Source organism: Streptomyces sp. NPDC002779 (genome assembly GCF_042888685.1).
Classification (GTDB): domain Bacteria; phylum Actinomycetota; class Actinomycetes; order Streptomycetales; family Streptomycetaceae; genus Streptomyces.
This window is the reverse complement of record NZ_JBIAQC010000002.1, coordinates 727,127-782,485: the sequence shown is the minus strand read 5'-3', so window position 1 is coordinate 782,485 and position 55,359 is coordinate 727,127. Positions and strand designations below refer to the sequence as shown.

The 55,359-nt window shown below is 70.7% G+C and carries 55 protein-coding genes, 1 tRNA gene and 1 pseudogene (1 of these 57 running past the window's edge); 34 read left to right on the top strand and 23 right to left on the bottom strand.

The genetic code is table 11. The features are described 5' to 3' along the window. Nucleotides 1–180 precede the first annotated feature (180 nt). The gene (locus ACFYW5_RS09110; RefSeq protein ID WP_389416287.1) at nt 181–714 is read right to left on the bottom strand and encodes a superoxide dismutase family protein; all 534 of its coding nucleotides are present in this window, start codon (nt 712–714) and stop codon (nt 181–183) included. Nucleotides 715–895: 181 nt separating this feature from the next. Between ACFYW5_RS09110 and ACFYW5_RS09105 the strand changes: the two genes are divergently transcribed. Both ACFYW5_RS09105 and helR read left to right on the top strand, forming a co-directional pair. Next, complete coding sequence (locus tag ACFYW5_RS09105; protein WP_389416286.1) at nt 896–1,495, top strand: DedA family protein; 600 nt, start codon at nt 896–898, stop codon at nt 1,493–1,495. A gap of 151 nt (nt 1,496–1,646) precedes the next feature. Next, nucleotides 1,647–3,815 carry an RNA polymerase recycling motor ATPase HelR gene (gene helR, locus ACFYW5_RS09100; protein ID WP_389416285.1) on the top strand — a complete coding sequence of 723 codons (2,169 nt, stop codon included), beginning with the start codon at nt 1,647–1,649 and terminating at the stop codon, nt 3,813–3,815. Nucleotides 3,816–3,878: 63 nt separating this feature from the next. Here the strand turns inward: helR and ACFYW5_RS09095 are convergent, their stop codons facing one another. Continuing rightward, nucleotides 3,879–4,208: a hypothetical protein gene (locus tag ACFYW5_RS09095; protein ID WP_389416284.1), complete on the bottom strand. Its 330-nt coding sequence runs from the start codon at nt 4,206–4,208 to the stop codon at nt 3,879–3,881. Nucleotides 4,209–4,335: 127 nt separating this feature from the next. On the opposite strand from ACFYW5_RS09095, the gene ACFYW5_RS09090 reads away from it, so the two are divergent. From ACFYW5_RS09090 to ACFYW5_RS09060, 7 genes are all read left to right on the top strand, one after another. After that, nucleotides 4,336–4,842 (top strand): GNAT family N-acetyltransferase, encoded by a 507-nt coding sequence (locus ACFYW5_RS09090; RefSeq protein ID WP_389416283.1) that lies wholly within the window; start codon nt 4,336–4,338, stop codon nt 4,840–4,842. A 276-nt stretch (nt 4,843–5,118) separates the two neighbouring features. Beyond that, a complete protein-coding gene (locus ACFYW5_RS09085) occupies nt 5,119–5,790 on the top strand; it encodes a hypothetical protein (RefSeq protein ID WP_389416282.1) in 672 nt (223 codons plus the stop codon). Then, a complete protein-coding gene (locus tag ACFYW5_RS09080; RefSeq protein ID WP_389416281.1) occupies nt 5,787–6,866 on the top strand; it encodes a hypothetical protein in 1,080 nt (359 codons plus the stop codon). The genes ACFYW5_RS09085 and ACFYW5_RS09080 overlap by 4 nt, the downstream gene beginning before the upstream one ends. Before the next feature lie 31 nt (nt 6,867–6,897). After that, entirely contained in the window at nt 6,898–7,215 is a 318-nt protein-coding gene (locus ACFYW5_RS09075) for a hypothetical protein (RefSeq protein WP_389416280.1), read from the top strand. Beyond that, nucleotides 7,212–8,555: a hypothetical protein gene (locus ACFYW5_RS09070; RefSeq protein ID WP_389416279.1), complete on the top strand. Its 1,344-nt coding sequence runs from the start codon at nt 7,212–7,214 to the stop codon at nt 8,553–8,555. Before ACFYW5_RS09075 ends, ACFYW5_RS09070 begins: the two co-directional genes overlap by 4 nt. A gap of 134 nt (nt 8,556–8,689) precedes the next feature. Next, the gene (locus ACFYW5_RS09065) at nt 8,690–9,244 is read left to right on the top strand and encodes a hypothetical protein (RefSeq protein WP_389416278.1); all 555 of its coding nucleotides are present in this window, start codon (nt 8,690–8,692) and stop codon (nt 9,242–9,244) included. Between the two features lie 36 nt (nt 9,245–9,280). After that, nucleotides 9,281–9,940, top strand: coding sequence for a hypothetical protein (locus ACFYW5_RS09060; protein WP_389416277.1), 660 nt, complete (start codon nt 9,281–9,283; stop codon nt 9,938–9,940). 138 nt (nt 9,941–10,078) lie between these two features. On the opposite strand, the gene ACFYW5_RS09055 is transcribed toward ACFYW5_RS09060, so the two are convergent. Continuing rightward, entirely contained in the window at nt 10,079–10,975 is an 897-nt protein-coding gene (locus ACFYW5_RS09055; RefSeq protein WP_389416276.1) for a ketopantoate reductase family protein, read from the bottom strand. Between the two features lie 117 nt (nt 10,976–11,092). On the opposite strand from ACFYW5_RS09055, the gene ACFYW5_RS09050 reads away from it, so the two are divergent. Beyond that, nucleotides 11,093–11,323, top strand: coding sequence for a DUF2277 domain-containing protein (locus tag ACFYW5_RS09050; RefSeq protein ID WP_389416275.1), 231 nt, complete (start codon nt 11,093–11,095; stop codon nt 11,321–11,323). A gap of 51 nt (nt 11,324–11,374) precedes the next feature. Here the strand turns inward: ACFYW5_RS09050 and ACFYW5_RS09045 are convergent. Next, a tRNA-Val gene (locus tag ACFYW5_RS09045) sits at nt 11,375–11,446 on the bottom strand. Nucleotides 11,447–11,641: 195 nt separating this feature from the next. Between ACFYW5_RS09045 and ACFYW5_RS09040 the strand changes: the two genes are divergently transcribed. The 3 genes from ACFYW5_RS09040 to ACFYW5_RS09030 all read left to right on the top strand — a co-directional run bounded on the left by ACFYW5_RS09040 (nt 11,642) and on the right by ACFYW5_RS09030 (nt 14,209). After that, nucleotides 11,642–12,367, top strand: coding sequence for a DUF4097 family beta strand repeat-containing protein (locus ACFYW5_RS09040; RefSeq protein WP_389416274.1), 726 nt, complete (start codon nt 11,642–11,644; stop codon nt 12,365–12,367). Nucleotides 12,368–12,444: 77 nt separating this feature from the next. Then, a complete protein-coding gene (locus tag ACFYW5_RS09035) occupies nt 12,445–13,830 on the top strand; it encodes a hypothetical protein (protein WP_389416273.1) in 1,386 nt (461 codons plus the stop codon). Nucleotides 13,831–13,990: 160 nt separating this feature from the next. After that, nucleotides 13,991–14,209, top strand: coding sequence for a zinc ribbon domain-containing protein (locus tag ACFYW5_RS09030; RefSeq protein ID WP_389416272.1), 219 nt, complete (start codon nt 13,991–13,993; stop codon nt 14,207–14,209). 18 nt (nt 14,210–14,227) lie between these two features. On the opposite strand, the gene ACFYW5_RS09025 is transcribed toward ACFYW5_RS09030, so the two are convergent. From ACFYW5_RS09025 to ACFYW5_RS09015, 3 genes are read right to left on the bottom strand one after another with little or no spacing between them, the layout of a single operon-like run. Further along, a complete protein-coding gene (locus tag ACFYW5_RS09025) occupies nt 14,228–15,040 on the bottom strand; it encodes an HAD family hydrolase (RefSeq protein WP_389416271.1) in 813 nt (270 codons plus the stop codon). Beyond that, entirely contained in the window at nt 15,040–17,472 is a 2,433-nt protein-coding gene (locus ACFYW5_RS09020; protein WP_389416270.1) for a phosphoribosyltransferase, read from the bottom strand. Before ACFYW5_RS09020 ends, ACFYW5_RS09025 begins: the two co-directional genes overlap by 1 nt. A 22-nt stretch (nt 17,473–17,494) precedes the next feature. Then, entirely contained in the window at nt 17,495–18,661 is a 1,167-nt protein-coding gene (locus tag ACFYW5_RS09015; RefSeq protein WP_389416269.1) for an HpcH/HpaI aldolase/citrate lyase family protein, read from the bottom strand. Between the two features lie 181 nt (nt 18,662–18,842). On the opposite strand from ACFYW5_RS09015, the gene ACFYW5_RS09010 reads away from it, so the two are divergent. Beyond that, entirely contained in the window at nt 18,843–19,622 is a 780-nt protein-coding gene (locus ACFYW5_RS09010) for a TerD family protein (protein ID WP_389416268.1), read from the top strand. A gap of 65 nt (nt 19,623–19,687) precedes the next feature. Here the strand turns inward: ACFYW5_RS09010 and ACFYW5_RS09005 are convergent, their stop codons facing one another. The 6 genes from ACFYW5_RS09005 to ACFYW5_RS08980 form a co-directional block, all read right to left on the bottom strand. Then, on the bottom strand, nt 19,688–20,428 hold the full coding sequence (locus tag ACFYW5_RS09005) for a Tellurium resistance (RefSeq protein WP_389416267.1): 741 nt from the start codon (nt 20,426–20,428) through the stop codon (nt 19,688–19,690). Nucleotides 20,429–20,517: 89 nt separating this feature from the next. Next, nucleotides 20,518–21,657, bottom strand: a complete 1,140-nt coding sequence (locus ACFYW5_RS09000; RefSeq protein ID WP_389416266.1) for a DUF475 domain-containing protein — start codon at nt 21,655–21,657, stop codon at nt 20,518–20,520. Nucleotides 21,658–21,783: 126 nt separating this feature from the next. Further along, nucleotides 21,784–22,359 carry a TerD family protein gene (locus tag ACFYW5_RS08995; RefSeq protein WP_389416265.1) on the bottom strand — a complete coding sequence of 192 codons (576 nt, stop codon included), beginning with the start codon at nt 22,357–22,359 and terminating at the stop codon, nt 21,784–21,786. A gap of 105 nt (nt 22,360–22,464) precedes the next feature. Further along, nucleotides 22,465–23,040 (bottom strand): calcium homeostasis/redox stress adaptation protein, encoded by a 576-nt coding sequence (locus ACFYW5_RS08990; protein WP_250078559.1) that lies wholly within the window; start codon nt 23,038–23,040, stop codon nt 22,465–22,467. A gap of 113 nt (nt 23,041–23,153) precedes the next feature. Beyond that, complete coding sequence (locus tag ACFYW5_RS08985; RefSeq protein ID WP_389416264.1) at nt 23,154–23,612, bottom strand: peroxiredoxin; 459 nt, start codon at nt 23,610–23,612, stop codon at nt 23,154–23,156. 121 nt (nt 23,613–23,733) lie between these two features. After that, a complete protein-coding gene (locus ACFYW5_RS08980; protein WP_328871073.1) occupies nt 23,734–24,174 on the bottom strand; it encodes a DUF3052 domain-containing protein in 441 nt (146 codons plus the stop codon). 373 nt (nt 24,175–24,547) lie between these two features. Between ACFYW5_RS08980 and aceE the strand changes: the two genes are divergently transcribed. Next, nucleotides 24,548–27,295 (top strand): pyruvate dehydrogenase (acetyl-transferring), homodimeric type, encoded by a 2,748-nt coding sequence (aceE, locus tag ACFYW5_RS08975; RefSeq protein ID WP_389416263.1) that lies wholly within the window; start codon nt 24,548–24,550, stop codon nt 27,293–27,295. A gap of 75 nt (nt 27,296–27,370) precedes the next feature. Further along, a complete protein-coding gene (locus tag ACFYW5_RS08970; protein ID WP_389416262.1) occupies nt 27,371–28,102 on the top strand; it encodes a potassium channel family protein in 732 nt (243 codons plus the stop codon). A gap of 4 nt (nt 28,103–28,106) precedes the next feature. Here ACFYW5_RS08970 and ACFYW5_RS08965 read toward each other — a convergent pair. Both ACFYW5_RS08965 and ACFYW5_RS08960 read right to left on the bottom strand, forming a co-directional pair. Then, nucleotides 28,107–28,414, bottom strand: a pseudogene (locus ACFYW5_RS08965) (small hydrophobic protein). 288 nt (nt 28,415–28,702) lie between these two features. Then, nucleotides 28,703–30,295 carry an MFS transporter gene (locus ACFYW5_RS08960; protein WP_389416261.1) on the bottom strand — a complete coding sequence of 531 codons (1,593 nt, stop codon included), beginning with the start codon at nt 30,293–30,295 and terminating at the stop codon, nt 28,703–28,705. A gap of 65 nt (nt 30,296–30,360) precedes the next feature. Here ACFYW5_RS08960 and ACFYW5_RS08955 point away from each other — a divergent pair, with 65 nt between their 5' ends. From ACFYW5_RS08955 to ACFYW5_RS08945, 3 genes are read left to right on the top strand one after another with little or no spacing between them, the layout of a single operon-like run. Continuing rightward, nucleotides 30,361–30,987, top strand: a complete 627-nt coding sequence (locus tag ACFYW5_RS08955) for a TetR family transcriptional regulator (protein WP_389416260.1) — start codon at nt 30,361–30,363, stop codon at nt 30,985–30,987. 54 nt (nt 30,988–31,041) lie between these two features. Continuing rightward, entirely contained in the window at nt 31,042–32,259 is a 1,218-nt protein-coding gene (locus ACFYW5_RS08950; RefSeq protein ID WP_389416259.1) for an alpha/beta hydrolase, read from the top strand. Between the two features lie 58 nt (nt 32,260–32,317). Next, nucleotides 32,318–33,172, top strand: coding sequence for a DUF4429 domain-containing protein (locus tag ACFYW5_RS08945; RefSeq protein ID WP_389416439.1), 855 nt, complete (start codon nt 32,318–32,320; stop codon nt 33,170–33,172). Nucleotides 33,173–33,176: 4 nt separating this feature from the next. On the opposite strand, the gene ACFYW5_RS08940 is transcribed toward ACFYW5_RS08945, so the two are convergent. Together ACFYW5_RS08940 and ACFYW5_RS08935 are read right to left on the bottom strand one after the other, a co-directional pair. Beyond that, nucleotides 33,177–34,196, bottom strand: a complete 1,020-nt coding sequence (locus ACFYW5_RS08940; protein ID WP_389416258.1) for an aldo/keto reductase — start codon at nt 34,194–34,196, stop codon at nt 33,177–33,179. Further along, complete coding sequence (locus ACFYW5_RS08935; protein WP_389416257.1) at nt 34,193–34,657, bottom strand: MerR family transcriptional regulator; 465 nt, start codon at nt 34,655–34,657, stop codon at nt 34,193–34,195. Before ACFYW5_RS08935 ends, ACFYW5_RS08940 begins: the two co-directional genes overlap by 4 nt. 97 nt (nt 34,658–34,754) lie before the next feature. Between ACFYW5_RS08935 and ACFYW5_RS08930 the strand changes: the two genes are divergently transcribed. Together ACFYW5_RS08930 and ACFYW5_RS08925 are read left to right on the top strand one after the other, a co-directional pair. After that, entirely contained in the window at nt 34,755–35,225 is a 471-nt protein-coding gene (locus ACFYW5_RS08930; protein ID WP_389416256.1) for a GNAT family N-acetyltransferase, read from the top strand. A 60-nt stretch (nt 35,226–35,285) separates the two neighbouring features. Further along, nucleotides 35,286–36,098, top strand: a complete 813-nt coding sequence (locus ACFYW5_RS08925; protein ID WP_389416255.1) for a serine hydrolase domain-containing protein — start codon at nt 35,286–35,288, stop codon at nt 36,096–36,098. On the opposite strand, the gene ACFYW5_RS08920 is transcribed toward ACFYW5_RS08925, so the two are convergent. Continuing rightward, the gene (locus ACFYW5_RS08920; protein WP_389416438.1) at nt 36,095–36,748 is read right to left on the bottom strand and encodes a pirin family protein; all 654 of its coding nucleotides are present in this window, start codon (nt 36,746–36,748) and stop codon (nt 36,095–36,097) included. The two genes, ACFYW5_RS08925 and ACFYW5_RS08920, sit on opposite strands and share 4 nt — an antisense overlap. Before the next feature lie 63 nt (nt 36,749–36,811). Here ACFYW5_RS08920 and fasR point away from each other — a divergent pair, with 63 nt between their 5' ends. The 5 genes from fasR (at nt 36,812) to ACFYW5_RS08895 (ending at nt 41,752) form a co-directional block, all read left to right on the top strand. Beyond that, nucleotides 36,812–38,017 carry a fatty acid biosynthesis transcriptional regulator FasR gene (gene fasR / locus ACFYW5_RS08915; protein ID WP_389416254.1) on the top strand — a complete coding sequence of 402 codons (1,206 nt, stop codon included), beginning with the start codon at nt 36,812–36,814 and terminating at the stop codon, nt 38,015–38,017. A gap of 89 nt (nt 38,018–38,106) precedes the next feature. Further along, nucleotides 38,107–39,021 (top strand): ACP S-malonyltransferase, encoded by a 915-nt coding sequence (locus ACFYW5_RS08910; RefSeq protein WP_389416253.1) that lies wholly within the window; start codon nt 38,107–38,109, stop codon nt 39,019–39,021. Nucleotides 39,022–39,038: 17 nt separating this feature from the next. Continuing rightward, the gene (locus ACFYW5_RS08905; protein WP_389416252.1) at nt 39,039–40,040 is read left to right on the top strand and encodes a ketoacyl-ACP synthase III; all 1,002 of its coding nucleotides are present in this window, start codon (nt 39,039–39,041) and stop codon (nt 40,038–40,040) included. 105 nt (nt 40,041–40,145) lie between these two features. Beyond that, entirely contained in the window at nt 40,146–40,394 is a 249-nt protein-coding gene (locus ACFYW5_RS08900) for an acyl carrier protein (protein ID WP_389416251.1), read from the top strand. An 86-nt stretch (nt 40,395–40,480) separates the two neighbouring features. Beyond that, entirely contained in the window at nt 40,481–41,752 is a 1,272-nt protein-coding gene (locus ACFYW5_RS08895; protein ID WP_389416250.1) for a beta-ketoacyl-[acyl-carrier-protein] synthase family protein, read from the top strand. Between the two features lie 66 nt (nt 41,753–41,818). Here the strand turns inward: ACFYW5_RS08895 and ACFYW5_RS08890 are convergent, their stop codons facing one another. Then, complete coding sequence (locus ACFYW5_RS08890) at nt 41,819–42,313, bottom strand: DUF3145 domain-containing protein (protein ID WP_389416249.1); 495 nt, start codon at nt 42,311–42,313, stop codon at nt 41,819–41,821. 255 nt (nt 42,314–42,568) lie between these two features. On the opposite strand from ACFYW5_RS08890, the gene ACFYW5_RS08885 reads away from it, so the two are divergent. Together ACFYW5_RS08885 and ACFYW5_RS08880 are read left to right on the top strand one after the other, a co-directional pair. Then, the gene (locus ACFYW5_RS08885) at nt 42,569–43,462 is read left to right on the top strand and encodes an SGNH/GDSL hydrolase family protein (RefSeq protein ID WP_389416248.1); all 894 of its coding nucleotides are present in this window, start codon (nt 42,569–42,571) and stop codon (nt 43,460–43,462) included. A gap of 15 nt (nt 43,463–43,477) precedes the next feature. Continuing rightward, nucleotides 43,478–44,452 (top strand): aldose epimerase family protein, encoded by a 975-nt coding sequence (locus ACFYW5_RS08880; protein ID WP_389416247.1) that lies wholly within the window; start codon nt 43,478–43,480, stop codon nt 44,450–44,452. 68 nt (nt 44,453–44,520) lie between these two features. Here ACFYW5_RS08880 and ACFYW5_RS08875 read toward each other — a convergent pair whose 3' ends face one another. Then, nucleotides 44,521–46,953: a beta-glucosidase gene (locus ACFYW5_RS08875; protein WP_389416246.1), complete on the bottom strand. Its 2,433-nt coding sequence runs from the start codon at nt 46,951–46,953 to the stop codon at nt 44,521–44,523. Nucleotides 46,954–47,055: 102 nt separating this feature from the next. On the opposite strand from ACFYW5_RS08875, the gene ACFYW5_RS08870 reads away from it, so the two are divergent. From ACFYW5_RS08870 to ACFYW5_RS08855, 4 genes are read left to right on the top strand one after another with little or no spacing between them, the layout of a single operon-like run. Beyond that, complete coding sequence (locus ACFYW5_RS08870; protein WP_389416245.1) at nt 47,056–47,631, top strand: TetR/AcrR family transcriptional regulator; 576 nt, start codon at nt 47,056–47,058, stop codon at nt 47,629–47,631. Next, nucleotides 47,628–47,777 carry a hypothetical protein gene (locus ACFYW5_RS08865; RefSeq protein ID WP_389416244.1) on the top strand — a complete coding sequence of 50 codons (150 nt, stop codon included), beginning with the start codon at nt 47,628–47,630 and terminating at the stop codon, nt 47,775–47,777. Before ACFYW5_RS08870 ends, ACFYW5_RS08865 begins: the two co-directional genes overlap by 4 nt. Before the next feature lie 35 nt (nt 47,778–47,812). Next, nucleotides 47,813–48,040, top strand: a complete 228-nt coding sequence (locus ACFYW5_RS08860; protein ID WP_389416243.1) for a LysR substrate-binding domain-containing protein — start codon at nt 47,813–47,815, stop codon at nt 48,038–48,040. A gap of 58 nt (nt 48,041–48,098) precedes the next feature. Beyond that, entirely contained in the window at nt 48,099–49,331 is a 1,233-nt protein-coding gene (locus ACFYW5_RS08855) for a pyroglutamyl peptidase (RefSeq protein ID WP_389416242.1), read from the top strand. Here ACFYW5_RS08855 and ACFYW5_RS08850 read toward each other — a convergent pair. Then, entirely contained in the window at nt 49,321–50,112 is a 792-nt protein-coding gene (locus tag ACFYW5_RS08850) for an EI24 domain-containing protein (RefSeq protein WP_389416241.1), read from the bottom strand. The genes ACFYW5_RS08855 and ACFYW5_RS08850 overlap by 11 nt on opposite strands. A 141-nt stretch (nt 50,113–50,253) precedes the next feature. On the opposite strand from ACFYW5_RS08850, the gene ACFYW5_RS08845 reads away from it, so the two are divergent. Together ACFYW5_RS08845 and ACFYW5_RS08840 are read left to right on the top strand one after the other, a co-directional pair. Further along, the gene (locus tag ACFYW5_RS08845; RefSeq protein WP_389416240.1) at nt 50,254–52,758 is read left to right on the top strand and encodes a M14 family zinc carboxypeptidase; all 2,505 of its coding nucleotides are present in this window, start codon (nt 50,254–50,256) and stop codon (nt 52,756–52,758) included. Nucleotides 52,759–52,777: 19 nt separating this feature from the next. Next, nucleotides 52,778–53,929: a serine hydrolase domain-containing protein gene (locus ACFYW5_RS08840; protein WP_389416239.1), complete on the top strand. Its 1,152-nt coding sequence runs from the start codon at nt 52,778–52,780 to the stop codon at nt 53,927–53,929. Nucleotides 53,930–53,992: 63 nt separating this feature from the next. Here the strand turns inward: ACFYW5_RS08840 and ACFYW5_RS08835 are convergent, their stop codons facing one another. After that, nucleotides 53,993–54,412, bottom strand: a complete 420-nt coding sequence (locus ACFYW5_RS08835) for an organic hydroperoxide resistance protein (protein WP_389416238.1) — start codon at nt 54,410–54,412, stop codon at nt 53,993–53,995. Between the two features lie 115 nt (nt 54,413–54,527). Next, a protein-coding gene (locus ACFYW5_RS08830; protein WP_389416237.1) for an NADP-dependent oxidoreductase crosses the window boundary here: on the bottom strand, nt 54,528–55,359 show its 3' portion. Its footprint extends 191 nt past the window's final position; the window shows 832 of its 1,023 coding nt (coding positions 192–1,023); its start codon lies off the right edge, out of view — the gene reads right to left on this strand; it ends in the stop codon at nt 54,528–54,530.

The window sequence follows — 55,359 nt, the reverse complement described above, 5'->3', positions numbered from 1 at the left end:
ACCCAGCCGAATCCGGCACCCGCCGACACCACGGGGCCCGCATGGCCCCACCCCGGCCGGGGCCGGCGCTGTCGTCCGCGGGCCGCGTTCCGTAGGGAGGCGGTGGCGCGCCCGCAGCCCGGCCCCATGCTGCACTCGCGAGCAACATGGGGCACACGTGACGCCCCAATCAGCGTGGGCTCAGGCGGCCCAGCCGAAAGGCACCGTGAAGCAGCCGACCCGGCCGCCCTTGCTGCCCGGCTCCTGGTGCAGGACGACGGAGGAGGCCTCGCCCTGCCGGAAGCCCCAGTTGTGCCGGGCCCGCGCCTCGCCCGCCCCGCGCTCGTCGGCCGTGAAGTCCAGCCAGACCTCGTTCTCGGCGGTCACATGGTGCGGCGCGGAGGAGACCTCGTGCTGGTAGTGCCCGCCGGCGGCGGCCGGATCGGCGCCGCACGGCTTCTGGTGCACATGGACGCCGTACCGGTGACCGGCCTTCATGCCCGTGACCCGCAGCCGCACGCTCGTCGCGCCGCCGGTCGTCATCCGCTGCTCCACCTCGATCCACGAGGCGGCCGGGACCAGCTCCGCGTCGTACGTCAGCGCCGCCGAGCCGACGAAGGCGCCGGGCGGCGCGAACCGCGCGTCCGTCCGCATCGAGTAACCACCGGCGCCGTCACCGCCGCCGACGGCGAGCACGACCGCCGCGAGGGCGCCCGCACATATGCCTGCCACCATGATCTTCCTAACGTCGCTGGATTCAGGACCCCTCTCCGTTGCTACGGGACACCCCGGCCCCCCGCCCGCCGGGGACCGGCAGCCGGGTGAACATCACGTGTTGAACACACGAGCCCCTGTGAACCACCCGTCACTCCCTGCCGCGTACGCTGTACGACCACGGGGGAAACGGGGAGTCGGGGTGCTGGAGAGTTTCGAAAGTGTTGGATCATTGGCCGCCAGTCCATGGATCTACGGGGCAGTAGCCCTGTCGGTCCTGCTGGACGTGTTCGTGCCGGTCCTGCCGAGCGGCGTACTGGTGATCATGGCCGCCACCGCCGCGGCAGCCGGTACCGCGGCCCAGTTCCCGGACATCCTGGCGCTCACCCTCTGCGCGGCGACCGCGTCCGTCCTCGGCGACCTGGTGGCCTACCGCCTCGCCTGGCACGGCGGCGCCCGCCTGGACCGCGCGATCGCCCGCTCCCGTCGGCTGCGGACCGCGCAGGAACGTCTCGGCGCGACCCTGTCCCGCGGCGGCGGCACCCTGGTCGTCCTGGCCCGCTTCGCCCCGGCCGGCCGCTCGGTCGTCTCCTTCTGCGCCGGCGCCGCACACCGCCGCGCCCGCGACTTCCTGCCCTGGTCGGCGCTGGCCGGCCTGTCCTGGGCCACCTACAGCGTGGCGCTGGGTTACCTGGGCGCGCAGTGGATGGGCGCGGGCTGGCTGGCGGCGGGGGTGTCCCTGGGGGCGCTGACGGCGGCGGGCGCGGGGGCGACGTACCTGATGCGGCGCCGTCCTGCCTGATCCGCGTACCCTGGACACAAGGAAAGGCAAGGGATCGCGTCCCTTGCCACTCTCAACTTATAGCGCACGGGGGGCCTTGCGGCAAGGCCCCCCTCATGCCGCAGAATCGCTCCCTCAACGCCGGTAGCTGCGGAAATGAGTGATTCACGAAGTGAGTGCTTCTCTGTCGATCGACCTGTCCAGTGAGAGTGCGTTCGACCTTCCCGAGCGGCTGGCCGCCAAGGCCGACCCCGCGCTGATCGCCGCCGACGAGCGGCACTTCGCGGCCATCGCGGAGAGCCTGGAGCAGACGATCGCCGAGCTGTCCGACCAGCTCGCCACCGAGCTCAAGGCACCTGGCGGCGCGGGCCGCGCCGCCATGGACCGGGACGCGGAGGTCCACCGGCTCACCGCCCGGCTGCGCGCCCTGCGCCGCTTCGGGCTCGACCTCGTCCTCGGCCACATCGTCACCGCGGACGACCCGGAGCCGGTCTACATCGGCCGCTTCGGCCTCACCGACAGCACCGGCCGCCGACTGCTGCTCGACTGGCGCTCCCCCGCGGCCGAACCCTTCTTCGCGGCCACCCACGGCAACCCGATGGGCCTGGCCAGCCGCCGCCGGTACCGCTGGAAGAGCGGCCGGATCAGCGACTACTGGGACGAGGTGTTCACCGCCGACGCCCGCGAGGGCCACGCCGCCCTCGACGACCAGTCCGCCTTCATCGCCAGCCTCGGCGCCAACCGCTCGGACCGGATGCGCGACGTGCTCGCCACCATCCAGTCCGACCAGGACGCCATCGTCCGCGCCGGATCGCGCGGCGCTCTCGTCGTCGACGGCGGACCCGGCACCGGCAAGACCGTCGTCGCCCTGCACCGCTCCGCCTACCTCCTCTACTCCGACCCCCGCCTCGGCCACCGGCGCGGCGGCCTGCTCTTCGTGGGCCCGCACCAGCCCTATCTGTCGTACGTCTCCGATGTGCTGCCCAGCCTCGGCGAGGAGGGCGTGCAGACCTGCACCGTGCGCGATCTCGTCGCCGAGGGCGCCGAGGCGCCGGAGGAGAGCGACCCGGAGGTCGCGCGCCTGAAGTCGTCCGCGGACATGGTGCGCGCCGTCGAGAAGGCCGTCCGCTTCTACGAGGACCCGCCCACCGAGGGCATGACGGTCAGCACCCCCTGGGCGGACGTCCGGCTCACCGCCACCGACTGGGCCGAGGCCTTCCAGGCCCCGGGGCCGGGCACCCCGCACAACGAGGGACGCGAGCTGGTCTGGGCCGAACTGGTCACCATCCTGCTCGACAAGCACGACGCCGACATCCCGCCCGAGCAGTTCCGCAGGGCGCTGCAGCACGACAGGGAGCTGGTCGAGGCCCTGGACCGGGCCTGGCCGCTGGTGGCTGCCAGGGACCTCGTCGGCGACCTGTGGTCGGTCCCCGCCTATCTGCGGCTGTGCGCGCCCTGGCTCACCCCGGACGAGGTCCGGCTGCTGCAACGCAAGGCGGCCCCGCACGCCTGGACGCTCTCCGACCTGCCGATCCTGGACGCGGCCCGGCAGCGGCTCGGCGACCCGAAGGCGGCGCGCCGCAAGCGCCGGGCGCAGGCCGCCCTCGACGTCCAGCGGGACCGGATGACCCAGGTCGTCGAGAACCTGATCGCGGCCGATCACGACGGCGACGGCCTGATGACCCAGCTGCGCCGCGAGGACTTCCGGCGCAACCTCGTCGACGAGTCCGAACTGACCACCGCCGACCCGGACCTGCTCGCGGGCCCGTTCGCGCACGTCGTCGTGGACGAGGCGCAGGAGCTGACCGACGCGGAGTGGCAGATGCTGCTGCTGCGCTGCCCCTCCCGCAGCTTCACGATCGTCGGCGACCGCGCCCAGGCCCGGCACGGCTTCACCGAGACCTGGCAGGAACGGCTGCAACGGATCGGCCTGGACCGGGTCGAGGTGGCGTCCCTCAGCGTCAACTACCGCACGCCGGAAGAGGTGATGACCGAGGCCGAGCCGGTGATCCGCGCGGCGCTGCCGGACGCCAACGTGCCGACCTCCATCCGCAGTTCGGGCATCCCGGTGGTCCACGGCCCGGTAGCGGACCGGGACCGGATCCTCGCCGAATGGCTGGACGCGAACGACGACGGGATCGCCTGCGTGATCGGCGACCCGTCGTTCGAGGCGACGCCCCGGGTCCGGTCGCTGACCCCGTCGCTGTCGAAGGGGCTGGAGTTCGACCTGGTGGTCCTGGTGGACCCGGAGCGCTTCGGCGAGGGCATCGAGGGAGCGGTGGACCGCTACGTGGCGATGACGAGGGCGACGCAGAAGCTGGTAGTCCTCACGAGCTCATGAGGTGCGGCGGGCGGGCCGGCCGGTGTTCCGAACGGGCCGGCCCGCACCCGCGTGGACAGGAGCTCATGAGGTGTCGTGGGCGTGCTTGGCCTTCATCCGCGCGTCCACCCGGTCCTCCGCGGCGACCTCGGCCCAGAACCGGTGCGTACTGACGAACACCGCGAGTTCGTGCTCGCGCTGCCGGAGCTTCTCCACGGCTGCCTGCTCATCCGCGGTCCAGCCGGGAGAGGCCGGGCGCTCGATCTTCCGCCAGCCGTGGTCGTCGCTGAATCCGTCCAGCGGCTCGACCGACCAGGGCAGCCGCTTGAGCAGGGCCGACAGCTCGGCCCGGACCTGATGCAGCTCCTCCTGACCGGCGAGGAGGTCACTCGGAAAGTCATAGGTCGTAGCCACGGCCGCAATGGTACGCCTGTTCGATTTTGGGTGGCGAGTTGCTTCCCGGGGTTCATTCGAACGGGTGCCTGATCACCGGAGGCACTGGGCGTCGACGGACCCGAAGCAGCGCGCCGAGAATGGACCCATGACTTCACCCTGGACCACACGCCCGGAGACCGGCTCCGACATCGCCGCCGTCCGCGAGATCGTCCTCGGCGCGTTCGAGACGCCACTGGAGGCCGACCTGGTGGACGCCCTGCGGACCGACGACGCGTGGATCGAGGGCCTCTCGTACGTCAGCACAGACACCGCCGACACCCCCGTCGGCTACGCCCTGCTGACCCGCTGCCACATCGACGACGTACCGGCCCTGTGCCTGGCCCCCGTCGCCGTACACCCCGCCCACCAGCGAACCGGCGCGGGCGGCGCGGCGATCCGGGCGGTCCTGGACGCGGCGCGGGAGCGGGGCGAACGCTTCGTCACCGTGCTCGGCCACCCCGACTACTACCCGCGCTTCGGCTTCGACCGAGCCTCCGCCCACGGCATCGGCGTCACCTTCGACGTCCCGGACGAGGCCCTGATGACCCTCGCCCTGACCACCGATCCGCTGCCGACCGGCACGATCCGCTACGCCAAGCCGTTCGGAATCTGACGACCGCGTCCCCCCGCACCGGCAGGTGAGGTCGGGCACCGTGCCGGCCAATAGCTTCCGCGAAGCGGCTGGGCCGGACCCGACCCGAAACGCCCCCGATCCCCGAGACCGACGTCACTCCCCAGCGGAAACGATCAGGACACAGACGGCGCACGTTTTACCCCACTGCTCCCCCAAATACCCACCCCAGCGGGCAGGTTCCGCCTGGCGAACCCACCAGCCCCACCGATACCGTCAGTGCTCTCACCTGCATCTGTATCTCACGGGGAGTCCACTGTGAAGCGCCGCTCTTTGCCCGTTGCTGCCGCGTTCGCCGCGACGGCGGCCCTGCTGCTGACAGCGTGCGGCAGCGAGGACGACAACTCCAGCGGTAACGACAAGATCGCTGGAGCCGAGCAGGGGACGGAAAAGCCGACGAAGTCGGCGCAGCCCTCCGGGGCACCGGCGGAGAACAAGCCGGACGGCGTGGACGTCTCCCTGCCGAAGGACATGAACCTGGTCTTCGACTGGGCCGAGCCGGAGGACGAGAACGAGGCGGCGGCGATGGAGGACGCGGCGAACTTCCTCCGTGCCCTCTACCGAGGCGTCGACAAGCAGACCACCAAGGACGCTGCCCTGACTGCTTACGCCACCGGCGACGGACTCCACTACGGGGAGGTGCAGATCAACGAGTGGATCAAGGGCGGCTGGACCGCCACCGGCACCCGCCGCCACTACGAGGCAACCACCCGGTCCGCCTCCAACGGCAGCTCGGTGGAAGTCGCATTCTGCTCGGATGCCAGCAAGTTCTACGGCAAGGAAGTCACAACGGGAAAGGCCCTGAAGACCGAGCCCAGCCTCAAGGACTTCGGACACTACAAGATCATCATGGTCAAGGTCCCCACGAGCGACGGCCTGTGGCAGGCATCCAAGGTGTTCGTGGAGACCGAAGCGGAGCAGTGCCAGTGAACGGATCGCTGCGCGCGGCCCTCGGCACCAGCGCTACTGCCCTGGCCATCGCGACCGTTCTTCTCACCGCCCCCAACTCCGCGGCAGAACCGGTGGACTTCGGCAAGGGAGACGGCTCGGAGGAAAAGGGCGGCAGCGACGGCAACAGCATCTACGCCGCCGCCCGCATCCAGTACTCCGGCTCCGTGGCCAAGAACGGCGGCACCGGGAACGTGACGGCCACCGACGTCAACTGGACGCCACCGCCGTGCTGGTACGCCCCCTACCTCGGCGCCAAGGACTTCAAGAAAAGGATGTCCAAGGACATCGAGGGCCAGATGAACGCCCCCGGCATGGGCGGCCACGCAGGCGCCGCGCTCAGCGAATTGCAGCGCCACTACGAGGACGAATACGGCTGGACCAACACCCCGGGCTACAAGGACTACAACGTCGAGAACGACGGCAAGGGCATGTTCTGGGCCGCCGTGGAGAACCCGAACGAACCGGACCTGCTCAAGCGCAGCTCATGCAACGACCTCCCCTTCTGGGTCGAGACCGGCGAGACCCCGCCACCCCAGTACGAACAGGCGATCACCCCGCAGATCCTCGCAGCCCTCGCCTACCAGCACATGCAACTGCCCGACACCGAAGTCGCCCTCGCCCCCAAGGCGGTCACCAAGGTGAACCTGCCGACCTGGGCCTGGCTCGACAAGACCGTCTTCAACGAGATCCAGGCCACGGCCGCCATCAACGCCCCCGGTGTCAACCTCCAAGCCACGACCACGGCAAAGCCGGTGGCCCTGAAGCTGCAGCCGGGCACGGCAGACGCCGAGACCTACCCGGCGTCGGGCGAGTGCGCCATCAACACCGACGGCTCCATCGGCGAGCCGTACGCCAAGGTCAAGGCGGATGAAAACCCGCCCTGCGGCCTGAAATACCTCCGCTCCTCCGGCAACGGCACCTACAACCTCCAGGCCACCATCACTTGGCAAATCACCTGGACAGGCACAGGAGGCACCGGCGGCAACCTCCCGAACGGCACCTTCGGCAACAACCAGGCCGTCACGGTCCAGGAAATCCAGGCCATCAACCGCTGAAGCGCAGTAACACGAAACGGGAAAGCAGTGTATGGCTGACCGGCTAGCTGTAGATGGCGGCGAACTCGCACGATTCATGCAGCTCTTGAAGGATTCGAGCAGTTCTTTGAAAGGGTTACGCAAAGCCTTGAGCGACGCGACCGTCACCGGGCTGGGCACCGACGACTTGGACTCGGCGTGCGAGGACTTCCAAGGAGACTGGAAGTACGGCACGGAGGAGATCGGCAAGCAGACCGAGGATCTCGCCAAGATCATTGGTCAGAGCAAGCAGATCTATGAAGAAGTGGACAAGGCGCTGGAAGAAGCCTTGAAAAAGGCCAGAGACGGGAAGTCGGGGGGTAAGAAGTGACGGTAACGCCCGGTCTCGAACAACCCCCCTTCGTCAGCTCACCCGCGGCCCGCGAGGGGAACCTGCCACAAGGGCTCAAGTCCTCGCCGACCATTCCGAACCCCAACTACCCCCATCTCGGGTTCAATCCGACCCCAGGCGATATCGGGACTGTCCGCGAACTGCACAAAAAGCTGGTCGACTGCGCAAAAGTCCTTGAAGAGACACATGGGCTCGTGACCAAGCTCATGGACGGCAGCTACTGGGAGGGGGACGCTGCCGTCGCCTACCGCGAGCAGCTTGAGGGCGGACCTCTCCCGCTCAACCTGAAGAACGCCGCCCGTTCCCTCCGCAAGGCCGCGCGACAACTCGACCGCTGGGAAGGCGAACTCGACGAATTTCAGCGCCGAGCCAAGAAGCTGGACCACGACGCCAGAGACGCACATGATGCCGTGGACAAGGCAAAGGGCCATGCCGACAAAGCAAGGAACAACCCCGACCTCGACAGCAAAGGCAAGTCCCACGACGAGGCCCGGAAGGATCTGACCCACGCGAACACGGCGGCGGAGGAGGCCCAGGCCGAACTCGACAAAATTATCGGCAAGGCGAAGAGGCTCGCCGAAGAGCATGAGCAACAGGCTCGACACCGCGCTGGCAAGATCCGCGACGCCACGGACAAACTGGCGCCCCACGAACCAGGGTGGCTCGATGAACTCGGTGAATGGATCACCGAGAATCTGCCCGACATCCTCAGCTTCACCGCGGGCGTCATCGGGCTGGTGGCCCTGTTCGTGGCTACGGGTGGTATGGCTGGCGCCGTCCTCCTGCTCGCAGCAGCTGCACTGAGCGCTTCCGCACTCGCCATACGGCTATCCGACTCGGAGGTACTCACATCCCTCAAGGATGGCTTCATGAAGGGTGAGTTCGACTCCGACTTCTGGGGGAACCTCGTCAGCGTCGGCGGGGACCTCCTGGGAGCGGTTCCTGGCGTGGCTGCCGTGGGAATGGGCGTACGGGGGACGATGAGCGCCCTGCGCGCCGGCGAGGAAGCGGTCGCCCTCGGACGGGTGCTGACCACACTGGGCAGTAAAACCATGGACGAAGCCAAGGCCATCACCGGCCTCGGCAATTCGGCCCTGGACCTCGTCGTGCGCGGGGCCCGGGACTCCGCCAAGGCCGGGCAGGTCGTCGAGATCACCTCAGCTTCACTCGGTGTGGTGACCGCTGGGTACGGTCTCGTCTCCAGTGCGGTGGACTCCCTGGACAACGACGGAGCGAAGGACAGTGGCACCGGCGTGGACGGCGTACGGGGCATCCTGGACGGCGGCGCCCTCGTCGACCTGGCCCGGTACGCGTTCTAAGCAGAGGACAAGAGAGATCTCATATGAATCCCACGGCCTGTACCGTTGCATGGGAACACCCCCCGACGCGAACCGCCTGGTCAAAACAGTTGGCGGTGAATGCAATCGCTTTTGTCGGTTGGGTTGCTCTGTGGGTGGCTCTGCTGTCGCTCCTCGCGGTATTCCTGTCGCCTGGGTACGCGATTCTGTTCGTACCGTTTCTGATCTACAGCTTTTACCGGGCTTTCATTCAGATCTTCGTCTTCCCCACACTCTTCCGAATGAGGCGTGTCCTCCAGGAGTACTCATGGAATCTGCATAGCGATGCCGTGCATGGCCTCGGCGAGCGGACCGACGTCGTCGGCAGGCAGTACGGATGGTTCGAGTTCCCGAACCCGGCACGCCCTGGGGAGCCCCTGCCCATGGTGTTCCCCCGGCATTGGGGGGTTGGCTGGTGGCACCGCCGCATGGCTCCCCGCGCCGCACCTGCGTTGAAGGCTCAGATCGGTGTGGTGTGGCTCGCGGGTGACCCGCGCTTCATCGGCGTGATCGCTGCGCCGACCCCCGACGGAACGAAGCCTCGCCGCTTCCGCTTTCTCAGTCAGCAGACCGGGGCGGACGGAGGCCGTCATTCGGTCGCCTCCTGGGGAGCCACCGACGAAGACATCGAACGCGGGCGCCGTGCGGGAGTCCGTCCTGCACAGCCCTGATCCCTTGCTCCGCCCAGCGCCCGGAGACTCAGCGACATGACCTCTCGCGTCCTCCTTGATGAATCCGTCAGTGACCCCGACGCCGGTATCTGGTTCGCCGTGCCGGGCGGCTTCACCGAGGTCCCGATCGATGCTCTCCTGGCCCCTCCGTCCTCTCCCGAAGCGAACCGGCTTCGGGAAGCAATCGCTCCGTTGGCCGAGGCCTTTCCGGACGGAGTGACTCGTCAACAGTTCATTGCCCAATTGGCTGCGGGGCAGCAACTTCTCAGTGCGCTACGCGAAGTGGGAACCGTGCACTGCTCGCTGGGGGTACATCGCGACGACACAGAGGGAAGCAGTGGAGGCATTCTGCACTCACTCTTCACCGTCTCCTGGCGTGACATCGCCTGGTCCCCACGATCAGTGAGCGCGGCAAGGGCAGTCGCGACGGGAGATCAACTCTCCCACGTCGAATACCTGGACCTGCCCAGTGGCCCCGCATCGATGGGCGAGACGGTTCGCACACCAACTCCGGAGTCGGGTCTTGCACCGACCCCGCTGCTCCAGATCTACGCTTATCTCCCTCACCCGGACTCCACGCGCATGGCAGTCCTGATGATCAGTACCACCGCCGTGGGACACCGAGAGCAATACCGGGAGATTCTGCGGCAGATCGCGCAACTGACCAGCTTTGAGTGCCCTTTGACCGAGGCGTAGAAGGAGAAGCGGCTGCTGGTCGGGCTCTCTTCTGTCGCCAACGCACACGTCGACTTCGACTTCGACGTCGTACGAGGCCCGCTGCGGGCCACGGCAAAAGGGCCGAGAAGGATCTGCTGACGGCCCCTCCCCGTCGTATCAGTGCCCGGCCGCCCGCAGCTCCGCCACGAGGCGGGCCGTTACGGGCACGGCGACCCCGTGCCGGTCCGCCGCCCGGAGCAGCGCCCCGCCGATGGCGTCCAGTTCCAGCGGACGACCGGACTCGGCGTCCCGCTGCATGGACGACTTGGTGGCGGCCGGAAAGGCGTCGTACCGCGCGAGGGCCTGCGCGGGATCGGCGGGCCCCCCGCACGCCCGGCTCACGGCCCCGGCCTCCTCGACGAGCGCGATCAGCTCTTCCCGGTACCGCGTACGCACCTCACCCAGCGGAAGCCGGTATCGGGTGGTGAGCAGGGCGAGCGGCGCGAGGAAGGCCATCTTCGCCCACAGCGCGGCGGACTCGTCCTCGAGCACCCGGGTTGTGGGCCCGGCAGCCCCCAGCACGCCGGCCAACCCGTCCAGCCGCTCCCGCGACACGAGATCCCCACTGAGATCGATCTCGGCGAACGGACTGCCGTGCTCGATGACGCCCGGAGCGACCCGCGTCGACTCCACCCGGATGACACCGGGAGCGACCAGCTCCGGCCGATGGTGGGCCCGCAGCACGGCGGGATGCTCCACCCCATTGAGAAACGGTACGAGGAGCGCGTCGCCCAGAGCCTTGGCCGGGACCCGCTCCAGGGCCGCGTCGAGGGAGGTGTGCTTGACGGCGACGACACAGGCGTCCACGGGCTCGCGCAGCACGGTGTCCGCCTCGACGGGGGCCCGGAAGTCCCCGTACAGCCCGCTGCGCACCTGAATCCCGGTTTCCCGCAGCGTGCCGACGGTCTCATCGCCGGCCAGACAAATGACCCGGTGCCCGGCCCGGGACAGCAGCGCACCGAGCAGGCCCCCGATTCCGCCGGGCCCGAGTATCGCGACGGTGAAGTCGGTCATGGGAGTACATCCCTGCGTCGGTCGGCCCCATCGGTCGGTGGCCGCCTCTTCGCGATCATGGCAGACCCCGCCCACGCGCGGAGGCGCATTGTCAGTGCCGGGAGTCAGACTGGACACATGTGCCGCAGCATCAAGACCCTCCGCCCTCCGGTCCTCCCCGAAGAGGCCACCGAGGAAGACATCAGAGCCGCCGCCCTCCAGTACGTCCGCAAGGTCTCCGGCTTCAGAACCCCGGCCGCCCACAACAGGGAGGTCTTCGACCGAGCGGTGGACGCCATCGCTGAAGCCACAGCGGCCCTCCTGGCAGACCTGGAAGTCCGCGGCCACCCGACCCGCAAGCCGGCCTGAAATACGCAAAAGGCCCCGGCCACAAGGACCGGGACCTCTCACTCATCAAGGTGGGCGCGGACGGTTTCGAACCGCCGACATTCTGCTTGTAAGGCAGACGCTCTACCCCTGAGCTACGCACCCTGGATGAGTCGACAGCGTACCTCGCCCGGGGCACTGCCCCGCAAACCCGGGGGTTAACCCCACCCGAAACCCGGGAGTGGTCCGGATCCCCCTGGGGGACGGGGGTGCATACCGTCGGGAGGGCTTGGGGAAGGTCCGTTTCCAGTGGTGGGGGAGATCGTCGTGGGTCGTCGGGTTGCTGTTGTGGGTGGGGTCGTGGCGCTGGTCGTCGGGGGGCTCGCGGGGTGTGGGGCTTCCGCGGGGGACGACAAGGAGCCCGAGCAGCGGAGTTTTGGGCTGGAGGGGAGTTCGCTGGTCGTCGACTCCGATGATTCCGCGTTGGAGATCGTCGCCTCGGACGCGCATCCGGCCGGGAAGATCAAGGTGACCCGGTGGTTCGAGGGGTCCGTCGTGGTGGGCGGCGAGCCCAAGGTGACGTGGGCGATGGAGGGGGACCGGCTCACTCTGCGGTTGAAGTGTTCCGGGGTGATCGCGGACTGTTCGGCCAAGCACCGGATCGAGGTGCCGCGGGGCGTCGCCGTCGAGGTCGAGGACGGGGACGGCAGTGTGCGGGCGCGGGGGTTCGAGGAGGCGCTGAGCATCCGTACGGGTGACGGGTCCGTGCACGTCACCGACTCCAGCGGGCCGCTGCGGCTGCGCACCGGGGACGGCTCCGTGCGGGCCGAGGTCGATTCGCGTGAGGTGCACACGCAGACCGGGGACGGGTCGGTGAAGCTCGAACTGGGGGCCGTGCCCGACCTGGTGGAGTCCCGCAGCGGGGACGGTTCCGTGACGATCGAGGTGCCCCGGGCCACGTACCGGGTGACGGCCGAGACCGGTGACGGCGGGGTGGATGTCGACGTACCGCGGGACGAGCGCAGCGCGCATGTGGTGAGCGCGCGGACCGGGGACGGGAAAGTCACGGTGCGAACCGCGAACTAACCGGCCCGTGTGTTCGTCCTTAACCGGTGGGAGAATGACAGCTCCGGGCAGGGCGGACCACAGCACGGGAGAGGGATGTGACGGCGACACCTTCGCAGCCGTACTCGCCGTTGGTGCCGCGTGCACCCCGTCCCGTGCGGCAGGCGCTCGTGGACACCGTCGCCCTGCTCGCCCTGCCGCTGGCCGCGGCGCTCGTGCTGCCCGCCGCGTTCGCCGGCGGCGGCACCCGGCGCTGGTTCGGCGGGCGCGCGGAGAATCAGCGGGCCGAGGCGCAGGCCGCGAAGGACGCCGCCGCGGCGGCCTTCTACGAACTCGACACGGCTCAGCGTGATCTGCGGATCTCCATCGAGACCATCACGGCTGTCGACGACTCCCCCGCCGCGCGTCGCGCGGTCACCGACTTCGAGGCGATCAGCGGACGTATCGACGCGGCCAGCCAGCAGTACATCGAGGCCGTCGACGCCCATGACCTGGACCGGGACGATCTGGAGTCCTCGGTCGCCGGGCAGGCGCGCAACGCGCTGACCCGGGCCAAGGAGGAGCTGGTCCGGGTCAAGGGGGAGCTGGACCGTTTTGAAGACGGGCTGGGGCCGCTGCTGGGGAAGGCGGAGACGCAGCTGGCCCGGCTGGTGCCCGCGGTGGAGCGGGCCCGGCAGGGGCTGCTGGCCGCGTCCAACGCGCTGGACGCCGTACGGTCGTCCGGGCTGGCGGCGGACGACCTCGCGGCCCGGCTGGCGGCGCTGGCGCCTGAGCTGACCAAGCTGAACCAGGGTGCCGGGCAGCATGGCGTGCCGCAGACGCTGGAGCGGGCCGAGCGGGTGGCCCGGGAGGCCGAGGCGGTGCGGGTGGAGGCCGACCGGCTGCCGGAGCGGGCGGCCGAGATCGATCACCGGCTGGTGTCGCTGCGGACGCGGGCGCAGGCGCTGACGACCCGTTCCGGGCAGGTGGAGCCGGTGCTGAGCGAGCTGCGGCGGCGGTTCACGGTCGCCTGCTGGCAGGACCTCCAGGGCGTGCCGGACCAGGCCGTGGAGAATGTCCGGCAGGCCGAGCTGAAGCTGAAGGAGGCGCAGGCCGCGCGGGACGAGCAGCGGTGGCCGGATGCGACGGCGCTGCTGTCCACGGCCCGGGCGCTGCTGAACTCGACGGACGAGTCCGTGTCGGCCGCGGGTGACCGGCTGCGGCGGCTGAACGCCGTGCAGAAGGATCCGCGGGCGGAGATCGAGCGCACGCGGTTCGCGATCCGGGACGCGCAGCGGCTGGCGATGGCCGGTCGCCATACGCCGGATCCGCGGCATGCCCGGCCGCTGGACGACTCGGTGGCCCGGCTGGAGCGGGCCATCGGCACGCTGGAGGGGCGGCACCCCGACTACTGGCACTTCCTGACGGAGCTGGAGGGGGTGCGGCAGACGGTGGCCCGGGTGGTGGCGCAGATCCGTGAGGAGCGGGGCGGCTCGGCCGGTTAGCCGTGCGGTCGTACGCCTCGCTGTGACCTCAGCCCGGTCCTCTGTCCGTATGCCTCGCTATGACTTCAGCCCGGTCCTGCGTTCGTACGCCTCGCTGTGACTTCGGCCCGGTCCGCCCTCCGTATGCCTCGCCATGCGCCCGGCCGGTTAGCCTGTTCGTATGCCTCGCTATGAGTATCGGTGCCGGTCCTGCGGTGACACCTTCGAGCTGAGCCGGCCGATGGCCGAGTCCTCCGATCCCGCGGAGTGTCCCGCGGGGCATGGGGACACGGTGAAGCTGCTGTCGACGGTGGCGGTCGGCGGGACGACGAGCGCCCCCGCACCCCGGGCAAGCGGGGGCGGAGGCGGGGGCTGCTGCGGCGGAGGCTGCTGCAGCTGACATGAGCCGATGGCCGGGCTACCTCGGCGTCTGTGACTCCCGCAGGAGCTCCCTGAGGATCCGCTCCCCGGCCAGCACTCCCCGCTCCGGCAGGGCGGAGATCGTGGGTGCCGTCCAGCCCGCGTCGGCGAGTTCGCCGTGCCCGGGGCGCCAGCCCTTGTCCGCGGCGAGGAGCAGGTCCGCGTCGAGGAGGGAGTCACCGGCCGCGAGGGTGAGGTCCGCGCCGGTGCGTCGCGCCAGTTCGTTCATGGCCGCGCTCTTGGTCAGCGGTTTGGGTACGGCGTAGAGCTTGCGGCCCTGGAGCGAGACGGTCCAGCCGCGGTTCTCGGCCCAGACGGCGAGTTCCTTGACCCAGTCGTCGGGCAGCAGTTCCCGTTCCACGACCAGGTAGGCGAAGAGGTCCTCGGCGACCCGGTGCTTGCGTACCCACAGCGGGTCGGCCGTCGCCATCAGGTGGTCGCGGACCTCGTCGAGAGTGGCGCACTCGTCCGCGAGCCGGGCGTTGACCCGTGCCTGCCACTCGGGGTCGGAGACGCCGTCCACCAGGAGGTGGCCGCCGTTGGCACAGATCGCGTACTTGGAGGGCGGGCCGGGGAGGTTGATGCGCTGGTACTGCTTGCGGGTGCGGGTGGTGGTGGGGACGAAGAGGGCCGCGTCGCCGAGTTCCGCCAGCAGCTGCGAGGCGGTTTCGGTCATGTAGGACAGCGGCTTGCTCTCGTGCACCTCCACGCACAGCAGCCGGGGTGCCCGCGCGTCCGGCATGGTCAGGGCGAGGGCCGCCGAGGAGTAGATGAGGGTACGGTCCAGATCGCTCGCCACCAGCACCGGCATCAGAGGGTCACCGCCTTGCCGTCGGCGCCGGTCGCGCCGCGCGTGTACTTGGGGTGGATCAACCCTACGCAGGTGTACGGCAGTTCGGCGACCTCTTCCACCGGTACCCCTCTGTGTTCGGCGAGCAGGCGGACGTGGTCCAGGTCGGCGCCGGCCCCCGCTCGCGCCAGGATCTTCCACGGCACCCGGCGCAGCAGCACGCGGGTGGTCTCGCCGACGCCGGGCTTGACGAGGTTCACGTCGTGGATGCCGTACTCCTCGCTGATGCGCTCGACCGCCGCCCAGCCTTCCCAGGTGGGCGTCCGGTCGGCCGACAGCAGTTCCTTGGCCTGGGCGTTCACCGCGTCGGCGACCTCGGGGAAGCGGGCGGAGACGGCGTCCAGGAAGTGCACCGAGACGTCGGCGCCGGCGAGTTCGCGGTAGAACTTCGCGCCGTGGAAGTCGTCGGGGCCCACCAGGTCCGCGCGCAGCACGGTGCGGGAGATCAGGCCGGACACGGTGGAGTTGAGGCAGGCGGAGGGGATGAGGTAGTCCTCGCGGGTGCCGTACGTCCGTACGCAGGAGCCCGGGTCGGCCAGTACCGCGATCTCCGGGTCGAAGCCGGTGATGCCCTCGGTCGCCTCGAACTCCTCGATGGCGGCGGCCAGTTCGCGGGTGATCGCGCCCTTGCCGGTCCAGCCGTCGACGAAGACGACGTCGCGGGGGTCGTGGTGGGCGGCGAGCCAGCGCAGCGCGTTGGCGTCGATGCCGCGTCCGCGGACGATGGAGACGGCGTAGTGCGGCAGGTCCAGGCCGTGGCGGTGCTGGGCCCAGCGGCGCATCAGGACGCCGACGGGGGTGCCGGCGCGGGCCAGCGAGACCAGCACCGGGCGCGGGGAGCGTTCGGCGAGCACGACCTCGGTGACCGCGCCGACCGCCTGGGCGAGCCGGGCCGCGGACTCCTCGAGTGCCGTCCGGAACAGCTCCTGGTACTGCTCGCTCGGCTGGTACTCGACCGGGAGGGACTCCGCGTAGTGGGCGCCGCCGCTCTGGATGGCCTCCTCGCGTTCCTCGGTCGGTGCCTCCAGGGTCACGTCGGACAGGTCCTGGAGCAGCCAGCCGACCTCCTCGGGGGCGTACGAGGAGAAGACGGGGCCGCGGAGGGGCTCGGGCAGCATCGAGGGCCTTTCGGGTGCGTACGAGGGGACGACCGCGAGGAGGACCTGCGGGGTGTGCGCGGTGAGCTGCGCGAGCAGGCCGTCGGGGGCGTGCAGGTGCGGGGTGTCGGCGGTCGAGTCCACCACGGCGATGACGGCGTCGAAGCCGGCGCCGGCGACGTTGTAGGCGTAGCGCTCGCCGGGGCCGTCGGCCGGGTTGTCGTGGGCGGGGAAGGCGAGGCGGCTGCGGATGGCGTAGCCGGGGTCGTCGACGGCGAGGACGGGTGAGCGGGTGGTGGTGGAGTAGCTGACGTCGGCGTCGGTGATCCGCTCCAGTTCGCCGGCGAGGCGGAGGGGGGCGTACATCAGCTCTTCGAAGCCGAGGATGTGCACGCGGTGCGCGTTGTCGGGCAGTGCTTCGGCGAGCCTGGCGGCCATCTCCGGCAGCGCGTTTTCCAGGCGTATTCGGTGGGCGGGGGTGAAGCCGTGCCGTCCGCCGTCGGGGAGGCCGGGGGGCCAGTGCAGATCGACTCGCTCGACTGCCGGCCGCGGGGCGGTGGGGGCCGGCCGCGCCCCCTCCTCGTACCGGGTGACGAGCTCCTGGCCCTTCTCCAGCACTCCCTCCGGCAGCCGCACCGTCCCCGATGCCGCCGCCACCAGGTCCACCCGCGCACCGATCTCGCGCGCGAACTCCTCCAGCCGCCCGGCATCCGCCGCCGACCGCATGTCGACCAGCGCCACCACCACGTACCGCCGCCGCGGGTACCGCGCATGAAGATCCCGCACGGTGTTCAGCACCGTGTTCCCCGTGGAGAACTCGTCGTCGACCAGGACCAGCGGGCCGTCGCCGGCCAGCAGGACCGGGTTCTCGGGCAGGAGCAGGTGCGAGGTGGCGTGCGAGTGGGACTCCTCGAAGCCGCCCGCCGGGGTGATCCCCGGGACCGGGCGGCGGGTGGAGTGGAGGTACGGCGCGAGGCCGATACCGTCGGCCACCGAGTGCCCCAGGCCGGTCGCGGTCTCCGCGTAGCCGAGGACGACCGCGGCGGCCGCCTCCTCGTCGCCCAGCAGGTCCCGCACCCGGCGTCCGAGGGCGACGCCGTGGCCGTGGACCACGGCCGGTGACTGCGGTACGTGCTTGCCGAGCACCTGGGAGACGAGCAGATGCGCCCGCTTGGGGTTGCGGCGCAGCGCGAGTCCCAGCAGCTCCTTCAGCGCGTCGTCGCCCTCCAGTTCGACCCCGAGCCGCTGGGCGACCCAGGTGCCGGACCAGACCCCGTTGTTCACTGCCTTGTTCATGCGTCCCTTGGTTTGTCAGGTGTCAGCCGGGGATTCCGGCGGCGAGCAGCTCGACGAAGCCGACGTCCTCGTTGGCGACCCCGAAGACCTCGGCGCGCAGCAGGGTCCGCTCGGCCCAGGCGCGGTGCGGCTTCACCTCGTTCATCTTGTTCGTGTACGCCGAGCGCAGCACGCCCCCGCCGCCGCGCTCGGGCCGCAGGATGTCCTGCGCGTCGCTGTACTCCTCGTGGCTGACCACGGACAGCGCGTGCACGGGCAGGACGTGGGAGGGGTGGATGCAGGTCTTGCCGGTGAGGCCGTTGGCCTGGTCGAGGGCGATCTCGCGGAGCAGGCCGTCCATGGCGTGCTCGATGAGGGCGGCGCGCAGTTCCTCGGCCTGGCCGTCCAGGAAGGGGCTGCGCCGCAGCTGGGGCTTGAACATACGTTCCTGCACGCGGAAGTACTCCCACACCGGGCCGGTCACGGTGAAGCCGGTGCCGTCGGCGCGGCCGAGCATGTTGACCACGTCGGAGATGACGGAGGCGACGATCTGGACGTCGTACGCCGTCATGTCGGGAGCCCGGCGCAGACCGTAGGAGGAGCAGAAGTCGGTCACGCCGAGGCGCAGCGCGAGCACCCTCTCACGATACTTGTCGACCGCTCGGGAGATCCCCTCCAGCGTCTCCCCCCGGGACTCGCGGAAGAGCAGCTCGGGGGACTCCAGCACGGGCATGGCGAACAGCCGCCGCCCGCTCGCCGCCTCGGCGCTCGCCAGCGCCTCCAGGAAGGGGATGCCGCGTTCCTCGGTGAATTTCGGCAGGACGAACCCGGACAGCAGCCGTACGGCGGGGCCGAGGCGTCGTACCAGGTCGGGGATCTGTTCGGGGGCCCGGACCCGGATGAACAGCAGCGGCAGGCCGGCCTGCTCGTGGGCCGCGAGGCCGGTGAACTGCCGGACGAGGTTCTCCTCGCCCGCCGCGACGTCCTCGTCGCCGATCGAGTCCTCCAGGCACAGCACCATCGAGACCACGCCGCGCGCCGCCTGCTTGCGGATGTCGTCGGCGAGGCGGGGCCGGGTGGCCGGGCTGTACAGCGTGGCGCCCAGGGCCGTGGCGAGCAGCCGGGCGGAGGAGTCGGAGTCGAACTCGCACGGCTCCCGGTGGAAGAGACGCTTCCGCACCGCAGGGGCGATGTGCCCGAAATGACGCATATAACTCCCCCGTGGTGGCTGTGCCCCTGTGATGTTCGCAGGTGGCCGGTAATAGTACGTAGATTCCTGTGTCAGGGGTTCCCGGTGGGCATGAACTCCTGGTAACGCGAGTGCGCACACCCACCAGCTGATCATGTACCCCGCGTTGTCGTGATCACTACCGAGAGGGCAGGATGACCGCATGACGCACGCGATGCTGAAGGGGTCGAACGTCCCGCTCGAAGCCACGACCGTACGTGCCGTGCTCCGCTGGACGCCCGGGCAGGGGGTCCCGGATGTCGATGCCTCGGCACTGCTCCTCGGCCCCGACGGCAGGGTGCGGTCCGACGAGGATTTCGTCTTCTACAACCAGCCCCGCCACCCTTCCGGCAAGGTCTGGCGGCTCGGCAAGAAGCGGGTCGCCGAGGGCCTCACCGACACGATCCAGACAGATCTGTCCGGTGTCGAGCCCGGCGTCAGCCAGATTTACCTGGTCGCTTCGGCCGACGGTGCCACGTTCGACCGCGTACGGTCGCTGCGCATCCTGCTGTACGACGCTTCGGTGGCCGACGGCGAGCCGCTGCTGCACTTCGACATTAAGCCGGAGACGGGCGAGGAGACGGCCCTGATCTGCGGTGAGCTGTACCGCCGCGGCGAGGGCTGGAAGTTCCGCGCCCTGGGCGAGGGGTACTCCAACGGCCTGGAGGGCCTGGCCACGGACTTCGGCATCTCGGTGGAGGAGGCGGAGCAGGCGGCCGCGCAGGAGCCGCCGGAGGAGCCGAGGTCCCAGCCGCTGCCCCCCGAGCAGCCGACCACGGCCGTCCCCCCGCAGCCGTCGTACGGCTACCCCCAGTCCCCGCCCCCCGCCCGGTCGGCGTACGGCTATCCCCAGTACGGCTATCCGCCGCCGGTGACCCCGGCCCCGGTCCCGGCGGGAGAGTTCCGCCTCCCGCCGCAGGGCCCGCAGTTCGTCGGACGGTAGGGAAGCACCCCGTCAGGGGCGCGGGGAACCGCGCGACCAGGCACGGACGACCCGCGGCCGGACGTTCACCGCCCCGACTTCGCCTTGTAGCCCCGCCCCCACTGCAATCCCCACCCGTACAGCCGGTCCAGCTCGCCCTGGAATCCGTAGACGAACTTGACCTCGCGGCGGACGAGGATCTCGCCCTTCACGTTCTCGATCATCACCACCGCGCAGGACCGGGCCTGCGGCTGCCGCTCGTCGAGGCCGATCTCGATCCGGGGCCCGTTGCTCGGGTAGAGCGTGACCATGGCCTGGGTCCGGTCGAACGCCGGCGTCTGGTCGTAGATGTAGACGAAGACCAGCAGGCGCTTGATGCTCTCGCGCTGATCGAGGTTGACGTACATCGTCTCCCCGGACCCCGACCCGAACCGGTCGTCCCCGCTGAGCTTGACGTACGGCGGCGCGTTGACGTCTCCCAGGAACCCGCCCAGCGGCTGGACCACGCCCTTGGTCCCGTCGGTCAGCTCGTACAGGCACCCGAGGTCCAGGTCGACGTTGACCATGCTCTGGCTGTGCCCCACGACCTCCGGCGGCTTGAGCGCCTTGAACGGATGCCGCAGCAGGCTCTCCCGCTGCGGCCCGCCTATGTCGGAGCTGCGCATCCGCCAGGCCAGGTTGATGCGCAGATGACCGTTGGCCGCGTCCTGCTTGGTGAGGGAGACCTGACTGTGCCGCTTGGTCAGCTCGATCGCGTTGGACGACGCACTGCCCGAGTCGAACTGGGCAGAGCCTCCGCTCCGGAGCCACCCGTCGAACAAGCCCATTCCCGCCCCCATAGTGCTGTGGACAATCCGACGGGGCGGCCGGAGACCCGGCCGCCCCGCTCAGAAGCGTTCCCTCACGAGGAGGTCGGTCACACCCCGGACGAGACCTCAGTCTTGTCCGGGTCGGAGGCTTTTCCCTCGGCCGCCAGCGCGCGGTTCCGGCGCACCGAGGAGATGAAGGACCAGCCGATCAGGACGACACCGATACCGCCGGTGATGAGCTCGCTGATCTCGTACTGGATGGTGATCAGCAGGATCACGGCGAGGGCGCCGATGGCGTAGTGCGCGCCGTGCTCCAGGTAGACGTAGTCGTCGAGGGTGCCCTGGCGGACCAGGTAGACCGTGAGCGACCGGACGTACATCGCGCCGATGCCCAGACCCAGCGCCATCAGCACGATGTCGTTGGTGATGGCGAAGGCGCCGATCACGCCGTCGAAGGAGAAGGACGCGTCCAGGACCTCGAGGTAGAGGAACATGAAGAACGCGGCCTTGCCGGCCATGGCCACCGCCGAGCGGGGCTTGCCCTCGCGGGCGGCCGCCTCCTCCGCCTCGTGCTCGCGCTCCTCCTCTTCCTCCAGCTTGTTCTCGAAGTAGCCGGAGAGACCGCCGACGACCATGTACGTGATCAGGCCGCCGATGCCGGAGAGGAGAACCGTCTCTGCCTTGTTCTCGGGGCCCGCGTGCAGATGGGCGTGGGTGGCGAAGGTCATGGCGGTGCCCAGCAGCACCGCAAGCGCGACGCAGACCGACAGCATGTCGACCTTGCCGAGCTTGGACAGCGGGCGCTCCAGCCAGCCCAGCCACTTGATGTCACGGTCCTCGAAGATGAAGTCGAGGAAGATCATCAGCAGGAACATGCCACCGAAGGCCGCGATCGCCGGGTGGGCGTCGGTGACGAGCTGCTCGTAACGGTCCTTGTCGGTCAGAGCGAGGTCGACGGCCTCGATCGGACCCATCGACGCGCTGATGGCGACGATGACGACAGGGAAGACCAGTCGCATACCGAAGACGGCGATCAGGATGCCGATGGTGAGGAAGATCTTCTGCCAGAAGGCATTCATCTTCTTCAGGATTCCGGCGTTGACCACCGCGTTGTCGAAGGACAGCGAGATCTCTAGCACGGAGAGGATCGCCACGATGCCGAAGGCGGTCCACCCCCCGAAGAGGACCGCTGCGACGAGGCCGAGCGCGGTGACCGCGAACGACCAGCCGAAGGTTTTCAGAACCACTGGCTACCCAATCCTGTATGTACGGGTCTCCCCCGCTGCCGTACTCGGCTTTACGAACTTTTGAAGCCGCAGTCTAGTCGGCGCCCCCTGGTACCCCACGCGGCCCCGGCTTTTGCTCATATCGCGTTACGAGACGTTGACCCCGAAGTCCAGGGCGATGCCCCGCAGACCCGAGGCGTATCCCTGGCCCACCGCTCGGAACTTCCATTCGCCCTGGTAGCGGTAGACCTCGCCGAAGATCATCGCCGTCTCGGTGGAGGCGTCCTCGCTGAGGTCGTACCGGGCGAGCTCCTGACCGTCGGCCTGGTTCACCACCCGGATGAAGGCGTTGCTCACCTGCCCGAAGGTCTGGCCCCGCTCGTCCGCCATGTGGATGGAGACCGGAAAGACGATCTTGTCACACTGGGCGGGCACCTTGGAGAGGTCGATCACCAGCGACTCGTCGTCGCCGTCACCCTCACCGGTGAGGTTGTCACCGGTGTGCTCCACGGACCCGTCCGGGCTCTTGAGCTGGTTGTAGAACACGAACCACTCGTCGCCCATCACCCGTCCGCCGGTGCACATCAGCGCGCTGGCGTCCAGGTCGAAGGGGGCTCCGGTGGTGGAGCGCGCGTCCCAGCCGAGCCCGATCTTCACCTGGGTGAGGTTCGGTGCGGCCTTGGACAGGGAGACATTGCCCCCCTTGGCAAGCGTGACGCCCATGATGCTTCCTCCCCAGGTCAAGCTTCTTTGGTTGTTTCCCTGCGCGTCCGGCGCCGCACGCAAACCGTGCGGCGCCGGGCGGTTGGAGCGCGATCGGTGCTCGGCTCAGACGTTCACGCCGAAGTCCTGCGCGATGCCGCGCAGGCCCGAGGCGTAGCCCTGGCCGATGGCACGGAACTTCCACTCCGCGCCGTGGCGGTAGAGCTCACCGAAGACCATGGCGGTCTCGGTGGAGGCGTCCTCGCTGAGGTCGTAGCGGGCGATCTCGGCGCCGCCGGCCTGGTTGGCGACGCGGATGAACGCGTTGCGCACCTGGCCGAAGGACTGCTGGCGGTTCTCGGCGTCGTAGATCGACACCGGGAAGACGATCTTCTCGACGTCGGCCGGGACGTTCGCCAGGTCGACCTTGATCTGCTCGTCGTCGCCCTCGCCCTCACCGGTGAGGTTGTCACCGGTGTGCTCGACCGAGCCGTCGGGGCTCTTGAGGTTGTTGAAGAAGATGAAGTGCGCGTCGCTCGCGACCTTGCCGGACGAGTTCAGCAGCAGCGCGCTGGCGTCCAGGTCGAAGTCGGTGCCGGTCGTGGTGCGGATGTCCCACCCCAGACCGACGATGACCGCGGTGAGGCCGGGGGCCTCCTTGGTCAGCGATACGTTGCCGCCCTTGCTGAGGCTGACTCCCACGAGTCCTCCATTGGTGTCCAGGGGCGGGGAGCCCCGCCATGCGTTTGGTACCGGATCAACGAGTCGATCCTAGTAAGGGGTTCCCGTGGGCCGCAGGCCCTGGGGCCCAAGAATCACAGGGTGTCGAGCGCCTTGACGTAGTCGTTCAGGTCACGGGCGTCCGGCAGGCCGTTGACGACGGTCCAGCGGACCACGCCCTCCTTGTCGATGACGAAGGTGCCGCGCACCGCGCAGCCCTTGTCCTCCGCGAAGACGCCGTAGGCACGGGACACCTCGCCGTGCGGCCAGAAGTCGCTGAGCAGGGGGTACTCGAAGCCCTCCTGCTCGGCGAAGACCCGCAGGGTGGGGACCGAGTCGTTGGAGACGGCGAGCAGCTGGGTGTCGCGGTCGGCGAACTTCGGCAGGTTGTCCCGCAGCTCGCACAGCTCGCCGGTGCACACGCCGGTGAAGGCGAACGGGTAGAAGAGCAGCACCACGTTCTGGTGACCGCGGAAGTCGGACAGCCGCACGGCGCGGCCGTGGTTGTCCTTGAGTTCGAAGTCGGGGGCCTTTTCGCCGACCTGGAGGGCCATGTCCGGCTTGTCCCTTCGATGGGGCTGTTCGGGTGGTCGCAGCCACCCTACGCAGGGATCCCGAAGGGCCCCCGGACGGGGCCGACCGAAGCCGGCGGCCCGTCCGGTGCCTGGCGGAGGATTACTTCTTCGTGGACTTCGCCGCCTTCGGCGTCACCAGTCGGCTGCCGCTCCAGTCCTTGCCGACACTGACGCTCTTGGACGCGGACAGTCCGGCCGTCGTCGCGGCTTCGGAGATGTCGCTCGGCTCTACGTAGCCGTCGCGTCCGGTCTTGGGTGTCAGCAGCAGGATCGAGCCGCCCTCCTCGATGTACGTGGTGGCGTCCACCAGCGCATCTGTCAGGTCGCCGTCCTCGTCGCGGAACCACAGCACCACGGCATCGGCGACGTCGTCGTAGTCCTCGTCCACGAGATCGCTGCCGATGACTTCCTCAATGGCCTCGCGGAGTTCTTGGTCTACGTCCTCGTCGTAGCCGATCTCCTGGACCACCTGCTCGGGCTGGAACCCCAGCCTGACGGCAGGGTTCGTCCGCTCCTCCGCGTGGTCCGCGGTCGCGCTCACGGGTTGCCTCCTGATCATGTCTTCGGGAATAACTCAGCCACGCGCGTGCGCGAAGCCTGGCCGTAGTCCACACGGGCGGGGCGGATCGCGCAAGTACCCGGCCGCCGAGACCGCCGAAACGGTGACGTTCCGGGCTGTGTCACCGCGATTCCCGCCGTGGCGTCACACTCCAAGGTGACACACGCCACACCGTTCTGCCCTCTTTGCGCTTTTGGGAACCCTCCGGGGGGACCAGGCTTGGATTACCTCGCAGTAGAGATGACGTTTGCCGTCCCGAGGTACACGATGGGGAACGGCGCAGGCAGTGCAAAACCCCAGAAACATGCCCCGAAGCAAGCCCCGAATACCAGCCCTCTGACAGGTAAGGACCAGCGTGGCTTCCGGATCCGATCGCAACCCGATCATCATTGGCGGCCTTCCGAGTCAGGTTCCTGACTTCGATCCCGAGGAAACCCAGGAGTGGCTCGACTCCCTCGACGCCGCCGTGGACGAGCGCGGCCGTGAGCGGGCCCGCTATCTGATGCTCCGGCTGATCGAGCGGGCCCGCGAGAAGCGCGTGGCCGTGCCCGAGATGCGCAGCACGGACTACGTCAACACGATCGCGACCAAGGACGAGCCGTTCTTCCCCGGCAACGAGGAGATCGAGCGCAAGATCCTCAACGCGACCCGCTGGAACGCCGCGGTCATGGTGTCCCGGGCCCAGCGCCCCGGCATCGGCGTGGGCGGCCACATCGCCACCTTCGCCTCCTCCGCCTCCCTGTACGACGTGGGCTTCAACCACTTCTTCCGGGGCAAGGACGAGGGCGACGGCGGGGACCAGGTCTTCTTCCAGGGGCACGCCTCGCCGGGCATCTACGCCCGCGCCTTCCTGCTGGACCGGCTCAGCGAGGAGAACCTGGACGCGTTCCGCCAGGAGAAGTCCAGGGCGCCGCACGGGCTGTCGTCGTACCCGCATCCGCGGCTGATGCCGGACTTCTGGGAGTTCCCGACCGTGTCGATGGGCCTCGGCCCGATCGGCGCGATCTACCAGGCGCGGATGAACCGCTACATGGAGGCGCGCGGGATCGCGGACACCTCCAAGTCGCAGGTGTGGGCGTTCCTCGGGGACGGCGAGATGGACGAGCCGGAGTCGCTCGGCCAGCTGTCCATCGCGGCCCGGGAGGGCCTGGACAACCTGACCTTCGTCGTCAACTGCAACCTGCAGCGGCTCGACGGCCCGGTGCGTGGCAACGGCAAGATCATCCAGGAGCTGGAGTCGATCTTCCGGGGCGCCGGCTGGAACGTGATCAAGCTGGTCTGGGACCGCACCTGGGACCCGCTGCTGGCCCAGGACCGGGACGGTGTGCTGGTCAACCGGATGAACACCACCCCGGACGGGCAGTTCCAGACGTACGCCACCGAGACCGGTGCGTACATCCGCGACCACTTCTTCGGCGACGACCACCGGCTGCGCGCGATGGTCGAGAACATGACCGACGACCAGATCCTGCACCTGGGCCGTGGCGGTCACGACCACAAGAAGATCTACGCGGCCTTCGCGGCGGCCAAGGCGCACAAGGGCCAGCCGACCGTGATCCTGGCCAAGACGATCAAGGGCTGGACACTGGGCCCGAACTTCGAGGGCCGCAACGCCACGCACCAGATGAAGAAGCTGACGGTCGACGACCTCAAGCGCTTCCGGGACCGCCTCCACCTGCCGATCTCCGACAAGGAGCTGGAGTCCGGCGCGCCGCCGTACTACCACCCCGGCCGGGACACGGAGGAGATCCAGTACATGCACGACCGCCGCCAGGCGCTCGGCGGGTACGTCCCGACCCGTGTGGTGCGCGCGAAGCCGCTTCCGCTGCCCGAGGACAAGACGTACGCGACCGTGAAGAAGGGCTCGGGGCAGCAGTCGATCGCGACGACCATGGCCTTTGTCCGGCTCCTCAAGGACCTCATGCGGGACAAGGAGATCGGCAGGCGGTTCGTGCTGATCGCGCCGGACGAGTACCGCACGTTCGGCATGGACTCCTTCTTCCCGAGCGCGAAGATCTACAACCCGCTCGGGCAGCAGTACGAGGCGGTCGACCGTGAGCTGCTGCTGGCCTACAAGGAGGCGCCGAACGGGCAGATGCTGCACGACGGCATCTCTGAGGCGGGCTGCACGGCCTCGCTGATCGCGGCGGGTTCGGCGTACGCCACGCACGGCGAGCCGCTGATCCCGGTGTACGTCTTCTACTCGATGTTCGGTTTCCAGAGGACCGGCGACCAGTTCTGGCAGATGGCGGACCAGCTCTCGCGCGGCTTCGTGCTCGGCGCGACCGCCGGCCGCACGACCCTGACCGGTGAGGGGCTGCAGCACGCCGACGGCCACTCGCAGCTGCTGGCGTCGACGAACCCGGGCTGCGTGGCGTACGACCCGGCCTTCGGGTTCGAGATCGCGCACATCGTGCAGGACGGCCTGCGGCGGATGTACGGCCCGACCGCGGACGGCAGGCCCGGCGAGGACGTCTTCTACTACCTCACCGTCTACAACGAGCCGATCCAGCACCCGGCCGAGCCGGAGAACGTGGACGCCGAGGGCATCCTCAAGGGCATCTACCGCTTCAGCGAGGGCAGCTCGGGCTCGGTCCCGGCGCAGATCATGGCGTCCGGTGTCGCGGTGCCGTGGGCCCTGGAGGCGCAGCGGATCCTCGCCGAGGAGTGGAACGTGAAGGCCGACGTCTGGTCGGCGACCTCCTGGAACGAGCTGCGGCGCGATGCCGTGGCGTGCGAGGAGCACAACCTGCTGCATCCCGAGGAGGAGCAGCGGGTGCCGTACGTGACCCGGAAACTCGCCGGGGCCGAGGGCCCGTTCGTGGCGGTGTCCGACTGGATGCGGTCGGTTCCGGACCAGATCGCGCGGTGGGTGCCGGGGACGTACCAGTCGCTGGGCGCGGACGGCTTCGGCTTCGCCGACACCCGGGGCGCGGCCCGGCGGTACTTCCACATCGACGCCCAGTCGATCGTGGTGGCCGTGCTCACGGAGCTGGCGAAGGAGGGGAAGGTGGACCGCTCGGCGCTGAAGCAGGCGATCGACCGGTACCAGCTGCTGGACGTGTCGGCGGCGGATCCCGGCGCCGCGGGCGGCGACGCGTAGCGCCCCGCTCGGGGACGCGTGGAGGGCCGAGGGGCGACTGCCCCCCGGTCCTCCGGCGTTTCCTACGATGCGCTCATGAAGGAGAGATCCGCGCAGGTCCGTTGGGAACAGCACACGCAACGGCCGCTGCTGGCGCTGGCGGTGCTGTTCGCCGTCGCCTACGCCGTGCCGATCGTGGACAGCTCGGCGGGCGAGGGGCTGACGCGCGCCTGCACGGTGATCGAGTGGGTGGTGTGGGCCGCCTTCGCCGCCGACTACCTGGTCCGGCTCAAACTGGCCGAGCACCGGCGGCAGTTCGTCCGGCGGCACTGGCTGGACCTGTGCGCGGTGGCGCTGCCGCTGATCCAGCCGCTGCGGCTGCTGCGGCTGGTGTCGACGCTGATGCTGGTCGGCCGGCGGGCCCGCATGGCCTCGCAGGTCCGGCTGACGACCTATGTGGTCGGCACGGTCGTCGGTCTGCTGATGTTCGGCTCGCTGGCGGTGCTGTCCGTGGAGCGGGACTCCCCGGAGGGGAACATCAAGACGCTGGGTGACGCGGTGTGGTGGTCCTTCACCACGATGACCACGGTGGGGTACGGGGACCATGCCCCGACGACCGGCCTGGGCCGTGTCCTAGCGGTGGGCCTGATGCTGTCCGGCATCGCGCTGCTCGGTGTCGTGACGGCGAACATCGCCGCCTGGTTCATCGCCCGCTTCGAGATGGACGACGTGGAGGAGCGGCGCCAGACGGAGGCGATCCACCAGCTGACGGAGGAGGTCCGTCAGCTGCGGGCTCAGGTCGCGGCGCTGTCGGAACGGGCGCCGTGACGGGTCAGAACAGACCGCCGCCCGGAGCGCCCGTGCCCGCCAGCCGGACCAGGGCCAGAAGGGTGTCGATCGCACCCAGTACCACGGCTGTCAGTGCCGGGACCGGGCGGGCGCCGGACCAGGATCGGGTTCATCGCGAGCCAGCCGCAAGACGATGGCCACCGGGCCCAGGATGATGCCCAGGACGAAGAAACCGGCCACCGCGCAGATGGTTCCGATGATGCCGAGTGTCGCGCGGTCCGGCCCGGACCGTGACCACGTCCGGCCACGCGTGCGGGGGTGCCTGCGCGTTCCCTGTCCGAAGCCCGCCATGGTGCACTCAACTCCCGGGAACCGTCGATCTGTTGGATTCGGTTCCCCGGTCGGGTACCCCGTCCCGCGGGTCTATTCCTCCGGATTCATTCCACCGGGCTGCCGGCGCGCTGTCCCCCTCCGGCAGCGCGCCGCAGCACCGGCCGCCCTCCTTGCCGTACGAACGTGCCCGAGGAACATGCCGTACGGAGGGCTTGACCCACTGTGACCCGCGGCGCGTGCCGAGGACGAGGAATCTTTAGCTTTGTCACCCTGATAGGGGAAAGCGGGGGCAAACCCCTTGCCGCGTCAGATGTGCGCGGCCCCCGCTCCCGCCTCCGCGTTCTCGCCCCGCTTGGTCAGGAACGCGACGGCGACGGCCACCGCCGCCACACCGGCCGCGACCAGTGACGCGAGGCTCATCCCGGAGATGAAGGTGTCGTGCGCGACGTCCGTGATCTTGGCGGCGATCGCGTCCGGCGTGCCCGGGGCCACCGGTGCCACACCTACCTGCACCGCCTCGGCGGCCTGCGCCTCCTGAGCCGCCGTCAGCTCCGGAAGGCCCGCGTCCGTCCAGTTCCCGGCGAGGTCGCTGTCGACCTTGGAGGCCATCACGGCGCCCAGCACGGCCGTACCGAGGCTGCCGCCGATCTGCATCGCGGCCTGCTGGAGACCGCCGGCGACACCGGAGAGCTCCATGGGGGCGTTGCCGACGATGACCTCGGTGGCGCCGACCATGACCGGCGCGAGGCCGAGGCCCAGCAGGGCGAACCAGATCGACATCAGCCCGCTGCTGGTGTCCGTCTCCAGCGTGGACATGCCGTACATGGCGATGGCGGTGAGGGCCATGCCGCCCGCCAGCGGTACCCGCGGGCCGAGCTTGGTGATCATCGCGCCCGCCAGCGGCGAGCCGACGATCATCATGCCGGTGAGCGGGAGCAGGTGCAGGCCCGCGTCGATCGGGCTCATGCCGTGCACGTTCTGGAGGTAGAACGTCACGAAGAACAGGCCGCCCATGAAGGCGATGGCCATCAGGACCATCAGCACCACACCCGCCGACAGCGGGACCGAGCGAAACAGCCCGAGCGGGATCAGCGGCTCGCGGACCCTGGTCTCCCAGAACGCGAAGAGCCCGAAGAGCACCACCGACGCGACGAGGAACGTCCACGTCCGGCCGTCGCCCCAGCCCCACTCCGGCGCCTTGATGAGCGCCCACACCAGGCAGAACATCGCGCCCGACAGCAGGCCGATGCCGAGGAGGTCGAAGGAGCGAGGGGCGTTCACGGCGCGGTGGTCCAGCAGGATCAGCACACCGAGGACGACGGCGAGGATGCCGACCGGCACGTTGATGAAGAACACCGACTGCCAGTTGACGTGCTCGACGAGGACACCGCCGAGGATCGGGCCGCCCGCGGTGGAGGCACCGATGACCATGCCCCAGATGCCGATCGCCATGTTGAGCTTCTCGGCCGGGAAGGTCGCCCGCAGCAGGCCGAGCGCGGCCGGCATCAGCAGCGCGCCGAACAGACCCTGGAGCACCCGGAAGGCGACCACCAGTCCGATGCTGCTGGACATGCCGATCGCGCCGGAGGCGGCCGCGAAGCCGATCACACCGATGAGGAAGGTCTGCCGGTGCCCGAAGCGGTCGCCGAGCTTGCCGGCGGTGATCAGGGCGACCGCGAGGGCCAGGAAGTAACCGTTGGTGATCCACTGCACCTCGGCGAAGGTGGCGCCGAGGTCCTTCTGGATGGCCGGGTTGGCGATGGCCACGATGGTGCCGTCCAGGGCCACCATCATGACGCCCACGGCGACGGTTATGAGCGTGAACCAGGGGTGCCCACGCAGCCCGGAGGGCGGGACGGCGTCCTGGGGCGCCTTGTCGACGACGGTCTGACTAGTCATGCCGCGAGGTTAATGACAGCCTCTGACAATTGACAAACATATTCAAAAGTCAGTAACTGACGAATATGCAAACACTGCGTGACCGCAAGAAGCAGCGCACCCGGGACGCGCTGCTGCGCTCGGCCCTGGAGCTGTTCACCACCCGGGGATACGACGAGACGACGGTCGACGACATCACCGACGCCGTCGAGGTCTCCCAGCGCACCTTCTTCCGCTACTTCGCCAGCAAGGAGGACGCCGCCTTCGCCGTACAGGAGATGGCGGAGGCGCACTACGTCGAGGCCGTGCGGCTGCGGCCGGCCGGGGAGGCGCCGATGCGGGCGCTGCGGCAGGCCGTGGTGGAGGGCTGGGACGGGCTGCACGAGGTCATCGAGTCCGTGGTGCCGGTGGAGCTGTATCTGCGGATGTACCGGGTGATGGAGTCGACGCCCGCGCTGCTCGCCGCGCATCTGCGGCGCTCGGCGGAGACCGAGGAGCGGATCGCGCGGGTGCTCGCCGAGCGGGAGGGCCTGGACGTGGACGCCGATCCGCGGCCCCGGCTCGCGGTCGCGGTGTTCGGCGGGGTGATGCGGGTGACGGGGCGGCAGTGGAGCCGGAGCGAGGACGTCAGCCTGGCGGGCATCCGGGCCCTGACCGTCGCCTATTTGGAGCAGGTGGGGCCCGCTCTCACGGAAAGCTGGCGCGAAACGTGATCCCCGTCACTCGGTTGACGCGAGACCCGTTCGTTCTCCTAGTGTGTCCTCCCAGTGACTTCCTTCGACACGTCCCCGCAACTGAACGTCTGGCGCGTCCTGCTGGCGCTGGCCGTGGTGTTCGTCATGCTGGCGACCACCGGCTGGACCGCGCTGCGCGATCAGCGCCCCACGCCCGCCCTCGAGGCCTCGCGTGCCGCCTGGGAGCACGCCCGGATCGGCGGCCGCGCACTGCCGGACACCGACTCCGCCCCGGCCCGGCTGACCCGCTTCTTCGCCTCGCTCACCGCTGACCAGCGCACCGCCCTGGCGCGCCGCTATCCGCTCGCGGTCGGCAACATGAACGGCGCCCCGGTCCGGCTGCGTTACCGCGCCAACCACCTCGCGCTGGCGCAGGCCCGCAAGGTCGAGCGCAAACGCATGCAGGACAGCCGGCTCACGCCCGGGGGACAGCGGGAGGCCGGCCGCCGAATGAACCGCTACGCGGCGCTGATGAACCCCGGCCGGCACATCCTCGCCTTCGACCCGGCGGGCTCCGGCCGGGTCGCCGAGGTCTTCGGCGACCTGGACCGGGCCGAGCGGATCTCCGTGGTGGTGCCCGGCGTCAACACCGATGTGCTCACCTTCCAGCGCACCTACCGCAAGTACTCGGCGCCGGTCGGCATGGCGCAGTCGCTGTACGCGGCCGAGCGCACCGCCGACCCGTCGACGCGTACGGCCGTGATCGCCTGGGCCGACTACAGCGCGCCCGGCGGCCTCGGCCTCGACTCGGCCACGGCGGGGCACGCCGTGGGCGGTGCGGCACGGCTGAACGCGCTGGTGCGGGCGCTGCCCGGCGGTTCGCCGGTCTCCCTGTTCTGCCACAGCTACGGCTCGGTGGTGTGCGGGGTCGCCGCGCGGACGCTGCCCGGCCGGGTCGCGGACATCGCGGTGGCGGGCAGCCCCGGCATGCGGGCGGCGAAGGTGACCCACCTGGGCACCTCGGCCCGGGTGTGGGCGATGCGGGACACGGACGACTGGGTGCAGGACGTGCCGTACCTGGAGCTCGGCGGGCTGGGACACGGGGCGGATCCGATGTCCTCGGCGTTCGGGGCGCGGGTGCTGTCGGCGCGGGACGCCCAGGGGCACAGCGGGTACTTCGAGCCCGGCACCGACAGCGTGCGCAACCTCGCGGAGATCGGGGTTGGCGCGTACGACGCGGTGGCCTGCGCGGGCGATGACGCGGTCTGCCGGGAGGGTTTGTCCGGCACCACGCCGGTCGGACGCGCGTAGAGGGCGCAGAAACTACGGTCTGCGCGGGGAGGCGACGGAGGGGCGCGTGCCGCATACGATGAGCCGCATGGGTGACGTACTGGCCGGATTTCATGCCGCCTGGGAGTTCGAGTCCGACTCCGTGCTCATCCGTTACGAACGGGGGATTCGAACACCCAAGCTGTTGCAGGCGCTCGGGGAGCGGCGGGTGCCGCTGGCGGCGATCTCGGCGGTGACGCTGACGCCGGGCAGACGCGGCACCGTGGTGCTGCGCGCCGAGCCGCGAGTGGGGGCCGATCCGCTGATGGAGGCGGCCGACGGGCAGCTGAAGGAAGGGTGCGATCCGTATCGTCTGGTGCTGCCGGCCGAGCGGGAGACGCTCGCCGAGTACTACGCCGACGAACTGCGGGCGCAGGTGAAGGACTCCGGCCCGGCGGACCGTTTCCTGGTGGCGGCGCCGGAGGTCCCGCGGTCCTTCAAGGCGTACGACGCCAAGGCGTCCTTCGACGGGCGGACGGTGGCGTTCCGCTGGTTCTGGACGGGGGCCTCCTCCGCGAAGTGGAAGGCCGGGGACCAGTCCTTCGCGATCGGTGACCTGAGCGGGGTCGAGTGGCGCTCCCCCGAGGTCTTCGAGGGGCATCTGCGGCTGCTGCGGCGCGAGGTGGCCGCGCCGCCCGCGCAGGTCGACCAGGATCCGGCCGCGGTGGTGTTCGGGCTGGGGTACGGGCCGGTGCACGAGTCGCTGCCGTTCGCCGCGGCCGTGCTGGCGGCGGTGCGCTCGGCGGCGCCGGCCGTCCCGGCTGCGGCCGTGCCGCGCCGGGATCCCGCCGACATCGCCGAGCGGATCCGCCATCTCGGGGAGCTGCACCAGGCCGGGCTGGTCACCGATGAGGAGTTCTCCTCCAAGAAGGCGGAGTTGCTGGCGGAGTTGTGAACAACTACTCCCGTCCCGCCGACGTGAACGTCATGTCCGGGTACCGGTCGCCCGCCACCTGCTCCGCGATCGGTTCCAGCAGGCCCAGTTCCTCCTCCGTCAGGACGATCCGGGTGGCCGCGGTGTTCTCCTCCACCCGGGCCGGCTTGCGGGTGCCCGGGATCGGGACGACCGGGAGCGCGTGGACCGTCGCCTGCTGCTGGACCCAGGCCAGGGCGATCTGGCCCAGGGAGGCGCCGTGCGCGTCGGCGATCTTGCGGATCGGTGCCAGGAGGGCCGCGTTCGCCGTGGCGTTCTCGCCGGTGAAGCGGGGCTGCCGGCGGCGGAAGTCGTCGGGCGTGAGGTCCTTGTCGGCGGAGCCGAAGGAGCCCGCGAGGAAGCCCCGGCCGAGCGGGGAGTACGGCACCAGCGCCACGCCCAGCTCCCGGGCCGCCGGCACCACCCGCGCCTCGATGTCCCGGCTGAACAGCGACCACTCCGACTGCACGGCGGCGATCGGGTGCACGGCGTGCGCGGCCCGCAGTTCGGCGGCGGTGACCTCGCTCAGACCCAGGTGCTTGACCTTGCCCTCGCGCACCAGCTCGGCCATGACGGCGACGGTCTCCTCGATGGGGACGTTCACGTCCCGGCGGTGCATGTAGTAGAGGTCGATCGTCTCGACGTCCAGGCGCTTCAGGCTCGCCTCGACGGCCTGGCGGACGTAGGGCGCGTCGTTGCGGATGATCCGGCGCGTCGGGTCGTCCGGCGGGATCGCCAGGGCGAACTTGGTCGCGATGACGACCTCGTCGCGGTGGGCGTTGAAGAAGGGGGACAGGAAGCGTTCGTTCTCTCCGGCGCCGTAGGCGTCCGCCGTGTCGTACAGGGTGACGCCCAGTTCCAGGGCCCGCTCCAGGGTGGCCCTGGACTCCTTCGCGTCCGAGGGGCCGTAGGCGAAGCTCATGCCCATGCAGCCGAGACCCTGGATCCCGGTCTCGGGGCCGGTGTCGCCCAGGCGTGCGGTCGCGATCGTGCTGTTCTCGGTCATCGGGGCCTCTCCGACGCCAGGGCGAGCCCGGCGTCGCCATAGAAAGCGATCTTGCGGTCGAGCACGGCGAGCGTGTCCTGGAGTTCCGCGATCCGGGCCAGGACGTCCCGGCGGGTCTCCTCCAGCAGTTCGTAGCGCGCGCCGTAGGTGTGGTCGCCCTCGCGCACCAGCTCGGCGTACCGGACCATGTCGGCGACCGGCATCCCGGTCAGCCGGAGCTTGCCGACGAGGTCGAGCCAGTCGAGGTCGCGGTTGCTGTAGCGGCGCTGGCCGGTGTGCGAGCGGTCGATGTGCGGCATCAGGCCGATGCGCTCGTACCAGCGCAGGGTGTGCGCGGTCAGGCCGGTGAGCGCGGCGACCTCGCTGATCGTGTAGCTGTCCTGCCCGTCGGGGCGCCGGTCGGACTGCGGCGGTCCCGCGCAGGTGTCGGTCCCGGTGCCCGTGGTCTCCATCACCGTCATGCCCTCAACGCTATGGCCTTCGAGTGCACTCCAAGCAAGCGGAACAGGGCAGAAAACCACGGGACATGACGTGATCGCCGTGGCTAGCGTGCCGGTCATGAGTCTCGTACGCCGTGCCACCGCCGAGGACGCCGCCGAGGTGCTCCGGCTGCGCCAGGTGATGATCGATTCGATGCCCGGAGCCGACACCTCCACCGACTGGCACCCGGCCGGGCTGGCGGGCCTGCGGGCGCGGCTGGCCGAGCCGGACGGCGACTTCGCGGCCTTCGTCGTCGATCATCCGGACCGGCCGGGCGCCCTCGCCGCGCTGGTGGTGGGGACGGTGGAGTACCGGATCGGCAAGCCGGCCAACCCGCGCGGACTGTCCGGGTACGTCTTCAGCGTGGCCACCGACCCGGACGCCCGCCGCCGCGGCCACGCCCGTGCCTGCATGGAGTCGCTGCTGGAGTGGTTCCGCGAGCGGGGCGTCGGCCAGGTCGACCTCACGGCCTCCACCGCCGCCGAGCCGCTGTACGCCTCGCTGGGCTTCGGGCGCACGCCGGACCCCTTCATGCGGCTGATGCTCTGAGCACCCTCGGGCCCGGTGCCCCTTTCGGCCCGGTGTCCGAGCCCCTTTAGGCTCGGTGCCATGAAGAGCCTCGCGTTGATCGAGAACTGGCCGGTCACCACCGCCGCCGCGGCCGTCGTACGGGCCGACGGGACGGTCCTCGGAGCGTACGGTCCCGGCGGGCACCGCTTCCCGCTCGCCTCGGTCACCAAGCCGCTGGCCGCGTACGCCGCGCTGGTGGCGTACGAGGAGGGGGCGGTCGAGCTCGACGAGGCGGCGGGGCCGGCCGGCTCGACGGTCCGTCATCTCCTCGCCCACACCTCGGGCCTGGCCTTCGACGAGCACCGGGTGACGGCTCCGCCCGGGGAGCGGCGGCTGTACTCCAACGCCGGTTTCGAGCAGCTCGGGGACCACCTCGCCAAGGCCACGGACATCCCGTTCGCGGAGTACCTGCGGCAGGCGGTGCTGGAGCCGCTGGGGATGACGTCGACGTCCCTGGAGGGTTCTCCGGCGAAGGACGGCGTCTCCACGGTGGACGACCTGGTCCGCTTCGCGGCGGAGGTGCAGGCGCCGCGGCTGCTGGACCCGCGGACGGTGGCGGAGGCGATGACGGTGCAGTACCCGGGCACGAAGGGGGTGCTTCCGGGGTACGGCCACCAGAACCCGAACGACTGGGGCCTCGGCTTCGAGATCCGCGACGGCAAGTCCCCGCACTGGACCGGCTCCTCCTCCTCGCCGCGCACCTTCGGCCACTTCGGCCAGTCCGGCACGTTCCTGTGGATCGACCCGGCGGCGGGCGCGGCGTGCGTGGCGCTCACGGACCGGGCGTTCGGCCCGTGGGCGGTGGAGGTGTGGCCGGAACTCACCGACGCGGTCCTGGCCGAGCTGCGCTAACCGGCCATTTCCCACATCAGCAGCTCCACGCCCGTCACGCCGACCGCCTCGACGTCCTTCGCCCCGCCGATCCGCGCCGCGTCCCCCGCCCCCAGTGTCTCCCCGGCCAGCCGCACCTCACCGCGGACCACATGGACGTAGACGTGCGCCCCGTCCGGGACCGCGGTGCGCTCGCCGGGGGCCAGGCGGCGGACGTGGAGCAGCGCTCCGGCCTCGGGGACGGCGTACGGCGTGGAGTCCGCGATGCCGGGGACGATCTCGTAGGCCGGGTCGCCGCCCGGGGTCAGCGGGGCCAGCCAGGTCTGGACGAAGACGAGGGGGGCGGTGCCGTCGTTGCGTTCCACGTGGCGCACGCCCGCCGCCGCGCTCAGCCGCTGGACGTCCCCGGGGCGGACGACCGTCTCGTGGCCGGTGGAGTCGCGGTGGGTCAGTTCGCCCTCCACCACCCACGTCACGATCTCGGTGTGGCTGTGGGGATGCTCGTCGAAGCCCGCTCCCGGGGCCAGCCGCTCCTCGTTGCAGGCGATCATCGTGCCGAAGCGGAGGTTGCCGGGGTCGTAGTGCGGGCCGAAGGAGAAGGCGTGCCGGGAGTCGATTCCTGCCGCCGGGTCGCCGCCTGGGTAGCGCTCGTCGGCGCGCCGTACGTCCATCACGAATCCCACCGTAGACCCCACCGGCGCACGCTCCCGTCCGGATAAGGCACTCTTGTCCCCGTGCCCGAACCCGAAGCCCACGAGCCCGAAGCCGCTGCGCACGCCGCCCACCCGCACCCCGCGACCCTGAAGCGGCTGGAGCAGTCCTCCGGCAGCCTGGCCGCGCAGGCCATCACGCGCATGGACGAGACGCTGCCGTGGTACCGGGCCATGCCCCCGGAGAACCGTTCCTGGATCGGTCTCGTGGCCCAGGCCGGCATCGCCGCCTTCACCGAGTGGTTCCGGCGTCCCGACGCCCCGCAGGCCATCTCCACCGATGTGTTCGGCACCGCCCCGCGCGAGTTGACCCGGGCGATCACCCTGCGGCAGACCGTCGAGATGGTGCGGACGACGATCGAGGTCATGGAGTCCGCCATCGACGAGGTGGCGGCCCCGGGCGACGAGTCCGTGCTGCGTGAGGCCCTGCTCGTCTACGCCCGGGAGATCGCCTTCGCCACCGCCCAGGTCTACGCCCAGGCCGCCGAGGCACGCGGTGCCTGGGACGCCCGCCTGGAGTCCCTGGTGGTCAACGCCGTGCTCAGCGGCGAGGCCGACGAAGGCGCCGTGTCCCGGGCCGCCGCCCTCGGCTGGAACTCCCCCGAGCATGTGTGCGTCGTCCTCGGGACCGCCCCCGACGGGGACTCCGAGCTGACCGTCGAGGCCATCCGGCGTGCCGCCCGGCACGCCAAGCTCCAGGTGCTCACCGGGGTGCTCGGCGACCGGCTCGTCGTCATCGCCGGCGGCAGCGACAATCCGCTCGCCGTCGCCAAGTCGCTGATCGGCCCCTATGCCGCCGGGCCCGTCGTCGCCGGGCCGATCGTGCCCGATCTGCTGGCCGCCACCCGCTCCGCGCAGGCCGCCGCGGCCGGGCTCAAGGCCTGTTCCGCCTGGCAGGACGCCCCGCGCCCGGTCCTGGCGGACGACCTGCTTCCGGAACGTGCCATCGCCGGGGATCCCGGTGCGCGCGAGCAGTTGGTGGAGGAGATCTACAGACCGCTGGAAGAGGCCGGGTCGGCGCTTCTGGAGACCCTCTCCGTCTATCTGGAGCAGGCGAGCAGCCTCGAGGGCGCCGCCCGGATGCTGTTCGTGCATCCCAACACCGTGCGCTACCGGCTTCGACGTGTGACTGACGTCACCGGCTGGTCGCCTTCCGATGTACGTTCCGCGTTCACGCTGCGGATCGCGCTCATCCTGGGACGTCTGGTCGACGGCGATCTTCAGCCGTAGGGTTTTGTCGGGGTTCCACAAAACCCCCTCCTGTTCTTCGTCCTTGTCCCCACGGGCGGCCGTGGCCGTCCCCAAGAGAGAGTGTGAGAGTGCTCGTACTCGTCGCTCCCGGCCAGGGCGCCCAGACGCCCGGCTTCCTGACTCCCTGGCTCGACCTGCCCGGCGCCGCCGACCGCGTCGCCGGCTGGTCCGACGCCGTCGGCCTCGACCTCGTCCACTACGGCACCAAGGCCGACGCGGACGAGATCCGGGACACCTCCGTGGCCCAGCCGCTCCTGGTCGCCGCCGGGATCCTCTCCGCCGCGGCACTGGGTGCCGTGACCCCGGGTGCCGTCGCGGGCCACAGTGTCGGTGAGATCACCGCCGCCGCCTTCGCGGGCGTGCTGGACGACACCGCCGCCCTCACCCTCGTACGCAAGCGGGGCCTGGCCATGGCCGAGGCCGCCGCGATCACCGAGACCGGGATGTCGGCGCTGCTCGGCGGCGACCCGGACACCTCCGTGGCGCACCTGGAGAAGCTCGGCCTGACCCCGGCGAACATCAACGGCGCCGGGCAGATCGTGGCCGCGGGCACCATGGAGCAGCTCGCCGCGCTCACCGAGGACAAGCCCGAGGGCGTGCGCAAGGTCGTCCCGCTGAAGGTCGCCGGCGCCTTCCACACCCACCACATGGCGCCGGCCGTGGACGCGCTGGCCGAGGCCGCCAAGGCGCTCTCGGCGGCCGACCCGGCGGTCCCCTACGTCTCCAACAAGGACGGCCGGACCGTCGCCACCGGCGCCGAGGTGCTGGACCGGCTGGTCGGCCAGGTCGCCAACCCGGTCCGCTGGGACCTGTGCATGGAGACCTTCAAGGAGCTCGGCGTCACCGCGCTGCTGGAGGTGTGCCCCGGCGGCACCCTGACCGGCCTCGCCAAGCGCGCGCTGCCCGGTGTGAAGACGCTCGCCCTGAAGACCCCCGACGACCTCGACGCGGCTCGCGAGCTCATCGCAGAGCACAGCGGCTGACAAGGAGCCCGAAGAGCATGTCGAAGATCAAGCCCAGCAAGGGCGCCCCGTACGCGCGGATCCTCGGTGTGGGCGGCTACCGCCCCACCCGGGTCGTGCCGAACGAGGTGATCCTCGAGAAGATCGACTCGTCCGACGAGTGGATCCGCTCCCGCTCCGGCATCGAGACCCGGCACTGGGCCTCCGACGAGGAGACCGTCGCCGCCATGTCGATCGAGGCGTCCGGCAAGGCGATCGCCGACGCCGGGATCTCCGCCGAGCAGATCGGCGGCGTGATCGTCTCGACCGTCTCGCACTTCAAGCAGACCCCGGCCGTGGCCACCGAGATCGCCGACAAGCTCGGCACGAACAGGGCCGCCGCCTTCGACATCTCGGCCGGCTGCGCGGGCTTCGGCTACGGCCTCACCCTCGCCAAGGGCATGATCGTCGAGGGCAGCGCGGAGTACGTCCTCGTCATCGGCGTGGAGCGGCTCAGCGACCTGACCGACCTGGAGGACCGCGCGACGGCCTTCCTGTTCGGCGACGGCGCGGGCGCGGTCGTCGTGGGCCCCGCCAAGGAGCCGGCCATCGGCCCCACCGTCTGGGGTTCCGAGGGCGACAAGTCCGAGACGATCAAGCAGACCGTGCCGTGGACGGACTACCGCACCGGCGGGGTCGACAAGTTCCCTGCGATCACGCAGGAAGGCCAGGCGGTGTTCCGCTGGGCCGTGTTCGAGATGGCTAAGGTCGCCCAGCAGGCGCTGGACGCGGCCGGAATCAGCCCGGACGACCTGGACGTCTTCATTCCCCACCAGGCCAACGAGCGGATCATCGACTCGATGGTGAAGACGCTGAAACTGCCGGAGCACGTCACGGTCGCCCGCGATGTGCGCACCACCGGCAACACCTCGGCCGCCTCGATCCCGCTCGCGATGGAGCGGCTCCTGGCGACCGGCGAGGCGAAGAGCGGCGACACCGCGCTCGTCATCGGCTTCGGGGCGGGTCTCGTCTACGCCGCCACTGTCGTTACCCTCCCCTAGGCACTCCGTGCCGGATCATCATCAGGTCCGGCCCGGCTGTACTTACCCGCCGCTTCCGCGGCGGGCCTGCCAAACCCTCTGGATCACTAAGAAGGAGCGCCTGACATGGCCGCCACTCAGGAAGAGATCGTCGCCGGTCTCGCCGACATCGTGAACGAGATCGCCGGCATCCCGGTCGAGGACGTCCAGCTGGACAAGTCCTTCACCGACGACCTGGACGTCGACTCCCTGTCCATGGTCGAGGTCGTCGTCGCCGCCGAAGAGCGCTTCGACGTCAAGATCCCGGACGAGGACGTGAAGGACCTCAAGACGGTCGGCGACGCGACCAACTACATCCTCAAGCACCAGGCCTGAGTTTCCGCTTAGGCCGGACGTGCCCGGCCCCGCCACCCGGCGGTGGCGCCGCTGAATCCTCGTATCCCGTTGGAGAAAGAATTCCCGTGAGCTCGACCAATCGCACCGTGGTCGTCACCGGTATCGGCGCAACCACACCGCTGGGTGGCGACGCGGCCTCTACCTGGGAGGGCCTCGTCGCCGGACGTTCCGGTGTCAAGTCCCTGGAGCAGGAGTGGGCCGCCGACCAGGCGGTCCGGATCGCCGCACCGGTCGCCGTGGAGCCGACCGAGGTGATCGCGCGCCCGCAGGCGCGCCGGCTGGACCGCTCGGCGCAGTTCGCGCTGATCGCGGCGAAGGAGGCCTGGGCCGACGCCGGTTTCACCGACAAGGCGGGGGAGGACGGCAATGTCGACCCCGACCGGCTCGGTGCCGTCATCGCCTCCGGCATCGGTGGCGTGACGACCCTGCTGGAGCAGTACGACGTGCTCAAGGAGAAGGGCGTCCGCCGCGTCTCCCCGCACACCGTCCCCATGCTGATGCCGAACGGCCCCTCCGCGAACGTGGGCCTGGCGGTGGGCGCCCGCGCGGGCGTACATACGCCGGTCTCCGCGTGCGCCTCGGGCGCCGAGGCCATCGGCTACGCCATCGAGATGATCCGTTCCGGCCGTGCCGACGTGGTCGTCGCCGGCGGCACCGAGGCGGCGATCCACCCGCTGCCCATCGCCGCGTTCGGCAACATGATGGCGATGTCCAAGAACAACGAGAACCCGCAGGGCGCGTCGCGTCCCTACGACGTCGCCCGCGACGGCTTCGTCCTCGGCGAGGGCGCCGGCGTGATCGTCCTGGAGTCCGCCGAGCACGCCGCCAAGCGCGGGGCGCGGGTGTACGCCGAGGCGGTCGGCCAGGGCGTCTCCGCCGACAGCCACGACATCGTGCAGCCGGAGCCGGAGGGCCGCGGCATCGCGCACGCCCTGCAGAACCTGCTGGACCGCACCGACCTCGCGCCGTCGGAGGTCGTGCACGTCAACGCGCACGCCACCTCGACGCCGGCCGGTGACATCGCCGAGCTGAAGGCGCTGCGGAAGGTGTTCGGCGACGACGCCGACCACATCGCGGTGTCCGCGACCAAGTCGATGACCGGGCATCTGCTCGGTGGCGCGGGCGGTGTCGAGACCGTCGCGACCGTGCTCGCCCTGTACCACCGGGTGGCGCCGCCGACCATCAACGTCGAGAACCTCGACCCCGAGGCCGAGGCGCACGCGGACGTGGTCCGCGGCGAGGCCCGCAAGCTGCCGGTCGAGGGCCGCATCGCCGCGCTGAACGACTCGTTCGGCTTCGGCGGGCACAACGTGGTGCTGGCGTTCCGTACGGTCTGACCAGCGCTGGTACGAACGTGAAGGGCCCCCACCTCGCGAGGTGGGGGCCCTTCGGGTGTCCGGGTCTCAGACCACCTGGTGAAGCCAGCGCACCGGGGCTCCCTCTCCCGCGTACCGGAAGGGCTCCAGTTCGTCGTCCCAGGGCTTGCCGAGGAGCTTGAGCAGTTCGCCCTCCAGGTCCGTCTCCCCGCGCTGGCTGCGCAGCAGCGCGGCGCGCAGCCGGTCCTCGGGGATCAGGATGTCGCCGTGCATGCCGGTGACGGCGTGGAAGATGCCGAGGTCGGGGGTGCAGCTGTAGCGCTCGCCCTCGGCGGTGGGGCAGGGCTCGGCGGTGACCTCGAAGCGCAGCAGGTGCCAGCCTCTGAGGGCCGACGCCAGCTTGGAGGCCGTGCCCACCTCGCCCTTCCAGGAGAACTCCGAGCGCCAGGTGCCGGGCGCGGCGGGCTGCCGGATCCAGTCGAGGCTGACGCGTGTGCCGAGCACCCCGGCGACGGCCCACTCGACGTGCGGGCACAGCGCGCGCGGCGCGGAGTGCACGTACAGAACTCCACGTGTCGTCACCGGGACCTCCGGGCAGAGCGGGACATCTTGCGAACCGACGGACGGCGGTGGCCGGGCAGCCACGCTGATGGCGAGGCTACCGTGCGGCGGCGCAAGGAGTGTGACGTACCGTCGGTCCCGGTGCCGTGAAACGCCCGCCATTCACCCGGCAGGACCCCTGTGCGGGGTGGATCCGCCGCCTCGCGCGCGCTCGGGAACTCCCGCGCGTTGTATGGGGAGGGGGCAGTAGCCGTCGAGCGAGGGGAGCAGCAGCGGATGCGGAAGACCGGTCACCGCGCACGAGCCGTGCTCGCCGTGCTGTCCGCGGCCGTCCTGGGCCTCACCGGCTGTGACGCCGTGGGGGGCAGTTCGCCGGGGCCGTCGGGGACGGACGCGCAGCGCGTGAAGCCGAAGCCGACGCCGGTGTGGGACCGCAGCCCCGAGTCGGTCGCGGCCGTCGGGGACTCCATCACCACCGGTTTCGACGCCTGTTCGGTGCTCTCGGACTGCCCCGAGGTGTCGTGGGCGACGGGCAGCAGCGAGCAGGTGGACAGTCTCGCCGTACGGCTGCTGGGCGAGACGCGGGCGGCCGGGCGGAGCTGGAACTACGCGGTGACGGGGGCCCGGATGGCGGACCTCCCCGGGCAGATGGCGCAGGCGGCGACCCGCAAGCCGGAGCTGGTGACGGTGCTGGCCGGGGCGAACGACGCCTGCCGGAACACCACCGCGGCGATGACGTCGGTGGCCGACTTCCGGGCGCAGTTCGAGGAGGCGATGCGCACGCTGCGCGGGGCGCTGCCGAAGGCGCAGGTGTATGTCGCGAGCGTGCCGGATCTGAAGCGGCTGTGGTCACAGGGGCGGACCAGTGCGCTGGGCAAGCAGGTGTGGAAGCTGGGCATCTGCCCGTCGATGCTCGGGGACGCGGACTCGCTGGACGCGGCGGCGACCCTGCGCCGGGAGACGGTGCAGAAGCGGGTGCAGGATTACAACGCGGTGCTGAGGGAGGTCTGCGCGAAGGACCGGCGGTGCCGGTCCGACGGGGGCGCGGTGTACGCCTACCGGTTCGGGACGGAGCAGCTGAGCCGCTGGGACTGGTTCCATCCGAGCGTGAACGGCCAGGCGAGGCTGGCCGAGATCGCCTACCGGACCGTCACGGCGAGAACCTCGTGATTTAAGGTTCCGCACATGAACGAACTCTTCGGCGCACTTTCCGACGGAACGGCCGTGCACCGCTGGACGCTGGAGCGGGCCGGGGTGCGGGTGCGGGTGCTGACGTACGGCGGGATCGTGCAGTCGCTGGAGGTGCCGGACCGGGACGGGACCGCCGGGGACGTGGTGCTGGGGTTCGCCGACCTGGACGGCTACCGGGCGCACCGGGGGCCGTACTTCGGCGCCCTGGTGGGGCGGTACGCCAACCGGATCGCGGGCGGCCGCTTCACGCTGGACGGGCGGACGTACACGCTGCCGCGCAATGACGGCCCGAACTGTCTGCACGGCGGGGAGCGGGGCTTCGACGAGCGGGTGTGGGAGGCGGAGCCGGTCGAGCACGGGGTGCGGCTGAGCCGGGTCGCCGGGCACGGCGAGGAGGGCTTCCCGGGCCGGCTGGAGGTGTCGGCGACGTACACGCTGGACGACGGCGGGGCGCTGCGGATCGCGTACGAGGCGGTGACGGACGCGCCGACCGTGGTGAACCTGACGAACCACAGCTACTTCAACCTCGCCGGTCCCGAGGCGGGCAACGCGGGCGGGCACGAACTGCGGATCGCCGCCTCCCGGATCACGTCCGTGGACGCGGATCTGATCCCGGTCGGCCTGGAGCCGGTCGAGGGCACCCGGTTCGACTTCCGCGCGGCGCGCAAGGTGGGCGCGGGCTACGACCACAACTTCGTGCTCGACAAGGGCGTGACCGAGGCCCCGGTGGAGGTGGCCGAGCTGCACGACCCGGGGTCCGGCCGGGTCCTGACGGTGTCGACGACCGAGCCGGGACTGCAGCTCTACACCGCCGACCACCTCGGCGCGCCCTTCGCGCCCGGCGACGGCATCGCCCTGGAGACCCAGCACTTCCCCGACTCCCCGAACCGGCCGGAGTTCCCGAGCACGGTGCTGCGGCCCGGCGAGGTGTTCCGCTCGGCGACGGTGTACACCTTCTCCCGCAGGTAGGCATGGTCGAGCCCCGGTCCGGGCGTCAGGTCCCGGACCGGGGCTGTCCATGGGGAACGTGTCCCGACTCAGACGTTAATCGTCCCGGTGAGCCTGCGGTCCGTGATCGAGCGACCGGCCTGGATCTCGTACGAACCCTTCACACATGACCATGAGGTGGTCTTCTCGTCCCAGATCTCGAAAGCGCGGCGCGGAATCTCCACCACGGCCTCGACCGTCTCCCCCGGCTCCGCCGTCACCTGCGCGAATCCGGCCAGCACCCGCGCCGGACGCTCGGCGTCGCGCTCCCCCGGGGCCAGATACAGCTGCACGACCTCGCGCCCGGCCCGGGCGCCGGTGTTGCGGACGCGGATCCTCGCGGTCCGGCCGTCGAGCTCCAGCGACTGGTAGGCCCACTCGGTGTAGCCGAGGCCGTGCCCGAAGGGGTACGAGGGCGTGCGGCCCGCCTTGTCCCAGGCCCGGTAGCCGATGAAGACGCCCTCGGTGTACGGGAGTTCGCCGCCCGTGGGCGCGACCTGGGTGACCGGGGCGTCGGTCAGGGAGCCCCAGGTGGTGGGCAGCCGGCCGCCGGGCTCCCGCGCCCCGGTCAGGACGTCGGCCAGGGCCGCGCCGCCCTCCTGGCCGGGGAACCAGCTGAGCAGGACGGCGGCGACGTCCTCGCGCCAGGGGAGTTCCACCGGGGAGCCGGAGTTGACGACCACGACGGTGTTCGGGTTGGCGGCGGCGACGGCGCGCACCAGGTCGTCCTGGCGGCCGGGGAGGTTCAGGTCGGCGCGGTCGAAGCCCTCGGACTCCACCCGGTCGGTGGTGGCGACGACGACCACGGCCGTGTCGGCGGCGCGCGCGGCGTCGACGGCCTCGGCGATCAGTTCGTCGGGGTCGCGCTGCGGCTCCTGGTGGGCGAGGGCGAAGCCGACGGCCCTGACCGGGGCGCCCTCGGGGAAGCGCACGACGTGGGTGAGGGAGACGTCGACGCGCTGCCCGGCGGTCAGTTCGGCCTCGGCGCGGGGTTCGGGGGCGCCGAAGAAGCTGATGAAGGGGTCGTCGCGCTCGGTGCCCTGGACGTCGTCGTAGCAGGTGGTGCCGGCGACGGTGAGGGTGAAGGCGCCGAGGCCCTTGATGCCGAAGGTGTGCCGGCCGGTCTCGCGCGGGGTGTAGGTGCCGGTCAGTTCGACGCTGTGCAGGGTGTCGTGGGTGACGCCGTCGGGGAGGTCGGAACCCATCCACTGGATCTGGCCGTTGGGCGCGGAGGCGGTGCCGATGACCTGTCCCGCGGCGTCGCGGCAGATGGCCCGCAGCGCGAATCCCCGGTCGGCGACGGCGAGTTCGGTGGTGGGGTCGGCGCCGACGGCGTAGCGCAGGCTGCCCTCGGGGAGGGCGGCGGTGAGGCCGTCGAGCGGGGAGACGGTCCGGGCGGGGAAGACGGTGGCGGAGCCGCCGCCGAGGATCCGGGCGTCGCGGGCGGCGGCGCCGATCAGCGCGACCGTGCCGGGCTTCAGCGGCAGCGCCCCCTGGTTGCGGACCAGGACGAAGGAGCGGTGGGCGATCTCGCGGGCCAGCGCCGCGCCGTCGACCGGCGCGGGCGGTTCGGTCACCGCCGGTTCGGCCCCTTCCAGGGCACCGACCCGGGCGGCGAGCCGCAGCACATGGCGTACGGCGGTGTCGACGGCGGCCTCCCTGACCTCCCCCGCGCGTACGGCCGCCGCCAGGGCGTCGCCGTACACCGTGTCGGGGCCCGGCATGGCGACGTCGAGGCCGCCCTCGATGGCGCCGGTGGTGGAGCGGGCGGCCGTCCAGTCGGAGACGTTGAACCCGTCGAAGCCCCACTCGCCGCGCAGCACCTTGTTCACCAGGTGGTGGTGCTCGGTCATCGTGGTGCCGTTGACCGTGTTGTAGGCGGTCATGATGCCCCACGGGTGGGCGTTCGCCACGATGGTCTCGAAGGGCGCGAGGTACAGCTCGCGCAGGGTGCGTTCGCTCACCAGGTTGTTCACCGTGAAGCGGTCGGTCTCGGCGTCGTTGGCGACGAAGTGCTTGACGGTGGTGCCGACGCCGCCGGACTGGACGCCGCTGACATAGCCCGCGCCGATCAGCCCGGTGAGGTACGGGTCCTCGCTGTACGCCTCGAAGTGCCGGCCGCCCAGCGGCGAGCGGTGCAGATTGACGGTGGGCGCCAGCAGGACGTGGACGCCCTTGCGGCGGGCCTCCTGGGCGAGGAGCACGCCGGCCCGGCGGGCCAGCTCCGGGTCCCAGGTGGCGGCGAGCGCGGTCGGGGAGGGCAGCGCGACGGAGGGGTCGTCGGCGGTCCAGCGCACACCCCGGACGCCGATCGGGCCGTCGGACATCACCAGCGACTTCAGGCCGATCTCCGGCAGGGCGGGCAGCGTCCACATGTCCTGGCCGGCGAGCAGTCGGGCCTTGGCGCCGAGGTCGAGCCGGGCGAGGGCTGCCTCGACGGCCGTCTCACGTGCGTCGTCGGCCCGGGTGCGGGTTCCCGCCATGGTGGTGCCTCCTCGTCGAGTCCGTGCTGTGCCTCCATCCTGCATCGACTCCCTGTAGACCGGTAGGTTTCGTTATGTTGCTGTAATATTGATGGTCGGTCGATGTCGTACGGTGACGCCATGAACGCGAGGGTCAGGAGTGAGGAGCGCCGCGCCGAGATCGTGCGGGCGGCCCTGGCGGTGATCGCCGAGCGCGGTTACCGGGGCGCCAGCCTCGCCGCGGTGGCGGAGCGGGTCGGGCTCACCCAGCAGGGGCTGCTGCACTACTTCCCGACGAAGGACGCGCTGCTGGTCGCCGTGCTCACCGACCGCGACCAGTGGGACGCGGTGCCGGACACCCGGTGGCGGATCGACCTGCTGGCCTCGCTGGTGGAGTACAACGCCATGCGGCCCGGCATCATCCAGACCTTCTCGGCGCTGCTCGGCGAGAGCGTCACGGAGGGCCACCCGGCCCGTGAGTACTTCACGCGGCGCTACACCCGTGTCCGCGCGAGCATGGCGGAGGTGCTGCGCACCGAGTACGGCGACCGGCTGCCGAACGGCCTCACCCCGGAACGCACCGCGCCGCTGCTGGTGGCCGTCATGGACGGGCTGCAGTACCAGTGGCTGCTGGACCCGGAGTCGGTGGACATGCCGGGCGCGTTCCGGGACTTCCTCACCCTGCTGGGCGAGAAGTGACCGCGGCCACCACCTCGATCTCGATCATCGCCTCCGGCCGGAACAGCCTCGGCACCTCGAAGGTCATGCTGGCCGGCGGGGTCCCGGTGATCAACTCCCGCCGTACGGCGGCGTATTCGGCGAGCCGGGAGATGTCGGTGAGCTAGGTCCGGATGTTGATGACGTCGGCCAGGGTCGCGCCGTGCGCGCCGAGCAGGGGTACGTCGCCGCGGGCCTCGGCGTGACCCTGGTCCCGGCGCCGGCGGCAACGTCCGTCCGCCCCGACATCGCCCTCCTGCCGGTGCTCGACGAGGACACGCCCCGGCGGGCGGTGTACGCGGCGACGGCACGCGGGCGCTCGCTCACCCCGGCCGGCGAGGCGTTCCTGGCGGCGCTGCGGGAGGCGGCGGGGACGGTTCCGGTGCCGTGAAGCGGGGAAGCGAGCCCTCACCACGCTCCTCCATCGCACCGGAAGGACCGGAAACCCCTTGAACTGCATACGAGTTGGGATCTGCGCCCTGGGACTGGCCCTGGCCGCCACGCTGACCGCCCCCACCAGCGCGACCGCCGCGGAGTCACCCACCGTCGAGGAGCAGCGGCTCGACCGCGCGGTGCCCCAGGAGATCCTCCGGCGGTCCGGATTCGACGCCATGACCGCCGAGTTCACGCGTGAGCTGCGCGGGGCCCGGTCCTACGCGCAGGCCCGCGCCGTCGTCGTACGCGAAGGGTCCGCGCTGTGGCGGCGGGCCGTGGAGCGGGCGCAGGGGCGGGGGCCCGCGGCCGGGGACCTGAGCCGGGACGACGACCGGCCGCTGTACTGGGCGCGGCTCGGGATGACGCGGGAGGTGCGGTCCTGGGAGCCGGAGTTCGGGCTCTCCGACCGGCAAAGGGACGAGCTGCTCGGGCAGTTGGAGCGGACCTCGCGCGGGCAGACCGGGATCCGCTATCCGCACGGCCAGGGGCTGAAGCGGATCCTGCTCACCGGGTTCGATCCGTTCACCCTGGACCGGGACATCCGGATCTCCAACCCCTCCGGGGCGACGGCGCTCGCGCTCGACGGAACGGTGATCGAGACCGCGCAGGGGCCCGCCCGGATCGAGACCGCGGTGTTCCCGGTGCGCTGGCGGGACTTCACCGACGCAACCGTGGAGCGGACGCTGCGGCCGTATCTGCGGGGCGTCGATCTGCTCACCACCGTGAGCCAGGGCCGGGTCGGGCGGTTCGACATCGAGCGGACCAACGGGGCCTGGCGGGGCGGCTTCCCGGACAACGACACCATCAGCCGCACCGAGACCGTCCCGGTGAGCGATCCGGCGTCGCAGCCGCAGTGGACGACGACGACCCTGCCGTACGAGCGGATCGTGGCCGCGGCGACCGGGCCGTTCCCCGTGTACGACAACACCGCCGTGACCGAGATCCCGGCGGGAGGGACGGAGCCGGTGGTGCGGCCGGACGGGCCGACGGCGGGGTCGACCGCGCGGGCCGGGGGCGGCGGGAACTACCTGTCCAACGAGATCGCCTACCGGGCGACGCTGTTGCGGGACCGGCTCGGGCTGCACGAGACGCTGCCCGCCGGGCATGTGCACACGCCCGTGCTGCAGTTCGCGGCCGGCAACACCTCCGAGGTCACCGACCCCGAGTTCGTGCGCAACCGGCTGGACATCATCGCCCAGGTACGGGCGATCCTGACGGCCGCGATGAGCGGGCCCGTCACGCGCTGACGCCCTTGGCCGACCCCCCGCCGTTCTCCTCCAGGGTCTCCTCGCCGAGGAGGTCGCGGGCCATGAGCGTGGCCCCCGCCACCGCGCCCGGCATCAGGAAGATCGCGACGAACGGCACCACGAAGGACACGGCGAGGGGTGTGCCGAAGCCCCACACCAGCGTCCTGCGGGAACGCAGCAGGCGCAGGCGGTCCCGGGCCTCGACACCGCGGCGCTGCAGGGCGACCGAGGTGAGCTCCTCGGTGAGGAAGAACCCGGTGACGACGAACCCGATCACCGGCACGACCGTCTGCCCGACGACCGGGACGAACCCGAGGGCGAAGAGCAGCACGCCCCAGAACAGGGCCCGTACGACGATCCGGAGGCTGTCGCGGGCCGAGATCCACAGCTCGCGCCAGAGCGGCAGCCCCGACTCGGGGGCGGTGCCGTCCGGGGAGACGTCCCGGTCGACCTTCTCGGACAGGTTCTCGTAGAAGGGCTGGCCGATCAGCAGCGTGACCGCGGTGAAGGTGATGGCGGTGAGCAGGAGCGCGAGGGCGAAGAGCAGGCCGGTCAGGAAGCCGCGGAAGAGCCCGAGCCAGGGGCTCGACCAGTCGTCGGCGAACGGCGTGGACCAGGCCACCAGGTCGTCGCCCCACAGCACGAGGGAGACCAGCGCCGCCGCGTACAGAACGAGGGTGATCAGGCCGGGAATCAGCCCAAAACCGTACTGCTTGCCGTGCCGGGCCACCCACCGCTGGCCCTTCAGGAGATAGCGGAAACCCACCCCAAGATCGCGCATGACCGAACTCTATCGGTAGGGGCGCATCCCCCCGGGATACGCCGTCCGGGGCACCGGTGGCACCGACCCCCTCTTGTTGGAGTTGAGTCGAACAGGTACACCTCGCCGTACCGATCTCAGGAAGTCCCGGAGGAGGTACGTGTGCGCACCGCGAGAACCGTCCCCGTGCTCGCCCTAGTGACCGTAGGATCCCTGTTCCTCACCCCGCACAGCGCCGTGGCCGACCGCCCCGCGCCCACCCGGGAACGCGACGCCGCCGCCGACCGGGCCGCCCGCGCCCCGGCAAGCGCGGCCCAGCGGGCCCTGGCCGAGCACGCCCCCGTCCTGGACCGGACCGTGCGGGGCTACCCGCGCGAGCAGGTCCTCTCCCCCGACCCCGAGAACCCCGCCGACAAGTCCCTCAAGCTGGGCCTCGTCCCGTACCACGGCATCGCGCCGAAGCTGAACGCCCTGCAACGGCTTGGCGACCGGGTGAGCGTGGAGGTCGCGGGCCGTTCGGCCGGCGGGCACCGCTTGTATCTCGTCACGGTCACCGCACCCGAGACCCACCACCAGGCCCGCGCCCAGGAGCGGATGCGCGACCTCATCGAGAACGCGCCCACGACGGCCGCCAAGTCCCCTGAGATCAAGAAGAGTTACAAGACCCCCGTCTTCTTCAACAACAACATCCACGGCAACGAGTGGGAAGGCACGGACGCTTCCCTGCGCCTGATCGAACGGCTCGCCACGGCGGACGACCGCGCCACCCGGGACCTCCTGGCCCGCAACCGTCTCTACTTCAACATCACCGCCAACCCGGACGGCCGGATCGCCGGCACCCGGGCCAACGCGGGCGGCTTCGACCTGAACCGGGACTTCGTGACCGCCGCGCAGCCCGAGACGCGGGCGATGCGGCAGATCCTGCTCGACAAGCAGCCGGCCGTCATGCTCGACCTGCACGGCTACGTCAACGGCACCCTCATCGAGCCCACCACTCCCCCGCACGGCGAGAACTACGAGTACGACCTGTTCCTGAAGAACACCTACGCCAACGCCCTCGGCATGGAGGCGGCGGTCAACGCCCTCGGCCACACCCCGCAGCAGGACGGCGTGCGGCCCGCGCAGATCCCCTTCCGGGACCAGGAGGAGGGCTGGGACGACTGGCCGCCGATCTTCACCCCGCAGTACGCCGCCTTCCACGGCACGGTCGCCGCGCACACGGTGGAGATCCCGCTGCGGGTGAACAACACCGCTTACGACACCCTGCCGGCCGAGGAACTGCGCCGCCGGTCCGCGATCAACGTCGACATCGCCGGTGCCGCGCTGCGCGCCACGCTCGACTTCGCGCAGTCCAGGCGGACTTCGCTGATCGCCGACCAGATCGAGGTCTTCCGCCGGGGAGCGGCCGGAGCGGCCCAGGTGCCGGTCTCCGCGGAGACGGTCCCCGGGGTCCCCGGCATCGGGCCCGAGGACGTCTACACGACCACCTTCCCCCGCGCCTACGTCATCCCCGGCGGCACCACCGCCGCCGCCCGCCTGGTCGACCACCTGATCGCCAACGACGTCCGCGTCACCCGCGCCACCCGTCCCTTCCGGCTGGACGGCAGGACGTACCCGAAGGGCGCGTACGTCGTCGACCTGCGCCAGCCCAAGCGCGGCATGGCCAACGTCCTGCTGGCCGACGGGCGGGACATCAGCGACAAGGTGTCGGTGATGTACGACATCTCCGGCTGGAGCCTCGGCAGGCTGTGGGGCGCCGAGGTGCGCCCGGTGACCTCCGGGAGCCTGACGGGCCTGCCCCTGCGGGCCGTGCGCGAGGCCGCGCCCGTCGGCCGGGTCGCCCCGCGCGGCGACCTGCGGCTGCGGCTGACCGACCCGAACGAGGTGGCCGCGCTCAACCACCTGCTCCAGCAAGGTGTTCCGGTACGGCGGGCCGCGGACGGCAGTGCGCTGGTGCCGGGGTCGGCGCGGGCGCTGGCGGCGCAGGCAGCACGCCGGTACGACGTCGTCCTCGACGCCACCCGGCTCGGCGGCGGTGCCGAGCTGCGCCCGGTGCGGGTGGCGGCGGCCGTGACGGCGGGCGAGCTGTTCGCGCTGCGGGAGATGAACTTCGAGGTCGTGCCGGTCTCCACGGCCGTGCTCAACGCGGGGTTCGACTGGTCCTCGGTGGACGTGCTGTTCGTGTCGGCGGGCCTGGACCACGGCGGCCTCACCCCGGCCGCCCGCACCGCGCTGGACGCCTTCCTCGCCGGGCACGGGCTCGTCGGGCGGGGCAGCGCGGGCGCCGCGCTCAACACGGCGGCCGGGCTGCCGGCGGCGACGGCCGTGGAAGGCAACCGGAACGCCAACGGCGTGGTACGGCTGGTGGATTCGGGCGGTGCCACGGACCATGGGTTCGTGTACGCGCCGGTGTGGTTCACCGACCTCGGGCCCGGGATGCGGGCGGAGCAGTCGTACGCGGCCGGGAACCCGCTGCTGTCCGGGCACTGGCGGCCGGACGAGGACGGCTCGGGCGGGCCGGCGGACGCGGCGGGCCGGGCGGCGGTGGTCAGCGGGGAGCGGGCCGTGCTGTTCGGCACCGAGCCGCTTTTCCGGGATCATCCCAAGGGAGAATTCGCCCAGGTGGGAAGGGCGCTGTTCACCATGGCACACGCGCACAGCGGTTAGTCGAGTACGAGGAGAGCGGATGACGCTGGAGATCCACGGCACCGTCGCGGACGGGTTCGAGGCGGTGCGCGACGCGTTCACCGCGTTCGTCGCGGAGGAACGACCCGACTACGAAGGGCAGTTGTGCGCGTACGTGCACGGCCGCAGGGTGGTCGACCTGTGGGCCGGGGACGGCGCGGACGGGGAGTCGCTGTACGGCGTGTTCTCCTCCACCAAGGGGGCCGCCCATCTGGTGGTCGCTCTCCTCGTCCAGGACGGCACCCTCGAACTGGACCGCAAGGTCACCTACTACTGGCCCGAGTTCGCCGCCGAGGGCAAGGGCGGTCTCACCCTGCGTGATCTGCTCGCGCACCGGGCGGGTCTGGTGGGCCTGGACGCCGGGTTCACCGCGGAGGAGCTGGCGGACGACCGGGTCATCGCGGAACGGCTCGCCGACCAGCGGCCGTTCTGGCGTCCGGGCACCGCCTTCGGCTATCACGCCCTGGTCATCGGGGCGCTGACCGGCGAGGTCGTCCGCCGGGCCACGGGCCGTACGCTCCAGGAGGTGTACGAGGAGCGGGGGCGCGCGCCGTACGCGCTGGACTTCTTCCTGGGGCTGCCCGCCGCCCTGGAATCCCGCTTCCGTTCGGTCCAGCCGATGGCGCCGACGCCGAAGCAGCAGGCGCTGCTGGACGCGACGGCGACCGGCCCGCACACGCTCTCCTCGATCGCCTTCAACACCCATGTGCCGGAGCCGGGTCAGCTGGTCGACCACGCCAACTCCCGTACGGTGCGCGCCAAGGGCCCGGCCTCGGCGGGCGGAGTGGCCGCCGCCCGCGGACTCGCCGGGATGTACGCGGCGGCGATCAGCGAGGTGGACGGCCGTCCCCCGCTGCTGAAGCCGGACACGGTCGCCGAGGTCGGCCAGATCCACTCCGTCGGCTACGACCTGGTCGCCCGCGCGCACAAGGCGTTCGGCCTGGGTTTCCAGGCCACCGCCGACGTCTGGTATCCCTTCCTGGGCGCCGGTGCCTTCGGCCACAGCGGCGCGGGCGGCTCCCAGGCCTTCGCCGACCCCCGCAGCGGCCTGGCCTACGGCTACACCAGGCGCCGCTGTGCCTTCCCGGGCGGCGCGGCCCCGGAGAACGCACGGCTGGTGAGGGCGGCCCATACGGCGGCGCTGGCGGTCTGACACAGGCGAAGGCCGCACCCCACGTCCAGGGGTGCGGCCTTCGTCGTACGCGACGACCTGCGGTCAGCCCAGCGTCACGGTGATGTTCCCTCGCGTCGCCTTGGAGTACGGGCACACCTCGTGGGCCTTCTTCAGCAGGCTCTGCGCCGTCTCCGCGTCCACGTTCGGGATGCTCGCCGAGATCTCCACGATCAGCCCGAAGCCGTCGTCGTTCTTGCCGATGCCGACCTTCGCGGTGACGGTCGAGCCGGAGATGTCGGCCTTCTCCTGGCGGGCGACTACGCCGAGCGCGCCCTGGAAGCAGGCGCTGTACCCGGCGGCGAACAGCTGCTCCGGGTTGGTTCCGGCGCCGCTGCCGCCCATCTCCTTCGGCGGGTTCACCACGACGTCGAGCTTGCCGTCATCGGTGGCGACCCGGCCGTCGCGGCCGTTCTCGGCGGTGGCGACGGCGGTGTACAGGACATCGGTCTGCTGGATGGACATGCGGTGTCTTCTCCTCCTCGGTCCGCCGTGACTCGCGCCCACGATCGACGGCGGTTTCGGAAAGAAGTTACCGCATACCGGAAAATCGTAGAAGAGGTGGCGGCCGGGGAAGGGCTCAGAGCTTGACGATCATCTTCCCGGTGTTGTCGCCGCGCAGGACCCCGAGGAACGCCTCCAGGTTGTTCTCGATGCCCTCGACGACCGTCTCGCGGTACTTCAGCGCGCCCGAGGCGACCCAGGGGCCGACCTCCTGGACGAACTGCGGCTGGAGGTCGTAGTGGTCGCCGACCAAAAAGCCCTCGATGCGGCCGCGGGTCTGGATGAGCCGGGCGAGGTTGCGGGGGCCGGGGGCGGCCTCGGTGTTGTTGTAGACGGAGATCATTCCGCAGACCGCGATACGGCCGTCGCGGTTGAGCAGGCCGATGGCGGCCTCCAGGTGGTCGCCGCCGACGTTGTCGAAGTAGACGTCGATCCCGTCCGGGGCGGCCTCCCTCAGCTGCTCGCCGACCGGGCCGTTCTTGTAGTTGAAGGCGGCGTCGAAGCCGTACTCCTCGACGAGCAGCTTGACCTTCTCGTCGGAGCCGGCCGAGCCGATGACCCGGGAGGCGCCCTTGAGCTTGGCGATCTGGCCGACCTGGCTGCCCACGGCACCCGCGGCGCCGGAGACGAAGACCGCGTCGCCCTCCTTGAAGGAGGCGGTGCGCAGCAGGCCCGCGTAGGCGGTGAGGCCGGTCATGCCGAGGACGCCGAGGTACGCCGACAGCGGCGCGGCGTCCGCGTCGACCTTGACCGTCTGGGCGGCGCCGACGGTGGCGTACTCGCGCCAGCCGCCGAAGTGCAGGACGTTGTCGCCGGGGGCGATGCCGTCGACGTTCGAGGCGACGACCTCGCCGACGGCGCCGCCCTGCATGGCCTTGCCGAGCTCGAAGGGGGCGACGTAGGACTTG

Coding starts and splice junctions, on each gene's coding strand:
- ACFYW5_RS08930 (WP_389416256.1), top strand. CDS start 34,755: ATGAGTCTCGTACGCCGTGCCACCGCCGAGGACGCCGCCGAGGTGCTC.
- ACFYW5_RS08880 (WP_389416247.1), top strand. CDS start 43,478: ATGAACGAACTCTTCGGCGCACTTTCCGACGGAACGGCCGTGCACCGC.
- ACFYW5_RS08960 (WP_389416261.1), bottom strand. CDS start 30,295: ATGACTAGTCAGACCGTCGTCGACAAGGCGCCCCAGGACGCCGTCCCG.
- ACFYW5_RS08920 (WP_389416438.1), bottom strand. CDS start 36,748: ATGGACGTACGGCGCGCCGACGAGCGCTACCCAGGCGGCGACCCGGCG.
- ACFYW5_RS09020 (WP_389416270.1), bottom strand. CDS start 17,472: ATGAACAAGGCAGTGAACAACGGGGTCTGGTCCGGCACCTGGGTCGCC.
- ACFYW5_RS08940 (WP_389416258.1), bottom strand. CDS start 34,196: ATGACCGAGAACAGCACGATCGCGACCGCACGCCTGGGCGACACCGGC.
- ACFYW5_RS08945 (WP_389416439.1), top strand. CDS start 32,318: ATGAGCCGCATGGGTGACGTACTGGCCGGATTTCATGCCGCCTGGGAG.
- ACFYW5_RS08925 (WP_389416255.1), top strand. CDS start 35,286: ATGAAGAGCCTCGCGTTGATCGAGAACTGGCCGGTCACCACCGCCGCC.
- ACFYW5_RS09110 (WP_389416287.1), bottom strand. CDS start 714: ATGGTGGCAGGCATATGTGCGGGCGCCCTCGCGGCGGTCGTGCTCGCC.
- ACFYW5_RS09030 (WP_389416272.1), top strand. CDS start 13,991: ATGCCTCGCTATGAGTATCGGTGCCGGTCCTGCGGTGACACCTTCGAG.
- ACFYW5_RS09010 (WP_389416268.1), top strand. CDS start 18,843: ATGACGCACGCGATGCTGAAGGGGTCGAACGTCCCGCTCGAAGCCACG.
- ACFYW5_RS08995 (WP_389416265.1), bottom strand. CDS start 22,359: ATGGGCGTCACGCTTGCCAAGGGGGGCAATGTCTCCCTGTCCAAGGCC.
- ACFYW5_RS08850 (WP_389416241.1), bottom strand. CDS start 50,112: ATGCGCGATCTTGGGGTGGGTTTCCGCTATCTCCTGAAGGGCCAGCGG.
- ACFYW5_RS08970 (WP_389416262.1), top strand. CDS start 27,371: ATGAAGGAGAGATCCGCGCAGGTCCGTTGGGAACAGCACACGCAACGG.
- ACFYW5_RS08955 (WP_389416260.1), top strand. CDS start 30,361: ATGCAAACACTGCGTGACCGCAAGAAGCAGCGCACCCGGGACGCGCTG.
- ACFYW5_RS09050 (WP_389416275.1), top strand. CDS start 11,093: ATGTGCCGCAGCATCAAGACCCTCCGCCCTCCGGTCCTCCCCGAAGAG.
- ACFYW5_RS08840 (WP_389416239.1), top strand. CDS start 52,778: ATGACGCTGGAGATCCACGGCACCGTCGCGGACGGGTTCGAGGCGGTG.
- ACFYW5_RS09075 (WP_389416280.1), top strand. CDS start 6,898: ATGGCTGACCGGCTAGCTGTAGATGGCGGCGAACTCGCACGATTCATG.
- ACFYW5_RS09015 (WP_389416269.1), bottom strand. CDS start 18,661: ATGCGTCATTTCGGGCACATCGCCCCTGCGGTGCGGAAGCGTCTCTTC.
- ACFYW5_RS08835 (WP_389416238.1), bottom strand. CDS start 54,412: ATGTCCATCCAGCAGACCGATGTCCTGTACACCGCCGTCGCCACCGCC.
- ACFYW5_RS09055 (WP_389416276.1), bottom strand. CDS start 10,975: ATGACCGACTTCACCGTCGCGATACTCGGGCCCGGCGGAATCGGGGGC.
- ACFYW5_RS08985 (WP_389416264.1), bottom strand. CDS start 23,612: ATGGCCCTCCAGGTCGGCGAAAAGGCCCCCGACTTCGAACTCAAGGAC.
- ACFYW5_RS08905 (WP_389416252.1), top strand. CDS start 39,039: ATGTCGAAGATCAAGCCCAGCAAGGGCGCCCCGTACGCGCGGATCCTC.
- ACFYW5_RS08870 (WP_389416245.1), top strand. CDS start 47,056: ATGTCGTACGGTGACGCCATGAACGCGAGGGTCAGGAGTGAGGAGCGC.
- ACFYW5_RS08885 (WP_389416248.1), top strand. CDS start 42,569: ATGCGGAAGACCGGTCACCGCGCACGAGCCGTGCTCGCCGTGCTGTCC.
- ACFYW5_RS09090 (WP_389416283.1), top strand. CDS start 4,336: ATGACTTCACCCTGGACCACACGCCCGGAGACCGGCTCCGACATCGCC.
- ACFYW5_RS09060 (WP_389416277.1), top strand. CDS start 9,281: ATGACCTCTCGCGTCCTCCTTGATGAATCCGTCAGTGACCCCGACGCC.
- ACFYW5_RS08875 (WP_389416246.1), bottom strand. CDS start 46,953: ATGGCGGGAACCCGCACCCGGGCCGACGACGCACGTGAGACGGCCGTC.
- ACFYW5_RS09025 (WP_389416271.1), bottom strand. CDS start 15,040: ATGCCGGTGCTGGTGGCGAGCGATCTGGACCGTACCCTCATCTACTCC.
- ACFYW5_RS08935 (WP_389416257.1), bottom strand. CDS start 34,657: ATGACGGTGATGGAGACCACGGGCACCGGGACCGACACCTGCGCGGGA.
- ACFYW5_RS09005 (WP_389416267.1), bottom strand. CDS start 20,428: ATGGGCTTGTTCGACGGGTGGCTCCGGAGCGGAGGCTCTGCCCAGTTC.
- ACFYW5_RS08900 (WP_389416251.1), top strand. CDS start 40,146: ATGGCCGCCACTCAGGAAGAGATCGTCGCCGGTCTCGCCGACATCGTG.